Below are 55,732 nucleotides of genomic sequence, written 5' to 3' on the forward strand. Positions count from 1 at the left end.
AAGCGTGCGAACGGCAATTTACCGCCCCAATGCGCTTGGCTGTAGGCGTAGGCAGCACCCCAACCCGAGATGGTGCCCGCCACGGTGTTGGCAGCCAAAGGGCCACGCCAAGGAATGCTGGCCATGTCGCCATACAGCGCTGGCGTCACGCCTGCACCCGCAGCGCCACAGGCGTCAATCGACTGCATGGCTTGCCCGGGGGCATGCATGAGCCAAAACCCATCGCCACCAATGCCCGTCATGTGCGGGTACACCACAGCCAAAGTAGCGGCCACCGCAATGGTGGCTTCGATGGCATTGCCACCTTCGCGCAAGATGTCTAAGCCCGCTTGTGAGGCCAAAGAATGGGGGGCGACCACTGCGCCTCGACGACCAAGAATAGGGTTCATACCGTGCTCCAAGAAGGGGTTACGCGCGCGGCTGCGCTGCGTGCTGATAAAAGATGGCCGCGCATTTCGCGGTAACAGGTCACCACGTCGCGCGCCAGCAAGGCTTCGACAATGACCGAGTGTTCTTCGTAAGACGCCGACATGCGCGCAATGTTGCGAAACTGCGTGCGTCTGAAGGTGGATATTTTGTGATGCAAGCCCACCACCATGTCAATCAACACGGGGTTGTGACACCCGCGAATGATCACGTTGTGCAAATCGCGGTTGATCACATCGTAGGCATCGGCGTCTTCGTTTTGAATGGCGAGGCGGCTTTGGGCATGCAGTTCGGACAAGCGCTGGCGTTCGGCATCGCGCATGCGCACGGCGGCATGGCGTGCGCAGGTGGCTTCTAACTCGCCGATCACTTCAAACATTTGGTCCAACTGCTCAGAGGTCATCTCCGCCACCACAGAGCCACGGTTCGGCCGGTTGGCCACCAAGCCCGTGCTGGCCAACTGCTTCAACGCTTCGCGCACCGGCGTGCGCGACACCTGAAAACGCATGGCGAGCGTGGTTTCATCCAAACGCTCGCCGGGCAAAAAAACACCCAAGGCAATGTCATCTGCAATTTTTCGGGACACCTCGTCCGCCAAGCCACCTCGGCTGCGTGCCTCCGATTTGAGAGCCGCACCCATGCTCATGCCGCCTGCGGCACAGACACGGGGTGCCAACACGCCAGTGCCGACGAACCTTGCCGCACCGTCACAGGCACTTGCGCCACGCATTGCGCACTGGCTTGTGAACAACGCCCAGCAAAGCTACAGCCCGGCGGTAAATTCGACAAATCGGGTGGCGAACCAGGCACTGCGGGCAAGGGCTTGCCTCGGTCTGCGGCACTCACGGTCGACGCCAACAAACCTTGTGTGTAAGGGTGCTGCGGTTGGTTCACCACTTGCGCGACATTCCCCATTTCCACAATGCGACCGGCATACATCACGGCAATGCGGTCAGCCACCTCGACGGCGGCACCAATGTCGTGGGTGACAAAAATCACCGACATGCCGGTTTCTTTTTGCAGCTCACGCAAGAGCAGCAAGATTTGAATCTGCACCGTGGCATCCAAAGCCGTGGTGGGCTCATCCGCTAACAAGAGTTGCGGCTTACACACCAAGGCCAAGGCAATCATGGCGCGTTGGCGCATGCCGCCCGACAACTCGTGCGGATACGCATCAAAGCGTCGGCGGGCTTGCGGAATTTGCACGCGCTCCAGCATCTGCAGGGCTTGGTGGTGTGCGGTACGGTTGTCCACGCCATCGTGGGCACGAATGGCCTCCACCATTTGCTGACCGATGGTGTAGACCGGATCGAACGCCAAGCCGGGCTCTTGAAACACCATGGAGGCCACACCGCCACGGTAGTGGTCTAAGGCCCGCCCCTGCAAAGACAGCACATCGTGCCCCGCCACCTGAATAGACCCGCCCATGCGCGTGGTGCGCTCCGGGTGCAAACGCAGCAAGGTACGCAAGGTCACACTTTTGCCCGAACCTGATTCGCCCAACAGCCCCAGCACCTCCCCTTGCGCCAAGTCAAAGCTGACTTGGTTCAGCGCTTTGGCTTTGCGGTTGCCGGTGAACTCAACCGTCAAATCTTGAATCGAAACAAGCGGCGTTGTCATGCGATGACCTCCTCACGCACAGCATGGACATAGCCCGATGTGGCGTCGTTGATATGGCAGGCCACGATGTGCTCGGCCTGCTCGCCCACAGGCATGAGGCGCGGCGTGCTGGCAGCACACACGTCTTGCGCCAAGCTGCAACGGTCGCGAAACCGGCAGCCGCTGGGCGGGTTGATCGGGTTGGGCGGGTCGCCTGTGAGCGGTGAATGCAAGGTGCGTTTGCTCGGGTCCATGGACGGCACTGCCGACAACAAAGCCCGCGTGTAAGGGTGTGCGGCTTGGCTGTAGATGCGCTCCACAGGCCCGCGCTCCACCACTTGACCGAGGTACATCACCATCACCTCATCGCTGATGTAGTGCACCACATGCAAGTCGTGCGAGATAAACAAGTACGTCAACTGCCGCTCGGCCTTGAGTTCTTGCAACAGGTTCAGCACCTGCGCCTGCACCGATTTATCCAAGGCCGCCACGGCCTCGTCCAAGATCACCAAGCGCGGGTGAAAGGCCAAAGCCCGTGCAATGTTCACGCGTTGGCGTTGTCCACCCGACAACTCATGCGGGTAACGCGACGCAAACTGATCGGGCTCTAAGCCCACACGTGCCAACAAAGCACGCGCCTCTTGCATGGCCGTGGTTTGATCCATGCCGTGCACTTGGGGACCATAAGCGATGGTCTCGACAATGGTCAATCGTGGGTTGAGCGAGGCAAATGAGTCTTGAAACACCATTTGCAAATTGCGGCGAAATTCTTTCAATTCCAAGCCACCGTACTCAGCGACGCCTTCACCATCAAACACCAAGGTGCCACTGTCTGGCGGCATCAAGCCCGCGATCAGCCGAGCTGTGGTGGACTTGCCGCAGCCCGACTCACCCACAATGCCCAGCGTCTTGCCTTTGGCCACCGAGAAGCTGACCCCGTCGACCGCGTGCACAAATTTGCGCTCACGCTCGAACAAGCCAGCACGCACGGGAAAGTGCTTTTTCAGGTCGTTCACCACCAGCAAGGGTTGTGCTGGACCACCTCGGTCTAGCACCTCAAGCACGGAAGAAGCAGTGGTTGTCATCGGCGAATGTCCATGGCAGAGCGAACCCCATCAGCCAACAAGTTGAAGGCGATGGAGGTCATGAAAATAAAGGCACCGGGCAAAGCGGCAATCCACGGGTTGTTGTAAATCGCAGAGCGCAAGGTGTTGAGCATCAAGCCCCACTCGGGCTCGGGCGGCTTCACGCCCAAGCCTAGGAACGACAAGCCCGAAGCCAAGATCATGCTGACGCTCAGCAAGCCTGTGGCATACACAAACACGGGGCCGAGCACATTGCCCAACACATGCACGCGAATGATGGAGAACGAACTCGCACCACTCATGCGGGCGGCTTCGATGTAGTCGAGCTTGCGCACTTGGGTGGTCACGCTTTCGGCCACCCGCACCACCTGCGGCACAAACACCAAGGTCAAGGCCAGCAAGCTGTTGCTCATGCCGGGGCCCAGAGCGCCCGAAATGGCGACCGCCAACAGCACCGAGGGAAAGGCGTAAAACACATCAAGCACACGCATGATGACCATGTTCACGCGGCCGCCCACATAGCCCGCAAACAGGCCAATGCTGGTGCCGATGAAAAACGCGGCAAACACGGGCACCACGCCCATCAGCAGCGACAAGCGACCGCCGTACATCAGGCGCGTCACCATATCGCGCCCCAACTCATCGGTACCCAGCCAGTGGCCAGGGCTGCCAATGGGCAACAAGCGTTTGAGCATGCTGGCTTTGAACGGGTCAGCTGGTGCCAACCACGGTGCAAACACCGCGGCACAAATGATGAGCAAGAGCAGCACCGCACTCGCCATGGCCACAGGCTCTTGGCGCAACTGGCGCGCCACCACATGCCAATAGCTGCGGTTAGGAATAGAGGTTGTTGAAGGAGTCATGTCGTTCTCTCAACCACGGCCCATGCGTGGATCGATCAGCGGCTGAACGATGTCCACCAACAAATTCAACACCACAAAGAACATGCACAGCACCAGCAAGGTACCTTGCAGCAAAGGCATGTCACGCTGAAAAATGGCGGTGTTCAACAAGAAGCCGGTGCCCGGCCACGCAAACACCGTCTCCACCAAAATCGAGCCGCCCATGAGGTAGCCCACTTGCAGGCCCGCCACGGCCAACACCGTCGGTGCCGTGTTTTTGGCCACATGACGAAACACCGCCATGCCACTCAAACCTCGGGCACGCAAAGCCACAACAAACTCTTGCTCCAACATGTCCGCCACCAAGGCACGCACCGTGCGGGTGATGATGCCCATGGGAATCACCGACAAGGTGACCGAAGGCAACACCAAATAACGCATGTGGTCCCAGTCCCACGACCAATCGGCGGAGCCCCCGGGGCCTGCACCCATCGCCGGAAACCAACCCAACCACGTTGAAAAAATGATCGTTAACACCAAGCCCAACCAATAGTGGGGAATGCTCACCCCCACCACAGACAAGGCCGTGGCAGCGCGGTCAATGCCGCTGCCATGTTTGTATCCCGCCAGCGCTCCGAGCACACAGCCCACCAACACCCCTAGGCCAGAGGCAATGCCCGCCAGCAACAAGGTGTTGCCAACAGCGCCAAAGACTTCGGTCACCACCGAGCGCCCAGAGGCGATGGAGGTGCCCAGGTCGCCCTGCAGTGCGCGCCACAGCCAAAGGCCGTATTGCACAGGCACAGGACGGTCCAAGCCATAAGCGCTTTTGAGGGCTTCGATCACGTCGGCCGGAGCGTCAGCGGGGGCAATGGCGTTGAGCGGATCGCCCGGTGCCAAGTACACCAACATGAACGACACCACCGTGACGCTGAGTGCGATGGGTAAGGCGTACAAGAGACGCTTGAGGATATAGGTCAGCATTTATTTCATGCGGATGGTAGTGAGGTCTTGGAACCAGTGTTGTGCTTGCACAAACTCTTGCACCTTGGGCGACATGGCGTGTGGGTTCACGTCATGCACAACCCACAGCATCAAAGACTCGTCGACCATGGTTTCGTGAATTTCAGCCAGCAGCTTGTCTTGAATCTTGGTGTCGAAATTCTTACGAATGGTGTCGATCGCGCCGTCCACTTTGGGGTTGTTGTAGCCCCCCCAGTTCACTCCGTTGGGCGCGATGTAACGGCTGTCCACAAAACGCGTGATGGCATAGAACGGATCGGCGGTGACGTAGCCCAAGTTGATGGCGCTGATGCCCTTGCCTGCGTTCATCTCCGCCTTGGCACCGTTGCGCCAGTGCAGGTACAAGTTCTCCAACTCAACCACTTCAAACTCCAACTGAATCCCCACCTCGGCCAAGCTTTGCTGGATGAACTCATTCATGGGCAAAGACAACATTTGCCCAGTCCCACCCTGCGCGATGATGACTTTGGCTTTGAGCGGTTTGGCAGGGCTGTAGCCTGCTTGCGCCATCAAAGCTTTGGCCGTTTTAACGTCGTAACCAATCTTGAACGATGGCTTGCCAAACCAGGGGCTGGTGCTGTCGAGTTGGCCTTTGGCGGGCGTGGCCAAACCATTGAGCAACTTCACAATCGCCTCGCGGTCAATCGCCAAGTTGGCGGCCTTGCGCACACGGATGTCGGTCCAAGGCGAGCCAGGCAAGGTTGAAAAGTGATACGGCCACACATGCGGCGTGACGTTTTGAACCAGCTTGAAACCTGAGCTCTTGAGCTGTGGCAACACATCAGGCGGCGGTGTTTCAATGATGTCGACTTGGCCATTCAATAAGGCGTTGGCGCGGGTCATGGCGTCTGGGATGGGCATCAAGATGATGCGGTCGGTCTTGGCCATGCGGGTCTTGTCCCAATAGGCTGCGTTCTTCACCAACTCGGCACGCTCGCGCGGCACTAATTTATCGAGCTTGAAGGGGCCTGTGCCTGAGGGTTGCGTTGCCAACTTGCTCCAGTCACGCCCCAGCTTTTCCCACTGCGCTGGGCTCGAAATCAAGAACCAAGGCAGTTGGTACGGAAAGAGCGCATCCACATCTTTGGTGGTGATCTCCACGGTGTACTCGTCCACCACGCGGTACGACGCAATCGATGGAATACGAGGGCGCACTTGCGCGCTTTGCTTGGCGTCAAATTGGGGCGACTTGTCGGCCAACACTTTGTCCAAGTTCCACACCACGGCGTCAGCTTTGAGCTCGGAGCCATCGTGAAACTTCACGCCTTTACGCAGGGTAAACAACCATTTCTTGTTGTCTTTGGCATCGACCTTCCAAGCACTGGCCAAGCCAGGCACCAACTTGCCCGGACGGGTGCCGATGTTGGCCTCCCACGCAACGAGCGGGTCATACAAAGTGTGGCCCGTGAATTGATAAGCACCGGCACCACGGTCTGGCTGCCCTGTGGTCAGCGGAATGTCGGCCATAGAGATGCCGTAACGCGCCACAGTCTCGGCATGCAAACCGCTGTGCAGCAGCAGAGCCATGGGTAAGGCGACCAGCCATCGCGGAAGTTGCTTGTGAACAGATTGCATGAAGGGCTCCAATGTGAAAAGAACACCTCATGGATTGCATGCAACGTGCCAACGTGTGCATTTTTCTGATGTTTTTAACAGGACCTTGATTTCAAAACGTTTTTTTGAGATTGCACAAAAATGCGCTTCAAAATTAGAAATAGTTGATTGAGGTGCAAGGACCACCTTGCATGCAAGCGCACCAAAAGAGCTCACCATTCGCGTGCATTGCACACAAGTTGTGTGCAATGCACAGCCCCCATCAGTCAGCTGTCAATCGCCGTGCTTGTTGTATTTGGTGCAAGGTGATGTTGCGCACCTGCGACTGACTGGTTTGAATGTGCGCGGTCAGCAAGGCTTTGACGGCATCGGCTTGCTGCGTCAGCACCGCCTGCAAAATTCGCGCGTGTTCGACGTACGTAGCTTGGATGCGGTCTTGCAAGGTGAAGTCCAGACGGCGCACGCTGCGAATGCGCTCAGTGATCTCGCGGTGCACGCGCTGCATTTCTGGATTGCCACTGGCTTGCACCAAATCCATGTGAAATGCCTCGTCCCATTGCGCCACGCACGCACGGTCGGTGCACCGCGCGTGCTCGTCCACCATCCAAATGCGGGCTTGTTCAGCCAACACCCGCAGATCAACAGCGTGTGCGTCGGGCTGGCACAAGCGTTGTACGGCCGTGGTTTCGATCACGATACGCAAATCGTAGAGGTGGTCAAACGTTTCAAAGTCAAACGGCTTGACTTCCCAGCCACTGCGAAAGTGCACATCCACAAAGCCTTCTTGCTGCAGACGAAACAGCGCTTGCCGAACGGGGGTGCGTGAGACCTGATGTCGATCGCACACTTCCATCTCGGTGAAGCGGTCACCCGGCAACCATCGAAATTCTGAAATATCGCGCTTGAGTTGCGCGTACACCGCATCCGCGCGCGAAGGGTCACGCACCGGATGCTTGGCACTCATGCCAACAAGCTGACGTGTGCGGCCACCACCCGCCAACCTTCAGGCGTGCGCACCCATGTTTGGCTTTGGCGACCGGTCCGTTCGCTGCCCACCCGTCGAAATTCGGTGTTGGCCGTGGCGAAGTCTTGGCCGTAGGTGGTGATGACGATGTTCATGCGCTCGCGCTGCAAACCTTGCGAGGGTCGGCAGGCTCGAAACTCTTTGATAGCGTCATAGCCAACCAAATTCTCGGTCGCACCGTAACGCAAGGTGTGGGGGCTGTTGTGAAACAGCTCATCCAACACCTCCACCTCGTTGTGCACCAAGGCATGTTCGTAGCGCTCAAAGGCAGCACTGACCTCAGCGACCACCTCGGGTAAGTTGATGTCCATTTAAAACCCTACTTTCTTCAAACCTGCTGCACCACTTTGCGACAGCACATGGGCCACACGAAATGCAGCCTCTTCACGCCAAGGCGCGGCAATCACTTGCACGCCGATGGGCATGCCCGCGGTGCCGTTGGGCCACATGGGTGCCACCACCACTGGGCAGCCTGCAAATGAAATGGGTTGCGTGAGCAAACCCATGGCCGCACGGCTGGGCAATTGTTGACCGTTCAGGTCCAGCCATTCGGTGCCAATGGTGTTTGCACTCACGGGTGTGGCGGGTGTCAACAACACGTCCCAATCTTCAAACAAGGCATTCACTTTCTCGCGGTACACGCGCCGAAAGCGCTGCGCCTGCACATACCAAGCCGCGGGCTGTAATGCCCCAGCGATGAAACGGTCGACCGACAAAGGCTCCATCGCATCGGCCTGGGTGCGCAAATGGTCCAGGTGCAACTGCCCGCCTTCGCTGGCCGTGATGATGAAGGCTGCCGCACGGGCCATGGCGGCTTCAGGCCAAGACACTGTTTGTGTCACCCCTAAAGCATGGGCAGCGTCTTGCACCACCTGTCGTGCGGGTGCCGTCGCGAAGTCGTGAAAGTAGCCATCCAACACACCGATGCGCAAACCATGCAGGCCTTGGTGCAAGGTCGAGGACACGGGCTCCACACGTTTGGCGTGGCAGCCTGGGTCAAGCGCATCCACCCCTTGCAAGGCGTCATAAGCCAAGCCCAAGCCTTGCAGCGAATCAGCAAACGGCCCGAGATGGTCAATGCTGTGCACGAACGGGTAGGTGCCGCGTCGTGACAAGCGGCCAAAGGTGGGCTTCAAGCCCCACACGCCACACAACGAGGCGGGCACGCGAATGGAGCCGTTGGTGTCGGAGCCCAGCGACAACGGCACTTGCCGTGCTGCCACGGCTGCGCCCGATCCGCCCGAAGAGCCCCCAGCAATGCGAGAGAGGTCGTGCGGGTTGTGACTCGGGCCGTAGTGCGTGTTCTCAGTGGTGAAGCCATAGGCGAACTCGTCCATGTTCAAGGCGCCCACCAACACGGCACCCGCTGCTTGCATTTGCTGCACCAAGAAGGCGTCAGCTTCAGCGGGTGGGTTGGTTTGATTCACGGCCGACCCCGCCAAGGTGACCGTGCCTTGGATGTCGTACAGGTTCTTCACCGCATAAGGCACACCCGCCAAAGGCGGCAAGGTCTCACCCCGCGCACGGCGTTGGTCAATGGCTTTGGCCTCTTGCGCTGCACGTTCAAAGCACGGCGTGGTGAAGGCGTTGACTTGTGCATCGGTTCCTTCAATGCGCTGTATGTATGCCGCCAACATCTCGCTGGCGGTGAACTGGCCCTTGGCAATGCCTTGGGCCACGGCCTCGGTGGAAAGTTGTTGTGTATCCATGGTCAGTGCGGCTTGGGGCAAAAGATTTCGGCGGGTTCATCGGCAGGCGTGAGGTGCGCACCTTCCAACATCTGAGCCATGGCCACGGTGCGATGCAGATGGGCAGCCACACGCGCTGCGCGCTCAGCCTCTAACGGAATGCTGAGGGTCTTGGCGTTGATGAGCACAAAGGCCAAGGTGTCTTGCTCTGTCATTTGCGTACCTCACGTTGAAAGATTTCAAGGCTGAGTTTTTTGGCATCGATGAAGCTGGGTTGGGTCAGCGTTTCGATGGTGCGCGGACGCGCATCGTTGTAATCCAAAATTTCCGCCACTTGGGTGGGCCGCTTGGTGAGCAACAAAATTTGGTCTGCCAAATAGACGGCCTCTTCCAAGTCATGCGACACCAGCAGCATGGTGGTGCCGGTTTGCATGAAGACGTCTTGCAGTTTTTCGCGGATGAACAAAGTCATCTCAAAGTCCAATGCAGAAAATGGCTCATCCAAAAACAGCACTTCGGGCTTGGGTGCCAAGGCCCGCATGATGGACGCCGTTTGTTGCTGGCCGCCCGACAATTCATACGGGTAGCGGTTGAGGTCAAACTTCACATCGAACGAAGCCACCAACTCGTCCATGCGCTGCGCCACTTCGGCTTTGGACTTGCCTTCGAGCTTCAGCGGATAAGCGATGTTGTCGATGGTGCGCATCCACGGGAACATGGCTTCGCGGTAGTTTTGGAACACATAACCAATTTTGGTTTCGCTCAATGATTTGCCATCAAACAAAATCTCACCACTGTCGATCGGAATCAAGCCCGCGATCATGTTGATCAAGGTGCTCTTGCCGCAACCGTTGGGGCCAAATACCGAGACGATCTTGTTCTTGGGAATGTCCAAGTTGAAGTTCTCATACAGCGGCCAACCCGCAAAGTACTTGGTCATGTTGCGGATGGTGATGTGGGTGCCCGCAGGACCCGGCACAAAAGGTGCGGGTGCTGGATCGGGTGCCATCATGGGGTTGAGGACGACGCTCATAGTTATCTTCCGCTCCAATGGACGATGCGTTTTTCAAGCACCAAAAACACAATGTTCAACACATAGCCCAAAGCGCCTGCCGCCAAGATGGAGGCATACATGTCACGCACATTCATCACCTGCTGCGAGTCGATGATGCGGTGGCCCAAGCCACGCTCAGAGCCAATGAACATCTCAGCCACGATGACAATCACCAAAGACATCGACACCGCGCTGCGCAAGCCCACAAACGTGGGTTGCAAGCTTTCCCAAATCAGCACATCTTTGAAGATTTGCCAACGCGTGGCCCCCATCACCTTGGCGGCCATGACGCGTTGCTTGCGCGCATTGATCACGCCATAAGCGCTGTTGAACAACACAATCAGCAGCGCACCAAATGCAGCAATGGCCACCTTGTTGATGTCGGACACACCAAAGATCATCAAGAACAAGGGAATCAACGCCGACGACGGTGTGGAGCGAAAGAAATCAATCACAAACTCCACACTGCGGTAAGCCCGCTCATTGCTACCGAGCAACACACCCACAGGCACACCCACCACGGCGGCAATCAAAAAAGCCTCTAAGGTGCGGATCAAGGTGTAGGCGAAGTCGCCCGACAAGCTGCCACCCGCCATGCCCACGAACAGCGTGCTGAGCGTGGTCCATGGTGAGGGCAACAAGATGGGCGGTATCAGCTTGAAGCGCACCACCAGATCCCAAATGATGAACAACACCAAGGGGCCCAGCATCGGCATCAAGCGCCATGGGCTCCATCGGCTGACCGTTGGAACCACGTTTGGCACGGGCGACGCCAAGCCCTTTTGTGCGGCGTTCATGAAGACAGCGGTGGAGGCTTCGTGCATGGTTTAGCCTTTGTAGAGCATGGAGTCGACCAACAGACGCGAGGGGAAGATGCCCTTGTCTGAGAACAAGTCAAAGAACTTCTGGAAGTACGCAATGTCCTTGGCCGTGAACTCGTTGTACATGGTGTAAGCGGCCATGGGCACCTCGGCAGTCAACGCACCTTCGATGGCGGTGTAGCCCTTGAGGTATTGGCGAGATTCCGCACCATTGCTGCGCACATAGGCAATGCCTTTGGCGTAAGCGGTGACGAACTTCTTCGTTTCAACGGGGTACTTCTTCACAAACTCGGCGGTCAATGACGCAGAGCCACCAAACCAAGGTGCCATCGCATCGCCCAAGATATATTTAGAGATCACGCCCGCCTCCAGCACGCGGGTGGTGTTGTTCAAGCGACCAATGGTGCCTGTGGGCTCCAAGGTGTACACCGCATCGACTTGCCCTGCGGCCAAGGCCGCGACGTGTTGGCTGATGGGCAACTCGATGACCGTGGCACCCGTAGCACCCGCACGCTCTAAAACAGTTCGGGCCAAGGTCAAGTTTTGAATGCCGGGGCCAGAGGCCACTTTTTTGCCTTTGAGCTCCGCCATGGTTTTGACGGGGCTGGCCAAGGGCACCAGGAACTCGTCCAACACATGTGTCGCGTTGCTGGGATTCGAGGCAAAGATCTTGAAGGTGCCGGGCGCGGCCAATTCACCAATCGCCAGGTTGGCCGATCCGGTGCCGTTGGCACTGCCATCACAACGCCCGGCCAACATGGCTTCCATGATCTGTGCGGCGCCAGCGAACTTGATGCCCTCCACGTCGAGCCCGGCTTCTTTGAAATAGCCTTTTTCCAACGCGGCATAAAAAGGCAAGCCTGCTGCAATGGGCCAGTAGCCAATGCGAATCTTGGGGGCGCTTTGTGCACGCACGATGGCAGGCGCACCGAAAACGCCTAACGCAGCTGTGGCTGCACCGGCTTGGAACAGCTTGCGACGCGAGGTGGCGACTTGGGTGTCTGTGGTGTTGAGGTTGGCAGTCATGAAAAGCTCCTAGACGTGGATGAAAAAAAGTGAATGAAAAAATCAAGTGAGTGTTTTGGCAAGGCTCGCGATGTAAGCGCGCCAACCGCCGAAATGAGTGATGTCTGTCGCGGCGATCAAGGCTTGGGGCTCACACAGAAAACCTTGCACGGTCGAACCGTCGGCGAGTTCCAAAGTGCCAATGCCAAGCGGCGCTGGAATCAACGCCACAAACGAGCCGTAATGGGCCACGGGCATTTCCCAGATTTCCAAAGCAATGGGTGCCCCCTGCCCTGTCTGCACACGCAACAAGCCTGGCTTAGGAGGCTGTGCGTTGGGCAAGGCAAAGAAACGGTAGTCGGGTGCCGTGTGCGCGGGGCCCACCAATCGCGCACCGCGTTCGGTTAGCTGTGTATTCAAAGGCATGCCACTGAGGTGCGCCCCGACCACGGCCACGCGAACGGTGGCTGCTGTTTGCAACTCGGCCATGGCACGCGGCTCAGGCAATGACACATCGGTGGCACCTTGCAACAAGCCCGTCGCGTGGTGGTAGCGCTGGCCTAAGTCGGCCAACTGCCAATCGCTGCCTGCACGACCAATCAAGGTGATGCCAAACGGCAAACCATCAGGGCGAATTTGGCTGGGCACAGACAACGCGGCGTAGTCAAACAAATTGACGAAGTTGGTGTACTGCCCCAAGTTGCGGTTGCACACCACAGGGTCGGCCTGCATTTGGGCGATCGTGTAATGCGTGGGCGCAGTGGGCACGAGCAACACGTCCATGTGTTGCCACATGCGTTCGGCTTGTTTCTCAAGGCGCTTGAGTTCGATCTCTGCGTGGATGTAGTCTGCCGCGCTGTACTGACGACCTTTGGCAATGATGCTGCGTACGGGTTCGATCACGTCTGCTTCATGGGCATCAAAAAAAGGCTGTATCGCGGCGTAGCGTTGGCTGACCAAGGCGCTCTCGTACAGCATGTTGGCTGCTTGCGACAAAGGTGCGTAATCGATGGTGACGGCTTGGCCACCTAAACGTGTGAGGTTTTGGATCGCCTGCGCAAAGGCCGCCTCTGCCAAAGCGTCGCCAAAGAAGTTCAAAGCGTTGGGCACACCAAAGCGAAAGCGAGCGGGTAAGGCTTGAGACGCCATGGGTACGCGACACGAAAACGGGTCCGCCTCGTCATAGCCCATGCAGGCACGCAAGGCGTCAGCAGCCACTGCCACCGTGCGTGCAAAGATGGACACACAGTCCACGTTTTGGGCTGCAGGCACCACGCCCCGCGCAGAAATCAAACCACGCGATGGCTTCAGCCCCACGATGTTGTTCAGGCCAGCGGGCACACGGCCAGAGCCTGCGGTGTCGGTGCCCAATGCAAAGTCCACCTGCCCCGTCGCCACCACATAGGCAGAGCCTGAACTAGAGCCCCCCGACACATAAGCTGGATTGAACGCGTTGGGCACAGCCCCATACGGCGAGCGCGTGCCGTTGAGCCCGCAGGCGAATTGATCGAGGTTGGTTTTGCCTTCTAGAACTGCGCCTGCATCTAGCAAGCGATGCACCACCTGCGCATCTTCACGCGCGGCATAGGCGAATGCTGGGCAGCCTGCTGTGGTGGTGAGGCCCAACACATCCATGTTGTCTTTCACAGCGAAGCGCAGGCCGTGCAAAGGTCCAGCACTTTTCACAGATGTATTGCCCTGCGCGTTTTCGGCGTGCGCGATGCGCGTGATCCATGCGGCATCACCGACGTGCGCTAGCTCAGCGTCTGTGCTGCGTGTGATTGCTGTGAATTGCCGTGACACCATGTTTGTGCATCCCATCTTGTATTCAAGATCGAATGCAAGGCTTGTGCCAAGTCCTAGTTAAAGACCGTGAAAGCAGCCATCACGTGGCAGAGCGGATCATGTTGCGCACCACAGGATAAATCTGAGCCTCCCAACGGCGGCCGTTGAACACCCCATAGTGGCCCACACCTGCTTGCAGGTGGTGCGTTTTTCGATAAGCCGGCAAGACGCTGCACAGGTCTTGTGCTGCCAGCGTTTGACCCATGCCGCAAATGTCATCACGCTCGCCCTCAACGGTCAGCAAAAACGTTTTGCGAATGGCCTTCATATTCAAAGGTCGGCCCTTGTAGGTGAGCAAGCCCTTGGGCAGCAAGTGTTCTTGAAACACGTTCTTCACGGTCTCTAAATAGAACGGCCCCGACAGATCCATGATGGCGAAATACTCTTTGTAGAAGTCGCGAATCAAATCAGCTTTTTCGTCTTCACCGTTCACGCGGTGTTCATACAGCGTTTTGAACGACTGGCGATGGCGGTCTAAGTTCATATTCAAAAACGCCATCAGCTGCATGAAGCCGGGGTACACACGCCGCCCCACGCCTTTGAAATGCAAGGGCACCATGCCCACGAGTTTTTGCTCAAACCACTCAATCGGCTGAGTCATCGCCAACTCGTTCACTTGCGTCGGGTTGACGCGCGTATCAATCGGGCCGGCCATCAAGGTCAGAGAAGCAGGCTGGCAGTCGCTACGGTCTTCAGCCATCACGGCCGTCGCCGCCAAGCACGCCACAGTGGGCTGACACACGCCCATCAAATGGGTGTTCGGCCCCAAGTGCTGCATGAACCAAATGATGTGTTCGATGTATTCATCCAAACCAAAAACACCTTCGCTCATCGGTATGTCGCGGATGTTGCGCCAATCGGTCAGGTACACCTCGTGGTCTTGCACCAAGGTCTGTACCGTGCCGCGCAGCAAGGTGGCGAAGTGTCCAGACATGGGGGCGACCAACAAGACCTTGGGCAAATCCACCGCGTCTTCGCGTTTGAAACACATGAGGTCGCAAAACGGTGTGCCGTACACCCGGCTCTCGCGCACAGGCACGGCCACACCTCTCGCGTTCACCACGGGTTCGATGTTGAATTCAGGGCGCACATGCGTGAAACCCAGCAGCGCGATCTGCTCGTAATAGGCCGCCATGCGCTGCAAAGGTGTGATGCGCTGGCCATCGAACCACGTCAGGCTGATGTCACGCGCATGCTCTGCAAATTTTCGGATGGGGTCTGACAGGTCTGCCACCACTTGGTAGTTCTGATAAATCATCGCGGCCTCTTTCATCACCCGCAGGTGCTGTGTATCTCACATCGCTGGTGCAAGAGCCGTGCCACGCATGGCATATCTTTTGCAAGGTTTGAGTCACACCTCACAGCACAAAGATCAAACACCATGGCCAAGACGACGCTCACCCTCAGCAGCAAGAACTACTCCTCTTGGTCACTGCGAGGCTGGCTGATGGTCAAGCTCGCAGGGCTGTCCTTCGAGGAAGTACCTGTGGCAACCGACAACGTCGATGCACGCGCAGAACTTTTATTGCTCTCGCCTTCCATCCTTGTGCCTTGCTTAGAACACGGCAAAGCGAAGGTGTGGGACACCCTAGCCATCGGCGAGTACCTCAACGAGATCGCACCAAAAGCAGCGCTGCTGCCCACCAACGCGGTGCACCGCGCACATTGCCGGTCCATTTGTGGCGAGATGCATTCGGGGTTTTCAGCCCTGCGTGCCTCGTTGCCCATGAACATCAAAGGTCGTTTCAACAAATTCAAGGTGTGGTCCAAAGCACAACTCGACATTGATCGCGTGCTCTTCATCTGGCGCGACTGCCTCACCACCTACAAAGGCCCGTTTTTATTTGGCAAGAAACCCACGCTTGCAGACTGCATGTTCGCGCCTGTGGTGACGCGCTTCATCACCTATGGCATTGCCCTCGACCCTGTGTGCGAGGCGTACTGCAAAACCATTTTGTCGATGCCCGAGATGAAGGAGTGGATGGCAGCCGCAACTGCAGAGCCTGACGATATTGAAGAACTTGAAGTGGAGTTTTAACCATGCCTACCGCCGTTTCTAAAACCATTGCCTACGAGAGCAACACCGATTTCTCGCACGTCAAACCCGAAGACACCCAGTTCTTACCCGGTGGCTTGCGCGACTTCTTTGTGTACCGTGATTTGGGCGTTGCCAAAGCCACACGCGGCAAGGTGATTGCCCACATCGCCAAAGCCAACATGCCGCCCGACAACGGCACAGGCTGGCACTACCACGTGGCCGAATTTCAAATCGTCATCATGCTCAAAGGCTGGGCGCGCTTTATGTATGGCGAGACACCCACGCTGGTGTCTGCCGGCGACTGCGTGCACCAGCGCCCGGGCATCGTGCACTACCTGTTCGACTACTCGCCCGATATGGAGTACTTGGAAATCGTGGGGCCTGCAGACTTTGAGTCCATCTCTGTGGAAGGGCCGTGTGCGGTTCCGGCCATCACGCCTTGGGTGAAGTGATTTACTTTCTTTAAAGACGAAAAAAAGGCCACCCGAAGGTGGCCTTTTTGTTGAATCGCACTTGGATTAGAAGTGGTATTCAGCACGCAGCATCGGAGTTTTAGCCGTTGCGCCTGGACCCGCTTGACCAGCACCAATCGCTGCAGTCGTAGGGTTACCAAATTTGTTTTTCCAGTATTGGTATTCCACGCCTACTTTGAGTGTGTTCTTGCTGGCGTTCACAGCGGCGCTCATGTCGTACATCACTTGCATGTCGATGTTGGTTTCAGCAGCGGTATCGCCACCAAACTCGTTCTTACCTTTGGCCGCAATAAAGTTTGCAAAACCTTCAAACGACAAAGTAACAGAGGCCACGCTGAATGGAATACCCCATGACAAACCGATCATGGGATGGGTGTCATAGCTGTAACGTGGTGTCGCAGTGCTGGTGAAGGTGCTGTAAGGCGCATTGCTTTCAGCCAATGCCAACAAACTCACGTTCAAAAAGCCAGGCACATCCAGCATCAAGGTTGGGCCCACCACCAGCATTTCCTTCTTCGAGTTGTAGCCCGCGTCGGTTTTGGTGTTGAAGTCAAAACCAGCCGTCACGCCCAAACCACGGACAACGCCTGATTTGAATGACTTGCCCGTGACCTTTTCCAAATCTAAGGTATTGCGATACACCACGTACACCTCGCGTGCACCGTCGGTGGAACCTGCACTGGAAGGGTCGTTTTTGTTGGACAACAACAAATCGACGTTGAAGAAGTTAGAGCCGTACTTGTAACCACTTGCGTGCGTGAGGCCATAAATATTTTTGGTGATCTCGGTGCTGCCAAAGGGCTCCGCATATTTAGAGCCGTGGCGAAAGCTCAGCGACGTGTCGCTCCAATCCGCAGCTTGGGCTGAGGTTGCGGCTATGGCTGCAAAAACGATAAGTGCAAGTTTGTGGTGCATGATTTAGCTTCCTTCTCGGTTAAAAGAATGAATTAGCAAAACCCGAGCCAGAAACAAAAAAAACCACCCGAAGGTGGTTTTTTCGAAAACTGTTTACACAGTTTTATTTAGCGCCCGGCACTTTGCCTTCGACGCCTTTGACGTAGAAGCCAACACCGCTCAAGAACTTGTCGTCAGCGACTTCGTCTTTCTTCAGCACTTCTTTGCCTGTGTTGTCGAGCAATGGGCCTTTCCAGATAACGAAGCTGCCATCTTTCAAACCAGCTTTGACGGTCTCCACTTTGGCTTTGGTCTCGGCTGGCACGTCTTCAGCGATGGACACGATATCAATCGCGCCGTCTTTCACGCCAGACCAGGTGTGGCCGCCGCCTGTCCACTTGCCTTCCAAGGCGGCGCGGGTGGCGTTGATGTAGTAAGGCGTCCAGTTGATCACGGCAGAAGCCAAGTGGGCCTTGGGACCGTAGGCGGTCATGTCGGAGTCCCAACCGAAGGCGCGCTTACCTTTGTCTTGGGCTGTTTTCAACACAGCAGGAGAGTCCGTGTTTTGGAACAAGATGTCAGCACCGCCGTTGATGAGCGATGTGGCAGCTTCTGTTTCTTTCGGTGGGTTGAACCACTCGTTGACCCACACGACTTTGGTTTTGACTTTGGGGTTGCTGGACTGAGCGCCCAAGGTGAAGCTGTTGATGTTGCGAATGACTTCAGGAATCGCGATAGAAGCCACCACACCCAAGGTGTTGGTCTTGGTCATCTTGCCCGCGATCACGCCAGCCATGTACGCGCCTTCGTAGGTGCGGCTGTCGTAAGTGCGCATGTTGGTCGCTTGCTTGTAGCCTGTGGCGTGTTCGAACTTCACGTCGGGGGTGTCAGCCGCCACTTTGAGCATGGGCTCCATGTAGCCAAAGGTGGTGCCAAACACCAGCTTGTTGCCTTGGCCAACCATGTCGCGAATCACGCGTTCTGCGTCAGCCGACTCGGGCACGTTCTCAACGAACGAGGTTTGAATTTTGTCGCCGAATTCTTTCTCCAAGGCCTTGCGTGCGTTGTCGTGCGCAAAGGTCCAACCGCCGTCGCCCACGGGGCCGACGTAGGCAAATGCAATCTTCAAAGGCTCAGGCTTGGCCGCGGCAGCGGGTGCTTCCGCAGGTTTAGCTTCTTCTTTTTTGCCACAGCCGACCAACACAGCAGCTGCCACAGCGCTCAAAGCTGCAACGTGCATCCAACGACGTTTGAACATGTCTGTCATGAAATTTCCTTTGAAAAAAGCATTGAAAAAAGCGAACGAATTATGAGCCAGGGAAAAACGGTTTGCCGATCGAGGCGGGCATGTTCACCCGCAACCAACGCGGGTTGCGCGAGATCAAGGCCAACACCACGATGGTGGCGAGGTAGGGCAGCATGCTCAAGAACTGGCTGGGCACATCCACGCCCGACGCCTGCAAATGAAACTGCAACATGGTCACACCACCAAACAGATAAGCACCAAGCAACACGCGTGCCGGGCGCCAAGTGGCGAAGGTGGTGAGGGCCAAAGCGATCCAGCCTTTGCCCGCGATCATGCCTTCCACCCACAGCGGTGTGTAAATGATGGAGATATAAGCCCCTGCCAAACCGCATAGGGCGCCGCCGGCCACAACCGCCAACAAACGGATGCGACGCACGGGGTAACCTAAGGCGTGCGCCGACTCTGGCGACTCACCCACCGCACGCAACACCAAGCCCGCACGGGTGCGGTAGAGGAAATAAATCAAGGCGAAGGTCAGCGCAATTGCGCCATACACCAGCGGATGGTGTTTGAACAAGGCGGGGCCCACAAACGGCAGATCGGCCAACACGGGCACCTCAAACTGCATGCGCTCTGGCAGTTTGGCCTGCACAAAGCTTACGCCCACAAAGGCAGAGAAACCGCCCCCAAACAAGCTCAAAGCCAAGCCCGTGGCGTATTGGTTGGTGTTCATCCAAATCACCAACACGCCAAACAGCGCAGCCATCAAAGCGCCTGCGCCCATGCCAGCCAAGAGGCCCAGCACGTCGCTGCCCGTGGTGGCCACCGTTGCAAAGCCCGCAATGGCGGCGCACAGCATCATGCCCTCGGCGCCTAAATTAACGATGCCTGCTTTTTCATTGATCAACAAGCCCAACGATGCCAGCGCCAAAACAGTGCCTGCATTCATGGTGGCGGCCCACAACAGTGCGTAGGTTTCCATCACAGTGCTCCCTCTGAACGTGAACGCGACGCACGAGACACCCAGCGCACGCGGTATTGCATCAAGGTGTCACACGCCAACAGGGTGAACAGCAACAAACCTTGAAACACACCCGTCAACGAACGTGGCAAGCCCAACCGCGATTGCGCCAGCTCACCCCCGATGTAGAACATGCTCATCAACACCGCCGACAAGACCATGCCCACCGGATGCAAGCGCCCCACAAACGCCACGATGATGGCGGCAAAGCCATAGCCTGCAGGCACAAACGGCGTGAGTTGACGCAGCGGCCCCGCCACTTCCAAGCCACCCGCCAAACCAGCTGCCGCACCCGATGTCAGCAGCGCCAACCACAGCGCCTTGCGCGATGAAAAGCCTGCATAGCGCGCCGCATCGGGTGCCAAGCCGCCCACTTGCTGCGCAAAACCGGCGTGCGTGCGAAACAAAAACACCCACAAGCCAGCAGCCCCGGCCAACGCCAACAGCACACCAATGTTCACGCGCGTGCCCGTGATGAGTTTGGGAATTTGGGTGATGGCATCAAAGGTTTTGGTTTGTGGAAAGTTATAGCCCAAAGGGTCTTTCCAAGGGCCGTAGACCATGTAGTTCAGCGCCATCACAGCCACGTACACCAGCATCAGGCTGACCAAAATCTCGCTGGCATTGAAACGGTCACGCAACACCGCGGTGAGGCTGGCCCACGCCATGCCACCCACAACGCCTGCCAACAAAATCAACACCCAAAAGCCTGGCCCCGTGTTGGCATCGGCCATCAGGGCAACCCCAGAGGCAAACACCGCGCCCATCACAAACTGCCCTTCGGCGCCAATGTTCCACACGTTGGAGCGAAAGCACACAGCGAGCCCCAAGGCAATCAACAGCAAGGGCGTGGCTTTGACCATCAGTTCAGACAAGGCATACACGCTCTTGATGGGCTCCCAAAAGAACACCCCCAAACCGCGCACGGGGTCTTTGCCCAAGGCCATGAAGAGTCCGATGCCCAAGATCACGGTGATGGCCAAGGCCAACACGGGTGAGGCGTAGCGCCAAAGCGTGGACGGCTGGGCACGGGGCTCAAGACGCAACATGGGCCACCTCCTGTTGTGCAGCCGCAGGTGTTTTCCACAAGCCACTCATCCAAGCACCAATGCGTGACACGCTGGCTTCTTCACGACTCAGCGCGGGCGACAACTCGCCATGCGCGATGACGTGCAAACGGTCTGACAGTTCTAACAATTCGTCCAACTCCTCACTCACCACCAGCACGGCGCAGCCGGCATCACGCAAGGCCAGCAATGCGGCGCGAATTTGCGCCGAAGCCCCAACGTCCACGCCCCACGTGGGTTGCGAGACGATCAACAGCTTCGGAGCCGCCTCGATCTCGCGTCCCATCAAAAACTTTTGCAAATTACCACCCGAGAGCGAACGCGCCGCCGCATCTGGACCACCCGCTTTGACTTGGTAGCGCGCCATGATGGCCTCGGCCTGCGCCTGCAAAGTTTTTAAATTCAACCAACCCAGGACTTTGAGCCAACCCGTACTGGCCACCGCTTCGTGACGGGTGAGCAACAGGTTTTGCGCCAAGCTCAGGCTGGGCACAGCGCCACGCCCCAAGCGCTCTTCAGGCACAAAGTGCAGGCCGTGGGCTCGGCGTTGGTCAGGGCTCCATCGTCCGACCGATTGGCCGGCCAAGGCAATGCTGTCGTGCGGGGCACGCCGATCTTCCCCCGACAAGGCAAACAACAACTCGCGCTGACCATTGCCCGACACACCGGCAATGCCCACCACCTCGCCGGCACGCACTTGCAAGTCGACGCCTTTGAGGTCCACGCCAAAAGGATCGTCCGCCGTCAAACGCAAATCGCGCACGGTCAACACCTCTGCGCCGGGCTGGTGTGTGCGCACATTCAGTTCAGGGGGCAAGCTGCCAATCATGAGCTGACTCAGCGAGGCATTGGTTTCTTGGCGCGGGTCACACACGCCCGTCACGCGGCCTGCACGCATCACCGTGCACGCGGTGCACAAGGCACGAATTTCGTGGAGCTTGTGGCTGATGTACAAAATGCTGCGGCCTTCAGACGCCAGTTGGCGCAGCACCACAAACAGTTTCTCGACCGCCTGCGGCGTCAACACCGAGGTGGGTTCGTCCAAGATCAAGAGCTGGGGGTTGGTCAACAACGCACGGATGATTTCAACCCGCTGCATCTCGCCCACGCTCAAGGTGTGCACTAGGCGCTGTGGGTCAATGTCCAAGCCGTATTGCGACGCGGTGTCGGTGATGCGCTGGGTGACCTCGGCCAAACTGAAATGCTTGTCCAACCCTAGCCACACGTTCTCAGCCACGCTGAGCGTGTCAAACAAACTGAAGTGTTGAAACACCATGCTGATGCCCAAACGACGCGCCTCTTGCGGGTTGCGAATGTGCACCACCTCGCCGTTGAAGCGCATCTCGCCCGCATCGGGTTTCACCGCGCCGTAAATGATCTTCATCAAGGTCGACTTACCCGCACCGTTCTCGCCCAACACGGCGTGAATTTCGCCGGGTTGCACGGTCAAACTGACGGCATCGTTAGCCACCACGGCGGGGTAACGCTTGGTGATGTGAGCGAGAGACAAACGGGGACTAGACATGACAAAACATCGAAACTCGTGAAGCACATGAGGTTAACAGCACGCAAGGGCCGTGCCCGCGACACCCAGCCCCAGACAAACCCCTTAAATGCCAGACAATCTGAGCATGAGCAAAACCATTGTTTACCCACAAAAAGTCGAATTTGGCGACTGCGATCCGGCCCGCATCGTCTGGTTTCCCAACTTCTTTCGCTGGATTGACGCGGCCTCGCGCCACTTCTTTGTGCAATGCGGCGTGCCGTCTTGGCACGAGACCGAGCAAACCTTGGGCGTGATCGGCACGCCGCTGGTCGACACCCATGCGCGCTTTGTCAAAACTGCCAGCTATGGCGATTTGCTGGAGATTCACACCAGCATCACCGAATGGCGCGAAAAGAGCTTCGTGATGCACTACGAAATTCGTCGTGGCGAAGACTTGATCATGGCGTGCGACGAGGTGCGCATCTTTGCCGCACACCGCGAAGGTGCCAACGCCTCGCAGCCTGGCATCCGTGCGGTGGCCATTCCGCCATCGATTCGCAGCCTGTGCGATTAAAGCACCAGCATCGCCCGAAAGTCGTTGACGTTGGTGTGCGTGGGGCCGGTGATGACCAAGTCGCCCACCGCGCTGAAAAAACCGTAGGCATCGTTACGGTCTAAGCAGTTGGCAGGTTTCACGCCTTGCGCCTCTGCGCGCGCCAAGGTGTCGGGTGACACGGCGGCACCGGCGTTGTCTTCAATGCCGTCAATGCCATCGGTGTCCGCCGCGATGGCCCACACCCCCGCTTGCGCTTGTAGGGCGACAGCCAGTCCCAAACAAAACTCGCCGGCACGGCCGCCTCGGCCCTTGGGAGTTCCCTCTGGCTGTTTGCGAATGGTGACCGTGGTTTCGCCACCACTCAAAATGACACAGGGCTTTTGAAACGGGCCTTTGCCCTGCGCCGCAGCGCGGGCCAAAGCGGCATGCACCTTGCCCACTTCGCGGGACTCACCTTCGAGTTCATCGCTCAAAACATACGCATTCAAACCCGCGGCACGGGCCAGCTCAGCGGCTGCATCGAGCGACTGCTGGGGCGTGGCAATCAGGTGAACCGGTTGCTCATCCCACTGCGGGCTGGGCTTGGGCGTTTCTAAAGTCCCGGCTTTCAACGCGGCTTCAATCGCGGCAGGCACCGCAATTTTGTAGCGCTGCAAAATCGCCCACGCATCTGCGCAGGTCGTGCGGTCGGCCACGGTGGGGCCACTGGCGATGACCGAGGGGTCGTCGCCCGGCACATCGCTGATGGTCAGCGTCACCACTTGCGCGGGCGCACAAGCTGCCGCCAAACGACCGCCTTTGATGCGCGACAAATGCTTGCGCACGCAATTCATTTCGCCAATGTTGGCCCCGCTGTTGAGCAAGTCGCGGTTGATGCGTTGCTTGTCTTCCAGCGTCAAGCCCTCGGCGGGCAAGGTCAGCAAGGCCGAGCCTCCGCCTGAAATCAAGCACAACACCAAGTCGTCTTTGGTCAAGCCTTGGGTCAATTCCAAAATACGTTCGGCAGCCGCTAAGCCTGCCGCATCCGGCACGGGGTGCGAGGCTTCGACCACCTCAATGCGCTCAGGCAAACCTTCAGGACGTGGCGGAATGTGGTGATAACGCGTGACCACCAAACCCGACAGCGGTTTGTCAGCGGGCCACAAAGCCTCCACCGCCTGCGCCATGGCACCACCCGCTTTGCCCGCACCCAGCACCACGGTGCGACCTTTAGGCGGCTTGGGCAAATAGGCAGCGGTGTTGTGCAGCGGCAAGGCGCGCAGCACGGCGGCATCGTAGAGCTGACGTAAAAAAACCTGCGGCTGTGCGCACACAGCTGCAGGCGACTGAAAAACAGAAGGGGTCGAAGAAGTCAGAGGATGCTCACTTTTTGCCAAGACCCAAACGCGCAGCACCTTCGGTGTAGAGCTGGGTGCGTTCTTTCATGAAGGCATCCATTTGGTCCACACCGATGTTGACCAATTCAAAGCCGTTTTTGGCTGCGAGTTCTTTCATTTCGGGGTCGTTGTTGAGGTTGGCCCACAGCTCAGACAAACGCTTGCGCTGCTCGGGCGTGGCTGATTTTGGCACGCCAATGCCGCGGTAGGCCCCGTCCACCCAGTTGACACCCAACTCTTTGAAGGTGGGCACATCGGGCATCAGCGGGTGACGCTGCTCCATCGCCACAGCCAGGGCGCGCACACGCGTTTTGTTGTTGATGGCAAACGGCGTGTAAGTGATGGCGCCATCCACTTGGCTGCCCAACACGGCGGTGGTCATGTCGCCCGTGCCTTTGAAAGGGATGTAAATGGTTTTGACGTTGAAAGCTGCATTCAAACGCTCATGCGCGGCGTGGTTGGCCGAGTTCAAACCTGAGCCACCCAACGACAACTTGCCGGGCTCTTTTTTGACCGCAGCCAAAAACTCGGCAAAGGTTTTGATGGGGCTGGCGACAGGCACCACCAAGATGTCAGGCGTGTAGTGGAACCAATACACAGGCGTGACATCGGCCGTCTTGTATTGCACTTGACCCTCGATGGGCTGAAACACGATGTGCGGCAAGTTGATGCCCACCACGTTCACGCCATCGGCAGGCAGGCTGTTCATCTGTGTCCACATCAAAGCGCCACCCGCACCGGCCTTGTACTGCACCACGGTATCAATGGCTGCGCACTTCTTTTTCAGCACTGCTTGCTGGTGGCGCGCCGACAAATCGGACTCGCCGCCAGGTGGGAAGGCCTGCCAGTACTGCACGTTTTTATCGGGGCAAGGCTGAGCAAACGCAGCCGCGGTAAGCAGCGCGGACGCTGCAGCAAGAACTTTGAAAGACAGATTGAAACGCATGGTGTTGTCTCCAGTTTTTAGGGTTAAATCATCAAAGCACAAACGGCCTGTGTCACCTGCTCGGTGGTGGCCTTGCCGCCCAAGTCGCCCGTGTGCAAAGCAGGGTTGGCCGTGACTTGCTCGATGGCATGCATCAGTTTTTGCGCAGCCTCGAACTCGCCCAAATGCTCCAACAGCATGACGCAACTCCAGAAAGTGCCTACAGGGTTTGCCAGCCCTTTGCCCATGATGTCGAAGGCCGAGCCGTGGATGGGCTCGAACATGCTGGGGTAACGGCGCTCGGGATCAATGTTGCCGGTTGGGGCGATGCCTAAGCTGCCTGCCAACGCAGCGGCCAAGTCGCTCAAGATGTCCGCGTGCAAGTTGGTGGCCACGAGGGTGTCCAGCGTGGCAGGACGGTTGACCATGCGGGCCGTGGCCGCGTCGACCAGTTCTTTGTCCCATTTGACGTCGGGAAACTCTTGGCTGATTTGCACGGCAATTTCATCCCACATCACCATGGCATGGCGTTGCGCGTTGGACTTGGTGACCACGGTCAACAACTTGCGGGGGCGCGATTGCGCCAGCTTGAAGGCGTAACGCATGATGCGCTCCACGCCAGCGCGGGTCATCATCGACACGTCGGTGGCCACTTCAATCGGATGGCCTTGGTGGGCACGACCGCCCACGCCAGAGTACTCGCCCTCGGAGTTTTCGCGCACGATGACCCAGTCGAGGTCTTTGGCTGTGCAGCGCTTCAGCGGCGCGTCAATGCCGGGCAAGATGCGCGTGGGGCGCACGTTGGCGTATTGGTCAAAGCCTTGGCAAATTTTCAGGCGCAAACCCCACAGGGTGATGTGGTCGGGAATGTGCGGGTCACCTGCCGAGCCAAACAAAATGGCATCCATGGGGCGCAGGGCATCGAGGCCGTCTTTGGGCATCATCTCGCCATGGGCGCGGTACCAGTCGCCGCCCCAGCCAAAGCTGGTGAACTCGAAGTTGAAATCTTGGCGGGCCGCAGCCAATGCTTGCAGCACTTGCTGACCGGCCGGCACCACCTCTTTGCCAATGCCGTCACCGGGAATGCATGCGATTTTGTAGGTCTTCATAAATAGGAACTGTGTGTCGAGGTTGAAACAAGCCACAACCTTAGGCGACACATCGATTCATGAACGAGCGCAAATTGAACCCACTGTTGAATATGATTTAACAATGACCACACCCAGCTCTGCCCCCTCCGAAATGGCGTTTTTCAGCCTGCTGGTGCGCACCGGCAGTTTGTCGGCCGCGGCACGCGAACTCAACGTCACCACACCCGCTGTCAGCAAACGGCTGTCGCAAATGGAGGCGCGTTTGGGTGTGCAACTCATGCACCGCACCACGCGACGCATGGGCCTGACGCCCGAGGGTGAGTTGTATTTGGCCCACGCCCGCCGCATCTTGGCTGACATTGACGACATGGAACGCCAAGTCAGCAGCGCCCTCGCAGCGCCCAAAGGTTTGCTGCGCGTCAACGCCACGCTGGGGTTTGGGCGCAGCCACATCGCGCCCTTGATCTCGCAATTTGCCAAGCGCTACCCCGAGGTGGAGGTTCAGTTGCAACTCACCGTCAATCCGCCACCGTTGAGCGAAGACGCGTTTGATGTGTGCATCCGCTTTGGCGAACCGCCCGACGCACGCGTGATGGCCAAGCGCATCGCATCGAACCGGCGTTTGATGTGTGCCTCGCCCGCTTATTTGGCCAAGCACGGCACACCCAAGGTGCCTACTGATTTGGCGCAACACAGCTGCATTGGCATTCGCCAAGGCGATGAGGCTTATGGCATTTGGCACTTTGTGAATGGCAAAAAAACAGAAACCGTCAAAGTGCGCGGCACGCTGAGCACCAACGACGGTGAAATTGCTGTCAGCTGGGCCTTGGCGGGCCACGGCGTGCTGATGCGCGCCGAATGGGACATTGCCAAATACCTGCGCAGCGGACGCTTGCAGCAAGTGCTTGAAAACTACCCCACACCCGCGGCCGACATCTATGCGGTCTACCCACCGCGTCATCAAACGGCGGCGCGCGTGCAAGCTTTTGTGGGCTTTGTTTCTGAGGCGTTAAAGTCTTCACCATGACCACCTTGCTCATCCACCGCGCCCGCTGCATCGCTACGCAAGACGATGCCAACACCGAACTCAATAACGCCTCGCTGCTGTTACGCGATGGCAAGATTGAACGCATCATTCCCGCCGGAGAAAACATCGATGAGCTTCTAACGCAAGTCGACGAAGTGATTGACGCCCGCCGCCATGTGGTGGTGCCTGGCTTGATCAACACGCACCACCACATGGTGCAAAGCCTCACGCGTGCTGTGCCGCAGGTGCAAAACGCCGAGCTGTTCAGCTGGCTCAAAGGGCTGTACCCCATTTGGGCGGGACTCACGCCCGAGATGGTGTTGGTGTCGAACCAAGTGGCCATGGCCGAGCTGCTGCTCAGCGGCTGCACCACCAGCAGCGACCACTTGTACATCTACCCCAACGGCGTGCGACTGGACGACAGCATTGAAGCCGCGCACACCATTGGCATGCGCTTCACGGCCACACGCGGCAGCATGAGCGTGGGCGAAAGCCAAGGCGGCCTGCCGCCCGACCGTGTGGTGGAAAAAGAAGCCTTCATCCTCAAAGAAACCCAACGCCTGATTGAGACCTATCACGATGCCAGCTATGGCGCGATGACGCATGTGGCCGTGGCCCCCTGCTCGCCCTTTAGCGTGAGCCAAGACCTCATGCGCGAATCCGCCAAACTGGCCCGCGCGCACAAGGTGCGCCTGCACACGCACTTGGCCGAGAACGACCACGACATTGCGTACTCACGAGAAAAATTCAACTGCACGCCCGCGCAATACGCCGAAGACTTAGGCTGGGTGGGCCACGATGTGTGGCACGCCCACTGCGTGAAGCTGGACGACGAAGGCACGTATTTGTTTGCACGCACGCGCACGGGCATTGCCCACTGCCCGTGCAGCAATATGCGATTGGCCAGCGGCATCTTGCCCCTGCGCAAAATGCTTGACGCCGGTGTGCCTATTGGTTTGGGCGTAGACGGCAGCGCCAGCAACGACGGAGCCCATCTGTTGAACGAAGCCCGCCAAGCCATGCTGCTGGCACGCGTGGGCCGAGCGCTGGATGCACCGCGCGTTGACAACGGACGCACGGTTTTTGGCTGCGATCTTGGCCCCGCCGAAATGACACCCCGCGACGCCCTACGCCTAGCCACACGCGGTGGCGCAGAAGTGCTGGGCCGCGCCCACGAGCTGGGGCAAATCAAAGAGGGCTATTGCGCCGACATTGCGATGTTCCGCACCGACACACTCAGCATGGCCGGCGGCGCCGTGCACGACCCCGTGGGTGCGCTGCTCCTATGCGCCAGCGACAACGCGGACTACACCATCGTGAATGGCCGCGTGGTGGTGCGCAAGGGAGAGATTGCAACGGTGGATATGGGGCCGTTGATTGAGAGGCATAACCAGCTGGCGATGCAGTTGGCGTTGGGGGCTAGTTCAGCGGGTTGAATGCTGTCAACGCATTCAAATACGCTTCGCCCCTTGCCTCGGCAAAAAGATCTAGCGCAAGTGTGAATGCAGCTTGCACTAGCAAGCCCAGACCTATACCCACCGCTGCATCCGATTTAGATACGAACGTAATCAGCGCCAGGGCGAATACGAGCAACACGATCTCAATTGTTTTGTAGATTTTGAAATTCGTCATGACGGTTTGCATGCGGTCAATCTCCTCTACTTGAAATTGCACGGGTTCATTTTTTTGCAACACGCTCAAGCTCTGCACTTGGGCGTCAGTGCGAGCGTAAATGGTGAATCCCACCACCATTTGCATCAAGGCCACCACCACCAACGGCAAGGCCATGAGGCGAAAGCGATGATCAGTCATCCACAGCCAAACCGCGACGCCAATCGCCAGTAAACCCACGGCCAAAAAAAGAATGCTTTCTTGTTTTTCACCGACAAAATAAACCAACAGTTCTTTCGTCATTTCAATCTCGCCTAGGTTTGTGGATCGGTCTATTCAATGGAGTTGGGTGTTCACGCAACTTTTTCGGTAGGCCGCTGGCGTAATACCAGTCCAACCTCTGAACGCTCGGATGAACGAGTTGCTTTCCTGAAATCCAAGTAGCCACGAAATCTCTCCGGCTGAAATATCGGTGCGGCTCAGGTAATGACGCGCCAGTTCATGCCGCACCTCGCTGAGCAACTCTTGATACCCCACCGATTCGTCGACCAGTTGCCGCTGCAAAGAACGTTTGCTCAACGCCAAGCGCTGGGCCACAGCGTCGATGCTGCTGATACCAGCGGGCAACGTCTCCAGCAACACCGCCCTGACCCGCTCGCGCATGCTCGCTTGGGCACCCAACTCAGAGAGCCGACTGTTGAGGGCGGGTTCAAACGCAGCCCACATGGCCATGTTGTCGGTCAAAAATGGCCGGCGTCCATCGTGCGCCGAAAACGTCATTTGGATCTGTTCAGAAGCGCCCAAAGCACAGCCCAGATAGGCTTGGTAGGGCGCGAGATTCAAGGGTAAATCTGGCACCGAGGCCGCCAAGGGTTCTATGCGCGCTCGCGTGCCCAGCCGTGCCAGTTGAGTGAAAAAAACAAGCTCCGACACACCCAAGCTACGAGGAATCGGCTCGTCGCTACCGTAGCAGCTGAGGGTGATTTGTGTGCAATCCGCGCGGATGTCGACCACCATGTGCAAGGGGCAAATCAGGCGTTTGTAGTGCGCTAGCCGCTGCAGCGCAGTGTTCAGGTCTGGGCTGCACAGACAGGCGAACATGGCGGGGTCAAAGGCTTCCACCGACATGGCCTGCGCGAGCTTCAGGGCCAGCTCGTCATTGCCTGCGGCCTGCTCCAGTCCACGCCACAAGTCAAAGTACTGCGCGGGCGACAAGCTCGCTCCCCCCGTGCGTGCAAACAGGTCACCCGGCAGCCGAGCCAGTCTCAGCACATCGTCGGGGGCGTAGCCCATGTCCACGATGAGCAGTTTCCAACTCATCTGCACGGCAAAGCGTGTGGCCTGTTTCACGGTGTGGTGCTTTCTGGGATGTCGGGGAGTTTCGGAGGGTCGAACTACTTGGCTTGGCTCATGATGGCCATGTCAAAGATGCGGTCCCCGAAATACTTGCGGATGAACATCAAAGGCTTGGCCATTTTGCCGATGACATAACGGGTTTTGGGTCGGCGCGAACGCACAGCCTGCAGTATGGCATCAGCCACCACCGAAGGCGGCGAGGCAGCGCCCTCTTTGGCATACGTACTGCGCATGGCCTTGGCCATGCCCTGCGCCATGACGTGGTAAGGGCCATGGCCCGAACGTGCGAGCATGGGTTCTAGCATCACGCCCCCCCATTCGGTGGCAATGACACCGGGCTCGATGATCACCACCTGGATGCCGAAAGGCGCTAATTCAAGGCGCAAGCAATCGCTCCAGCCTTCCACCGCATGCTTGGTGGCGTGATACCACGAGCCCAGCGGGGTGTACATCTTGCCGCCCATGGACGAGATGTTGATGACCTTGCCCGCCTGCTGGCGGCGCATGTGGGGGAGTGCCAATTGCGTGAGCCGCGCCATGCCAAACAGGTTGACTTCAAACTGGTAGCGGGCATCGGCGAGGGTTGAATCTTCCATCGCGCCGTACATGCCAAAGCCAGCGTTGTTGACCAGCACGTCGATACCGTCATGGCTTGCTTCGATGGTGTTCACGGCAGCAACGATGTCGGCATCCACCGAAATATCCATTTGCAGCGGTATCGCGCCCAAGGCCCGCAGGTCTTCCATTTGGGCCAAGCGACGGGCCGCGACATAAACCACCAGCCCCTCTTGCAGCAACCGTTTGGCCGTTTCTTTGCCCATGCCGGACGATGCGCCGGTGATGAGGGCAATCTGTGGTTTGGGGAATGTGGATGCCATGAAATACTCCGTTCGTGAATGTGCTGCGAATGGAGTTATGGTCGCGCAGGGCGTGACGCCTGTCGCCATCGGATCGTGCCAACGTCAATGCGAAAGGCGACAGCTAAAAATCAAAGACCGCGCGGGTCAGCTCGCATCTGGATTCCCAGTGCTGTTAGTACCTTCAAGACTGTCTCAAATCGCGGCTTAGCACCTGCTGCAAAAACCTTGTACAGGCTTTCACGCCCCAAGCCCGTGTCACGCGCGATCTGCGCCATGCCTCTGGCTTTGGCCACGTCGCCAATCGCGGAGAGCAACAAGTCGGTATCACCACTTGCCAAGGCTTGATTCAAATACTCCGCGATCATTTCCTCGCTGTCGAGGTAGCTGGCTGCGTCAAATTCTGTTGTCTTACCCATGCGTTTGCTCCTTGGCCAATTGTTGGGCGCGAGCGATATCGCGCTGCTGTGTTGACTTGTCGCCGCCTGCGAGCAACAAAATAATCTGATCCCCGCGCTTGCAAAAATACACGCGGTAGCCCGGCCCCATGTGCCAGCGTAGTTCTGATACGCCGCCGCCCACAGACTTCACATCACCCAAATGCCCCGCTTGCACTTGCTTGAGTCGCAACACAATGGCTGCTTTGGCCTGCAAGTCCTTGAGGCTTTTAAGCCAACGACTGAATGCGGATGTTTGCTCTAGGTGATAGCGCTTTATTGTATCCATTTAGATACTTTCATATTTAATAGTGAAAAGCTTGGCAACGGGGTTCATTTTTAAAACTCATGTCTCAGAGCAGTTAAACGAAAAGTCAAAACTGTTTGCACTCGCCACCACACGCGCACAAACCTAAACTGGCCCCATGATCCAAGGCCTAGTCCAACTCTTCATCTTCCAAGCCCTAGGCGAACTGGTCTCTAAATTCGCCCTGCCCTTCATCCCCGGCCCCGTGTTGGGCTTGGTGTTGTTGTTGGCGTATCTCAGCGTGCGCGGCCATGTGCCTGCGGCGATTGATTTGGTGGGCAGCAGCGTTCTACAGCACTTGGGGTTGTTGTTCATCCCCGCGTCGGTGGGCGTGGTGCTTTACTTGCCCGTGTTGCAGGCCAACGCGTGGGCCATCAGCGCGGCGCTGGTGGTGAGCGTGCTGGCTACGGTGGCTGTGACGGCGGGCTTGCTCAAGGTGTTGGCCAAGAAGGAGCCGACTGATGAGTAACGAGTTTCAAACGCAGTTGCCACCCATCTCTGACATTTGGGTGTACCTCTCGGGTAGCCCGCTGCTGGCTTTGGTGCTGACGCTGAGCGCGTATTTGTTGGGCCTCACGCTGTACGAGCGCAGCCAGCGCAACCCACTGGCCAACCCTGTGTTGATTGCGGTGGTGGTGGTCACGCTCAGCATCCGCGTGCTCGACATGCCATATGCCAAGTATTTCGAAGGCGCGCAGTTTGTGCACTTCTTGCTGGGCACGGCCACGGTGTCGCTGGCCATTCCAATCTACAAAGGTTTTGCGTCGCTCAAGGGACGCATGGGCGTGTTGCTACTATCGCTGATAGCGGGTGGCATCACGTCAGTGTTCACCGCCGTGGGTATGGCGCGTTGGTTGGGCGTGGACGAATCGTTGGTGCGCGGCTTGGTGGCCAAGTCGGTCACCGCGCCGATTGCGATGGGCATTGCCGAACGCGTGCAGGCCTCGCCCACCTTGACCGCCATCTTTGCGGTGAGCACCGGCATCTTGGGAGCCATCCTAGGCCGCTACGTGCTTGATGTGTTGCGCGTCACCCAATGGTGGCAACGCGGCTTTGCCCTCGGTGTGGCCGCACACGGCATAGGCACCTCTCGTGCGTTCAGTGTGAACGCCGAGGCTGGGGCTTATGCCAGCCTCGGCATGGGTCTTCATGGCATCGTGGGGGCAGTGGTAATTCCGCAGGCGGTGGCTTGGTGGTTTTAAGGCTTGCAGCCAAGCCGAAGCTTTAGCTAAAATGGCTAAACACTAGGAGCACGCCATGCAAATCACAGCCACAGAAGCCAAAAACCGTTTTGGCAGCATTTGCGCCCTCGCCAAGCGCGAGCCCGTGTTTGTTGAAAAAGCGGGCCAAATTGACACCGTCATCCTGTCGGCTGACCAATACCGCGCCTTGCAGGCCAACCAAAACAACAGCAGCTTGGCCGCTCGCAAAAAGCAATTTGAAGACGAGTTTGGCGAATGGATCGCAGCCCAAAACACTTGGGTCGAAAAGCAAGGCATTCCTGGCTCAGATTTGCGCCCCTGGTAAATCGCCATGGCTCAATTTGACGTTTACGCCAATCCCAGCGAAAGCGCGACACACGGCATTCCTTATGTAGTGGTGGTTCAAAGCGACTTGCTAGATGCCCTAGTCACGCGCATGACCATTCCACTCGCCACGATTGAGTTTGCCGCGAAAGCACCTGACAAGCTCTGCCCTCTCGTGACAGTGAACGGCCAGCGCCTGCGCGCACTGGCCCACTACACAGCCCCTTTACCCACCCGCAATTTGCGCAAATTAGTGGGCAATTTATCAGCGCAATCGAGTGCGCTGATTGGAGCCGTGGATGTGGTGTTCTCTGGCGTTTAGCAGTCAGAGGCTTAGGTGTCGCCAAACTTAGCGCGACAAATCTTGCATCACCTTGAACAAGTCCGACTTGCCTTCAAAGCCAATGCCCGGCAGGTCTGGCATGGTGATGAAGCTGTTCTCGACCTTCACGCCATCAGGGAAGCCGCCGAAGGGTTGGAACAAATCTGGGTAGCTTTCGTTGCCGCCTAAGCCCAAACCCGCTGCAATGTTCAGCGACATTTGGTGACCCCCGTGCGGGATGCAGCGACTGGCTGACCAGCCATGTTCTTTGAGCATGTCCAAGGTGCGCAGGTACTCCACCAAGCCGTAGCTCAAGGCGCAATCAAACTGCAACCAATCGCGATCAGGGCGCATGCCGCCGTAGCGAATGAGGTTGCGCGCGTCTTGCATGGAGAACAGGTTTTCACCGGTGGCCATCGGGTTCTTGTAGTAGCTGCGCAGCGTTTGTTGCAGCTCGTAGTCGAGTGGGTCGCCCGCCTCTTCGTACCAAAACAAATCGTATTGAGACAGTGCTTTGGCGTAGGCCACGGCGGTGTCACGGTCAAAGCGACCGTTGGCATCCACACACAATTTTTGGCCGTCTTGCAGCACGCTCAACACCGAGTCGATGCGGCGCAAATCTTCGTCCAAAGAAGCGCCACCAATTTTTTGTTTCACCACCGAGTAGCCACGGTCGATGTAGCTGCGCATTTCGTCTTTGAGTTTTTCGTGGTCTTGACCCGGGTAGTAATAGCCACCTGCCGCATACACAAACACTTGGCGATTGGGCTGGCCGTTGCCATAGCGATCTGCCAGCAATTGAAACAGCGGTTTGCCTTCAACTTTGGCCACCGCGTCCCACACCGCCATGTCGATGGTGCCCATGGCGACCGAGCGCTCGCCGTGTCCACCTGGTTTTTCGTTGGTGAACATCGTGGCCCAAATCTTGTGTGGGTCAAGGTTGTTGCCCGTGTCGTCTAGCAAGCTCTCAGGCTTGGCTTCGAGCACGCGAGGGATGAATCGCTCGCGCATCAGCATGCCTTGCCCGTAGCGACCGTTCGAGTTAAAGCCATAGCCCACCACGGGTTTGCCATCGCGCATCACGTCGGTGATGACGGCGACAAGGCTCAAGGTCATTTTGCTAAAGTCGATGTAGGCATTGCGGATCGGCGAGCTGATCGGCAGGGTAATTTCTCTGATTTCTACGATTTTCATTTTCAATTCCTCAGTGACTCAACGTGGACAAGATCGATAGGGCGCATGCTAAGCAGCGCTTTTGATTTGCGCCAATGCTGTTTTTTTCACATCCCATGCTTTGAAAGCATCGCCTCATGACAACCCTGAATCTCTCTTGGCTGGAAGACTTTTTGGCACTCGCTGCCAGCGGTCATTTCTCGCGTGCAGCCGATGAGCGACACATGACCCAGCCCGCATTCAGCCGCCGCATACGGGCTTTGGAAACGTGGCTGGGGGCTGAGCTCTTTGACCGTAGCAACCAACCCGCGACGTTGACAGACACGGGTCAATGGTTCAACGGCATCGCCACCGATATGCTGGCCAAGGCAGCCAAGATCCCAGGCGAAGCGCGTGCATTCAACGAAGCCAATGCCAACACACTGCGCATCGCCTCCACCCATGCACTGTCGTTCACCTTCATGCCCTATTGGTTGCGCGGCCTCGAATCGCAAATGGCCATCGGCCAAGTGCAATTGATTTCGGATGTACTGCAGCGCTGCGAAACCATGTTGCTTGAAAGCCAAGTGCAGTTTCTGCTGACCCATACCCATGCAGAAGCCATCAACGCGCTCGACACCCAAGGCTATCCCTCCATCGTGGTGGGCGAGGACTTGCTCGTGCCCGTCTCTGCGCCTAAAAAAGATGGCACGCCGCTGCATGCGTTGAACAAACGCGCCACCAAAAACCCAGCCAAATTACTGAGCTACAGCGCCGAGTCAGGCATTGGGCGCATCGTGGCGCAAACACAAGCTGCGAACGCATCACCTTGGCCCACAGAAACCGTGTTCACCGCGCACTTAGCCTCCGTTTTAAGAACCATGGCGCTGGATGGACGCGGCATGGCTTGGCTGCCCCAATCCTTGATTCACGAAGACTTGGCACGCGGTGTGTTGGTCGAAGCGGCACCCGACATGGCGGGCATCAAGATGGCCATCAAGCTCTACCGCGACAAGACCGCACTCAGCAAAGCGGGTGAAGACTTTTGGTCTGCCAATTTGCGTTAACTATGGCTTGGCAAGTTTTACTTCACCAACGCAACCGACTTCACCTGCGCCCACGCAGGCATGCCCACCTGCAAGCCCAGCTCATGCGCGCCACGCGCCGTGATGCGTGCCAGCAGCACGGTGTCGCCACAGCGCAAACGCAGCAGCGTTTGTGACGGATGTGCCTCTGGCGTGATGGCGTCCACCACGCAGGGCACGTGGTTTTGAATGCTGGTGTGTGTGGCTTCGTGCAAGGTCACACTCACATCGCGGGCCAGCACGCGCAGGCGCACGGTTTGGCCAAGCTCTAAGCCACTGTCGCGCACCCACAGCGCGCCACCGGCAAAGCCGACCTGAGCCAAGTGCCATTGCGTGTCGATGGCCAGCACGATGCCGGTCAGCAACGCGCCTGCATCCTCGCCCACCACCACAGGCAGCTCGGCTTGGGTCAGCACTTCGGCCACGGGTCCGTTGGCTTGCACGCGGCCTGCGTTCATGACCAGCAGTGTGTCGGCCAAGCGGGCCACTTCGTCTACCGCATGGGTGACGTAGAGCATGGGGATGTTCAAGTCGTCGCGCAGTTTTTCTAACCACGGCAGCACTTCTTGTCGGCGCGCGTGGTCGAGCGCGGCCAACGGTTCGTCTAGCAACAACAAGCGCGGCTGCGTGACCAGGGCGCGGGCAATGGCCACGCGTTGGCGCTCGCCCCCAGACAGCTCGTGGCTGCGGCGCTTGAGCAAATGGCCAATGCCCAGCAGCTCAATGGTTTGTTGCTGCACGGCTTGGCTCATCGCATTGCGGCTGTTTTTTTCGGCACGTTGGTGGCCGTAGGCCAAGTTGCCTGCCACATCCAAATGGTCAAACAACGACGCCTCTTGAAACACATAACCCAAGGCACGTTGGTGCGTGGGCAGGCGCACATGGTTTGCATCGTCTTGCCACACCTCGTGGCCCAGTTGCACAACGCCACGCGCTGAAGGTTCTAGCCCAGCCACGCATCGCAGCAAGGTGGTTTTGCCACAGCCCGAGGGGCCAAAGATGACGGTGATGCCGTGTGCGGGCAACTGCACATCGACCGACACATCAAAGTCGGCACGCGCGATATCGAGCTGCAAGTGGATGTTCATGCGCCCACCTTTTTACGTTGATCAGCGCGACGGTTAAACCACGACAGGCCCAACAACACCACAAACGAAAAGACCAACATCACACCGGCCAAGCCATGCGCTTGGCTGTATTCCATCGCTTCGACATGGCCGTAAATTTGGGTGGACACCACACGCGTTTTGTCGGGGATGTTGCCACCAATCATCAGCACCACACCAAACTCGCCCACGGTGTGCGCAAAGCTCAGCATGGCGGCCATCACAAAACCGGGCTTGGCCAAAGGCACGGCCACAGTGAAAAAGGCATCCCACTTGCTGGCTCGCAAAGTGGCAGCCACTTCCATCGGGCGCGGACCCATGGCTTCAAACGCGTTGACCAGTGGCTGCACAGCGAACGGCAGCGAATACACAACGGAGCCCAACACCAAGCCCCAAAAACTAAACGCCAATGTGCCCCAGCCCGCCCATTGCGTGAACTGGCCAATCGGGCCGTTGGGCCCAAGCGCCACCAACAAATAAAAACCCAGCACCGTGGGCGGCAACACCAAGGGCAGCGCGACGAGCGACGCCACAGGCGCACGCCAAGCAGAGCGCGTGTGCGCCAGCCACCAAGCCACCGGCGTGGCGAGCAACAGCAGCAGCACGGTGGTGACGCTGGCGAGCTGCAGCGTCAGCGCAATGGCTTGGAAATCTTCGGCGCTTAAATTCATGCCCACACTTTACAGGGCATGGCGACCGCCCTCGACCTCTCAATGGTCAAGCGCATAGCCATAAGTTCGAATGATGGTTTTGGCAGTGTCGCCTTGCAGGTATTTCAACAGTGCGTGTGCGGCTGCGTTGTCTTTGCCCGCATTGAGCAACACGGCGTCTTGCTTGAGCGATGTGTGCATGCTTTGCGGCACGACCCATGCCGAGCCTTGGGTGATGCGACCGTCAACTGAGATTTGCGACAAGGCGACAAACCCGAGTTGTGCGTTTTCGGTGCTGACGAATTGATAGGTTTGCCCGATGCTGTCGCCTTGCACGAGCTTAGGCATGACATTGGCTTGCACACCCAGCGTCTTGATCACTTCCATCGCCGCCACCCCATAAGGGGCGAGCTTGGGATAGGCCATGGCAATCTTGTGTATGCCGAGTTTTTCAAAGCTTTGGCTGCGCAGCACCTCGCCCCTCTCGTCTACCAAATGGGGCTGCTTGCTCCACAACGCCAAGCGGCCCGTGGCATAAGTGAAGCGTGTGCCCGCGGCAGCGAGGCCTTCTTTTTCTAAGCGTGCGGGGGTTTCGTCATCTGCCGCCAACAGCACCGCGAATGGCGCTCCGTTTTTGATTTGCGCGTAGAACTTACCCGTCGCACCAAAGGCCAGCTGGGCTTTGTGCCCCGTGTCTTGCTCAAACGCCTTGGCGATTTTTTGCATGGGGGCGGTGAAGTTGGCGGCGACCGCCACCGTCACTTCACCGGCTTGAGCAGCCACACAAAAAAGAGTGCTGGCGAAAGCCAGCATCAAACGAAATTTCATAGGCGCTGATTATCTCAGCGCGGCTCCTGCTTCGTACCAACGCTTGATCACAGCCCGCTCGTCTTCGGTGATGCCCGTGGCGTTGTTCATCGGCATTTGCTTGGTGACCACCGCTTGTTGGTAAATACCCAAGGCGTGTTGCTTGACGCCGTCAGCCGTGTCAAAGCGCACATTCTTCATTTGCACTTGTTCACCGTGGCACATGTAACAGCGCTGCGCAAACACTTGGCTCACTTCGGCGTAGGTCACTGGGGCTGCATTCACAGCGGCGGTAGCAGAGGTAGAAGGTGCAGGCCGCATCCACACAATCACGCTGAGCAAAATCACCACGCCAGCAATGGCAAACGGCAGCGGGTTCTTGGCGCGGCCCAAGTGGTAGCCGTGGCGTTGCACAAAGAACTGTCGAATCAGCGCGCCCGACAACATCATCATCACCAAGATGACCCAGTTGTTTTCGTAGGTGTAGAGAAAGCTGTAGTGGTTGCTCAGCATCGCAAAGATAACGGGCAGCGTGAAGTAAGTGTTGTGCACGCTGCGCTGCTTGCCGCGCTTGCCGTGCGTGGCCAGCTCTTTGGGGTCCATCGCCACGCCGGATGTCATGGCGGCCACCACTTTGCGTTGGCCTGGAATGATCCAGAAGAACACATTGGCGCTCATGGATGTGGCGATCATCGCGCCCACCAACAAAAACGCAGCGCGTCCTGCAAACAATTGGCACGACAGCCAAGCCGCAAATGCCACCACCACAATCATGGTGAGGGCCACAATGCGTTCGCCGTTTTCACGGAAGCCAAACACGCGGCACACCGCGTCGTAAATGAACCAAAACGCAACCAAGAAACTCAGTGCCGCCGTGATGGCCGCCGCAGGCGACCAGTCCATCAACGACTTGTCAATCAAGAACGTGCCCGCGTTCCACAGGTACAGCACGGTGAACAAGCCAAAGCCTGTGAGCCACGTGGAATAGCTTTCCCAGTAAAACCAATGCAGCTTGGTGTGGATCTTCTTAGGCGCCACCATGTACTTTTGCGGGTTGTAAAAACCGCCGCCGTGCACCGCCCACATGGCACCGTCCACGCCTTTTTCCAGCAGGTCGGGTGAGTTGGGTTTGATGAGGTTGTTGTCTAAGAAGACAAAGTAAAACGATGAGCCAATCCATGCAATGGCGGTGATGACGTGCACCCAACGCAACAGCAAGTTGGCCCAGTCTAAGAAATATGCGTCCATGTCGAGACCTCAGTCACTTGATTCAAAGTTTGTCATTCACCACTGCGGGCACTGTGAAGACACGAGGGTCGCGAACTAGGGCTTGGTCTAAGCTCTGCTCCGCTGCGACAGGTGATTCGAAGTGTATACAGTTTTTGTCGCCAAGAAAAGCCGTGCATGATGGGGGAAAACCCAAGTCTGCGCACAACGCTGACCCTCAACGACTTTTGAAGACCTGAATGTCAAGCAATAAACACACCCACTTGCACGTGAAGTACCACGCCGCCCTCGACCTGAACCACATCAGCACCGAACCCGCTCCCCACGACATGGCACAGGCGTCCGAGTGGGCACACGCCTTGAAAAAACAAGGTGAGCACTTGGATGCGCTGCAAGGCCTGCTGCATGCGGGCAAAAACAAGGCCGTGCTGCTGGTGCTGCAAGGCATGGACACCTCAGGCAAAGACGGCGTGATTCGCAGCGTGTTCACGCACGTCAGTCCTTTGGGCGTGCGCGCCGAAGCGTTTGGCGCGCCCAGTGAAGAAGAGAAACGGCATGATTTCTTGTGGCGCATCCACCAAAAAGTTCCTGCCTTGGGAGAAATTGCCATCTTCAACCGCAGCCATTACGAGGATGTGTTGGTCACACGGGTGCGTGGTTGGATCGACAAAGAGACGTGGACGCAACGCTTTCAACACATTCGCAACTTCGAAGCCATGCTCCACGACGCGGGTGTGACCGTGCTCAAGTGTTATTTGCATATCTCCAAAAGCGAGCAAAAAAAACGCCTGCAAGCCCGCATGGACGATCCGAGCAAGCAATGGAAATTGCAAGCCTCGGACTTCGAAGACCGCAAGCTCTGGGCCGATTACATGGCGGCCTACCAAGACGCCATGTCCGCGACCAGCACGCCCCTCGCGCCTTGGTACGTCATCCCAGCCGACCACAAGCCATACCGCGATTTGGTCTTGGCCGAGTTGCTGGTGCAAACGTTAGAAGGCATGGCACTGGCCACGCCTGAACCTCAGTTTGATTTATCGACGGTCAAGCTTCGCTGACTCGGCCACGACATTGCCCAGCATGTCGGCCGTGACTGCCGACAGCGTCCAACCCAAGTGGCCATGGCCGGTGTTGTAAAACACGTTGGCAGCTTTACCTCGACCCACGCGCGGCATCATGTTGGGCATCATGGGGCGCAAACCCGCCCATGGCACCACCGAGCGGGTGTTGATGTTGGGGAAGCATTGCTCCACCCACGCGATCAAAGGACGAATGCGGTCGGCGCGAATGTCGCGGTCAATGCCGTTGAACTCCGCGGTGCCCGCCACACGGAAACGATTCAAGCCCAAACGGCTGGTGACCAACTTGGTTTCATCATCCAACAAACTCACATTGGGTGCGCCAGCTTGGCTCTTTTCATCGTTCAAATTGACGGTGATGGAATAGCCTTTGACGGGGTAAATGTTCACGCGATCGCCGAGTTGGGCTGCGAAGTCGCGGCTGGCCACGCCTGCGCAAATCACCACGCCATCAAAGGTATGCACACTGGGGGCGGCGGCTTGCTGCGTCACGGTGACCACGGCTTGCTGGCCACTGGTCTGCACCGATGTCACCTCTTGGCCGTACAAGGTGCGCACACCCAAACGCTCTGCAGCAGCAGCGAGGCCATGGGTGAATTTGTGAATGTCGCCCGTCGAGTCGCTTTCGGTGAAGTAGCCGCCGTAATACGTGCCTGCCAAGGTCGGTTCAATCGCTTTCATTTCTTCGGGCGAAACAGCACGACGTGGCAAACCGCCTTTGGCCAGCATTTCAGAGACCTTGCCCGCGTGGTCAAACCCCTTTTTGTCGCGGTAAATGTGCAAGATGCCTTCGCGCTTGAGGTCAAAGTCGATGCCCTCTTCTTGCGCCCAAGCAAACAAATGCGCGCGGGCGGCCACGGCCATGCGCGCCGTCTCGACGGTGTTGCGTTCGTAATGGGGCATGGCGGCGATGAACTCGGCAAACCAAGACAGTTTGTGCCAAGTCGGTGCGGGGTTGACCAACAGCGGTGCATCGCTCTTGAGCATCCACTTCAAGCCTTTGAGGATGGTGGACCAATGCGTCCACACCTCAGCGTTGGAGGCCGAGAGCTGGCCACCGTTGGCGAACGAGGTTTCCATCGCGGCGTAGCGATGACGTTCGAACAAGGTCACGGCAAAGCCGCGTTTGGCCAAGGCGTAGGCGGTGGTCACGCCGGTGATGCCGCCGCCAATGACTGCGATTGTTTTCATGAGAAATGAGCTTTCAAAAACGTCGAGGGGTGAAGCGCCAAGCACACAAGCCGCATGCCTAGAGCGCCCCCTCTGTTTCTGGACCTGAGAGATTCACGAACCGCAGGGTGCGGATCGCTTGCTCCTTCGGTGCACTGGCAGACGAATGCGCCAGCAGCTCTTCAGAGATAAATGCGTGTGACCGGTCCCTTTGCCTGAGAGTTTCCGGGGCGGTTGCTCCTTCGGCGCTGCCCAGCACGCGTTGGCGTTGGCAGTCTCTCCCGATCACACGTCGACACGAGGTCGAGTGAATGTCAGATCATTCTAATGAGCGAAAAACTTTTCCGCGAGTGCCACCCAATACGCGGCCCCCGTGGCGATGTTGTCGTCATTGAAGTCGTAGCCGGGGTTGTGCACCATGCACGCGCCCGCGGAGTCGCCGTCACCATTGCCAATGAGCAAGTAGCTGCCGGGTATTTTTTCGAGCATGAAGGCAAAGTCTTCGCTGCCTGTGAGCGCTGGGCCGTGAAGGGTGACGCGCTCAGCGCCCACCAAGTCAAGCGCCACTTGACGCGCAAAGTCGGTCTCAGCCACCGAGTTCACCAGCACGCAGTAGCCGGGTCGCCAATCGATCTCAGCCCTGACACCGAAGCTCTCAGCCTGTGCAGCCACCAAGGCTTTGATGCGCTGCTCTAACAAGCGACGCACCTCGGGGTCCAGCGAACGCACACTGAGCTCCAGGGTCGCCAGCGCCGGAATGACGTTGTTGGCTTGGCCCGCATGCAACGCACCCACCGTGACCACTGCGGTGTGCAGAGGGTCGACGTTGCGCGACACCACCGTTTGCAGCGCCATCACGATAGAAGCCGCAGCCACCAAAGGATCAGCGGCACGGTGCGGCATGGCGCCATGCCCACCTGTGCCGTGAATGCGCAAGGTGACGTAATCGCTGGACGCCATGGCCGCACCATCGCGAAACACAAAGTGCCCCACGGGCGTGCCAGGCATGTTGTGCATGGCAAACACCGCATCGCACGGGTGCTGCTCAAACAAGCCATCGGCCATCATGCGCACGGCGCCACCGCCGCCTTCTTCAGCGGGCTGGAAAATCAAATTCAAAGTGCCATCCCACGTCTGGTCTTGCGCGATGGTTTTAGCCGCCGCCAACAACATGGCGGTGTGACCGTCGTGACCGCAGGCGTGCATCAGGCCCGGTTTGACGCTGGTCCATTCAGCGCCTGTGGCCTCTTGAATTGGCAAGGCATCCATGTCGGCGCGCAGCCCTAGGCGGCGTGCGCTGGTGCCGCGCTTCAAAGTGCCCACCACACCGGTGCCGCCCAAGCCGCGGTGCACGGCATAGCCCCAACTTTCTAACTTGGCGGCGACCAAATCAGAGGTGCGGTGCTCTTCAAACGCCAACTCGGGGTGGCGATGAATGTCGCGGCGCAGTTGAATGAACTCGCCCACCCGGTCTGTCAAGGCATCACGTAAATACGTCATGTCACTGCGGCTGCAAGTTGATCGACTTGGCAATGGCGCGGAACTGCGCCGTGCCATCGACATACGCTTTGCCCACCGCTTGCAGCGACAAAGGCTTGGCCACCAGTTGGCTGTTCGCCTCTAAGCCCGCACGCACGGCGGGGTCGGTCAACGAATCGGTGATGGCTTTGTGAATGGCTTGCACCACGGGTTCAGGTGTTTCTTTTTTCACAAAGTAGCCCGTCCAAATGGTGAAGGTGAAGTTCTTCAAGGACTTGCTTTCTGTGATGGCGGGGTAGTCTTTCACCGACTCCAAACGCTCGCTGTTGAGCATGGCCAACACTTTGAGCTTGCCTTGCTTTTGCAACTCGTCATACGCCTTGCCAAATGGGGCCAAGAAAATATCCACCTGACCGCCCAGCAAATCTTGGTTGGCGGGTGCCGCGCCTTTGTAGGGCACGTGGGTCATTTCAATGTCGGTCACTTTGGACAAGTGCTCGCCCAACAGGTGATAGAACGAGCCGGGGCCCACGCTGGCGTAGGTGATGGGGCGGCCTGCTTTGGCTTCTTTGCGGGCGTAGTCTAAAAACTCATCCACGTTGTGAACGGGTAAATCTTTGCGCGCCAAAAAGCCGATTTGCGCGGTGGCGATCATTTGCACCAAACGGAAATCTTCGCTCTTGAACTTGACGGCCGAGATGGCCAATGGGGCCAAGATCAACTCATTGGGGGAGCCTTGAAAAATGATCTGACCATCCGCTGGGGCATTCAGCACTTTTTGCGCGGCAATCGAACCACTGGCACCGCCTAGGTTTTCAATGATCACGGGTTGTCCAAAGTTTTTGGACAAGGTGTTGTTCACGGTGCGGGCAATCACATCTGACAAACCACCTGCGGGGTACGGCACCATCAAGGTGACAGGTTTGTTGGGATAGCTCTGCGCGCACACCGCGCCCGCCAAGAACAAACCGCTCAGCAAAGCGGCCCAGCGGTTGAATTGTGTTGACATGTCTCGACTCCAAAGTGGTTGTTATGGCTGCATCGTAAAAAGCCGTTTCTATAATGTCCAATGCATTCTTATGCAAATTAGCATGACTTTTATGCATAGATTGGAACAGCCATGACCTTGGTTCAACTCAAGCATTTGATCGAACTCGCCACCAACGGCTCGTTCAGCCAGTCGGCCAACAAGCTGCATCTCACCCAGCCCGCCTTGAGCCGCAGCATCAAAGCGCTGGAAGATGAATTGGGGCAGCCGTTGTTCGATCGTGTGGGTCGTAAAAATGAACTGACTGCGTTTGGCGCGCACATCGTGCAACGCGCCCGCGTCTTGGTGGACGAGGCCAATGAGTTACGCCAAACCAGCTTGCAATTGCAAAAGGGTGAGATCGGTCAATTTCGAGTGGGTATGGGCTCTGGCCCCGGTGCCATGCTGATGACGCCCTTGCTCATGCTGATGGCCACGGAGTACCCACAAGCGCACATCGAGATTTCGCGTGGCAGCACGACGCTGCTGGTGCAAGCCCTGCGCGAACGCACGCTCGACGCCTTGGTGTTGGACATTCGTTCCCTCAAGCCAGCGACCGATTTGAAGATCGAAGCCCTGCAAGAAATGAAAGGCGCGTTTATGTGTCGCCATGGCCACCCGCTGGCCAAGAAACGCAAGGTGGCCTTTGCACAACTGCGTGACTATGCGATTGCCTCCACCCCCTTGAGCGACGAAGTGGCACGACTGCTGATCGAACAATTTGGCACACAAGCGCATCCCGACACCTTGGTGAATTTGCGCTGCGAAGAAATATCGAGCTTGCTGGATGTGGCGCGCACCAGCGACGCCATCGTGCTGGCCATTCGTGCGTCAGCCCCTGACTTGGTGGAAATCGACCTCTCGCCAGCCCTGAATGCCAACGCAAGATTTGGCCTGATCACCATGGCATCGCGCACCGAGCCGCCCCTGCTGGGCAAAGTGCGTGCGCTGATGCAAGAGGTGATGAAGGACTGATACCGAGACTGATGCTCAGCGCTGCTGCAGCAACTGTGCCGCCACCGACACGGCAATGACTTCGGGCTCTTTGCCGGTGATGCCGCTCACACCAATCGGGCAAGTGATGAAAGCCAATTCTTCGGCGGTAAAGCCTTTGGCTTCGAGGCGGTGTTGAAACGTGGCCCACTTGGTTTTGCTGCCAATAAGGCCGACAAATTTCAAATCGCCTTGCAGACGTTGGCGTTTCAAGCATGCAGCGACCACATCCAAATCTTCGGCGTGGCTAAAGCTCATGATGAGCACGCTTGCACCGCTGGGCAAATCGGCCACAGCCGCATGCACGGGGTCGGAGTGCTCGCACACCACATTGGGCGGCAGCTGCGCGGGGAAGATTTCGTCGCGGCTGTCCACCCACTGCACGTTGTAGGGCAAGGTGCTGATCACGTTCACCAAAGCACGGCCCACATGACCACCACCAAACAGTGCCAGCGGTTGGCCGTTGGCCAGCAAGCGCTGCTTGAGTGCGGGTGCGGCGGCAGCGCTGATGCGTTCAAACTTCAAATGCACCACGCCACCGCAGCATTGCCCCAAGGCTGGGCCTAGGGCGTAGCGCGTAGTGAGTGCGTTGTCTTCGCGCATCAACAAAGCACGCGCCTCTGTGATGGCTTGAAACTCCAAGTGCCCGCCACCGATGGTGTTGACCAAAGTCTGCGGGAACACCGCCATCCAAGCGCCCACTTCGCGTGGGCCAGAGCCCTGCACGTTGTCGACCGACACCAACACGCCGTCGGCATGTTGGAGTTGGTTCAGCAGCTCAGCGGTGTGGCGTGGCACGAAGGGTTTAGCGATGCAGGCAATGACAGCTGAAAGGAACAGCTGTTAAACCGCTGCCGCTTTCGCTGCTTCACACGCCATCAAAATGCGCTCAGGCGTGGCCGGCGCATCCATGTACACCACGGCTTTGTGGTCGGCGCTGGCGGCCACCGCATCGCGCAAGGCGAAGAAGGCGGACAAGCCCAACATCAAAGGTGGCTCGCCGGTGGCCTTGCTGTTGAACGGTGTGGGCTTGTTGTTTTGGTTTTCAAACAAAGACACCTTGAAGTGTTCAGGAATGTCGCCCGCCACGGGGATTTTGTAGGTGCTGGGGCCATGCGTGAGCAGCTTGCCCTTCTTGTCCCAAATGCACTCTTCCATGGTGAGCCAGCCCATGCCTTGCACGTAAGCGCCTTCGATCTGGCCTTTGTCCAATGCGGGGTTGATGCTGCGGCCCACGTCGTGCACGATGTCCACGGCCTTGAGCCACCACTCGCCCGTGCGGGTGTCGATTTCCACTTCGCTCACAGCAGCGCCGTAGCAGTAGTAATAGAAGGCACGGCCGTTCAGTGTGGTGAAGTCGTATTTGATTTCGGGCGTCATGTAGAAGCCGGTGACGCTCAAGCCCACGCGGTCGAGCCACGCTTGCTTGGTCACGTCGGCCCACTTCACAGCTTTGCCGCCACCGTGAACTTCGTTGTTCGCGAACGTCACATCACCTTCAGCGCAACCCAGCATGCGGGCGGCCACGGGCTTCAAGCGCTCGCGCATCTGCGCGGTGGCGTTCATGATGGCAGCGCCGTTGATGTCGGCACCGCTCGAAGCGGAGGTGGCTGAAGCGTTCGGCACTTTTTGCGAGTCGGTTGCGGTGATGCGCACATGGTCCACGCTGATGCCCAAACCATCGGCACAAACTTGCGCCATCTTGGTGTTGAGGCCTTGGCCCATTTCTGTGCCGCCGTGGTTACAGCTCACCGAGCCGTCCATGTAGACCACCAGCAACGCACCGCCTTGGTTCAAGTGCGTGGCGGTAAAGCTGATACCGAACTTCAAAGGCACGAGCGACAAACCGCGCTTGCGCGTTTTGCTCTTGGCGTTGAAGGCTTGCACCGCAGCGCGGCGCTCGGCGTAGTTGGATTCCTGCTCGACCTGGTCGATCACCTTGTCACCCACCCAGTCTTCGATGAGCTGGTTGTATTGGGTGGTCATGGTGTCGGGCGTGCCGCTGATGGCGGGGTCTTTGTAGAGGTTGAGCTTGCGCACTTCCAGAGGGTCTTTGCCCAAAGTCATCGCAATTTCATCCATCACCGTCTCGATGCCGAACATGCCTTGTGGGCCGCCGAAACCCCGAAAAGCGGTGGCGCTTTGGGTGTTGGTTTTGCAGCGGTGGCTGACCAGCTTGAGCGCGGGCAAGTGGTAAGTGTTGTCGATGTGCAGGCAAGCGCGGTCGTTCACAGGGCCGGAGTAGTCGGTGCTGTAACCGCAGCGCGACATGAGCGTGATGTCGGCACCTAACACTCGGCCTGTGTCGTCAAAGCCCACTTCGTAGTCGATGCGGAAATCGTGGCGCTTGCCGGTGATGGTCATGTCGTCATCACGGTTCACGCGCAGCTTGACGGGCTTGTTGAGTTTGAACGCAGCCAAGGCGGCGCTTTGGCTGAAGATGCTGGCGTTGCCTTCTTTGCCACCAAAGCCACCACCCATGCGGCGGCAAATCACTTCGACGTCGTTGGTGTGCAGGTTCAGGGCGTGCGCGGCTTCGCGCTGGTTGCCGTCGGGGTGCTGGGTCGACACATACAGCGTGAGCTGGCCGTCTTCCTTAGGCACCGCATAGGTGATTTGGCATTCCAGATAAAACTGTTCTTGCTGACCTGTGCGAGTGGTGCCTTTGATTGTGTGGGGTGCATTCGCAATGGCCGCTGCTGCATCACCGCGCGTGATGCCCTTAGGCGGCATGATGAAGCTGCCTGCTTCCATCGCCTCTTCCACCGTCAAGATGGGCTTGAGCTCTTTCACCAGCACCTTGGCTTTGTGCGCGGCTTCGCGGGCATAGAGCATGTCGCGCGCCACGACCACGGCCACCGCCTGACCGATGAACTCGACCTTGCCTGCAGCCAGGAACGGGTCGTCGTGCACGATGGGGCCGCAGTTGTTCTCACCGGGAATGTCTTTGGCGGTGTAGACCGCGACCACGCCGTGTTCCTTGAGGATGGCTGCGCGGTCAATGCCGTCACCAATCAACTCACCGTGCGCCACGGGCGACAAGATGAGCGCGGCATACAAAGTGCCTGCGTGCTCAGGGATGTCGTCGATGTAAGTGGCAGAGCCGGTCACGTGCAAATGCGCGGACTCATGAACAACGTCGGTGCCTTGCTGAACGCCTGAAACAGGCAGCAGGTTTTTGAGTGCGGTAGGAGCGTTCATTCAAGCCACCTCTTTCTGTTCTTCGATGAATTCCAAAGCCAAGTTGCGAGCTACCAATGCGCGGTAAGCCCATGTGGCACGCAGGCCGTCGCGAGCGGTGAAGCTAGAAGCAATCACGGCATCCAAATCAGCGGCTTTCACGTCTGCCGGCGATTTGCCTTCAAGCACAGCTTCGAGCTTTGGCGCACGCGCTGGGAATGGACTCAGGCCGTTGTAGGCCAGTTTCACGCCAGACAGCTTGCCGCCTTTGAGGGTGTAGCTGATGGCCGCGCAAGTGGCCGAAATGTCTTGCTCAAAACGCTTGCTCACCTTGTGAGCGCGGAACACTTGGCCCGCCACTGGCTTGGGCAACTCAACCGCTTCGATGAACTCACCGGCTTCGAGCACGTTTTTCTTCATGCCGGTGTAGAAGTTGTCCAGCAACACGTTGCGGGTCTTCTCGCCACGGCGCAACACCAAGTCAGCACCCAGCGCCAGCAAGCAAGGCATGGAGTCACCGATGGGCGAGCCGTTGGCAATGTTGCCTGCCAAGGTGGCGGTGGAGCGGATGGGGGGCGAGCCAAAGCGGCGCAGCACTTCGGCAAAGTCGGGGTAAGCCTTGGCGATCAGCGCTTCCACCTGGGTCAGCGACACGGCTGCGCCGATGCGCCAAGCCTTGTCGGTCTCTTTGACCTGACGCAGCTCAGCCACGTTGCCCAGGTACATGATGTGGTCGGGGCGCGCGAACTGCTTGTTCACTTGCAAACCGATTTCGGTGCTGCCTGCCAGCAAAGTGGTGGTGGGGTGTTTGACTAAATAATCGGCCACTTCAGCCAAGGTGGCGGGCGACACAAACTCATTGCCCTTGCGGGTGCGCACCACAGGCTGCACGATGATGTCGCCTTCCAGGCTCATGGTCGGTGTGCTGGCACGCTTGATTTCTTTGAGCAGCGGCAAGTCGGCGCTGTCGTCCACTTTCAAAGCAGATTTCTTTTCACAGGCTTTGGCTGTCGCGTCGATGATGGGCGCGTAGCCTGTGCAACGGCACAAGTTGCCGCTCAGGGCGTCGGTGATCTCTTGGCGCACGGGTGAGGTGTTGGTTTGCACCAAGTTCACCAAGCTCATCACGATGCCCGGGGTGCAAAAACCGCACTGCGAGCCATGGCACTTCACCATTTCGTCTTGCACGGGGTGCAGCGTGCCGTCGGCCTTCTTCAAGCTCTCCACCGTCTTGATGGATTTGCCATCGAGCGAAGGCAGCAACTGGATACACGCGTTGGTGGCCACATAGTCCACGCCCGTGCCAGCGGCATTGAGTTCACCCACCATCACCACGCAGGCACCACAGTCGCCCTCGGCGCAACCTTCTTTGGTGCCGGTGCGGTGGAGCTGCTCGCGCAGGTAATCAAGAACGGTGGTGGTGCGACGAGCGCCTTGGGCTTCAACGATCTGGCCGTCGAGCACAAAGCGCACGGTGTTGGTGACTTGGGTCATGGTGTGGGGTGTGGAAATCTGGGGGGAAGGCCTAGATTTTAGTGACATGCACCCCAAATTCGCAGCACGTATGCTGCTTGGTATACAAAAAAATTAAGACCCGCGGTACGTCGAGTAACTCCAAGGACTTACCAGCAACGGAACGTGATAGTGCTGATCTGTATGCGCCACGCCAAAGTCAAGGCTGACTTGGTCTAGAAAGTTGGGTTCGGGCAATTCGACTTTTTTCGAAGCAAAGTAGCCTTTCACGTCAAACACCAAGCGGTAGGTGCCCTTTTTCAAGCTGTCGTTGTCGTACAGCAAGCCATCGGGGTTGCGGCCATCGTGGTTGAGGGTGAACGACTTCACCAGCGTGGCTTGCCCGTTGTCTGTGGTGAACAACGAAACCTTCATGCCCGCAGCGGGGCCACCGTGCATGGTGTCCAAAACGTGTGTGCTCAATCCCATGAAACGCTCCAAAAAATGATGGTGACCAACTTGGTCGACAGAAAGTGTATACAGTTTTGGTATTTGCGGCTATCATTTCCAGAAATTGACATCGCACGGAGACTCTAAATGGACAGCTCAACCGCCACCCGAACCATTGTGGACGCGATGACCAAAGCGATCGTCGAGCATCGCCTGCATCCCGGCACCAAGCTGGCTGAACAAAAGCTGGCTGATCATTTCAGCGTCTCGCGCACGCTGATTCGACAGGCTTTGTTTCAATTGGCGCAAAAACGCCTCATCCGCATGGAACCTGCGCGCGGCGCCTTTGTGGCAACCCCCTCCTCCGACGAAGCGCGTCAAGTGTTTGCCGTGCGTCGCATGATCGAAGTCGAGATGACCCGCAGTTTCGTGCGCCAGGTGACGCCTGCACAAATCAAAGCCCTCAAAGAACACGTTGCACAAGAAAAAGCAGCCGTGGACAGCGGTGATGTGCCCAGCCGTACCGATTTGCTGGGCGACTTCCATGTGCGCATGGCCGAGTTGATGGACAACCAAGTGCTGGCGCAAATTTTGAGCGAATTGATTTCGCGCTGCGCCCTCATCACCCTGATGTACCAAACCACCAACGCAGCCGAACACTCGGCTGACGAACATGCCGAAATCTTGAAAGCCATCGCCGCCAAAGACGAAGACTTGGCCGTCAAGCTGATGGACGAGCACTTGCGCAACGTGGAAGAAGGCTTGGCCCTCGACCGCAAAGTGCCCAGCAATGACATCGCCATGGCGCTGGCCTAAGCGCTTGCGCTTATTTAGCCTACGCCTGCGCTTATTCAAATACGGAGTTATTGCATGACGAACGCCACCTACGACAGCACCGCCGTCTACCCCCGCGACTTGGTGGGCTACGGCCGCCAAGTGCCGCACGCGCAATGGCCCAACCAAGCCCGCATTGCGGTGCAGTTTGTGCTGAACTACGAAGAAGGCGGCGAGAACGCCACGGTGCATGGCGACGCCGGCAGCGAGATGTTTTTGAGCGAGATGTTCAACCCGCCCAGCTTTCCCGACCGTCACCTGAGCATGGAAGGCATTTACGAATACGGCTCACGCGTAGGCGTGTGGCGTATCTTGCGCGAGTTTGAAAAACGCGGCCTGCCTCTCACCGTGTTTGGCGTGAGCATGGCGCTCGAACGCCACCCCGAACTCACCGCCGCCTTTGTGGCGCTGGGCCACGAAATTGCCTGCCACGGCTACCGCTGGATCAACTACCAAACCACCGATGAAGCCACCGAGCGTGAGCACATGCGCAAAGGCGTGGAGATCATCGAACGCCTCACCCACACCACACACGGCAACAGCATTCACGGCGCAGGCTGGTACACCGGCCGCGACAGCCCCAACACCCGCCGCCTCGTGGCCGACCACGGCGGCTTTGAGTACGACAGCGACTACTACGGCGAAGACCTGCCCTTTTGGATGAAGGTCAAAAAAACCAATGGCGACGTCGTGCCCCAACTGGTCGTGCCCTACACGCTGGACTGCAACGACATGCGCTTTGCCCTGCCCCAAGGCTTTAGCCAAGCGGAAGACTTCTTTGTGTATTTGCGCGACAGCTTTGACGCGCTGTACGCCGAGGGTGACCCCAACGGCGACAACGCCCCCAAGATGATGAGCATCGGCATGCACTGCCGCTTGCTGGGCAAACCCGGCCGCATCGTGGCATTGCAAAAGTTTTTAGACCACATCGCCAAGCACGACCGCGTGTGGGTGGCTCGGCGCATCGACATTGCGCGCCATTGGAAACAAGTGCATCCCTACAGCGGCAACTAAACAGCAGGACACCGACATGAGCACCATCACGCTGAACCAAATTAACACCCTGCCCCGCGCCGAGGCGGCAGCCCTGCTGACCGGTTTGTACGAACACTCCGATTGGATTGCCGAGCAAGCGCTCGACGCCCGCCCGTTTGCATCCGCCGCTGCGCTCAAGCACGCGATGGTGAAGACGCTTGAAAAAGCAGGCCGCGCGCCGCAGCTCGCCTTGGTGCGCGCCCACCCCGAGTTGGCAGGCAAAGCCATGGTGAGCAAAAGCCTCACCGCTGAATCGACCAACGAGCAAACCAAAGCAGGCCTGACCAACTGCACGCCTGAAGAATTTGCACACATCCAGCAGCTCAACGCCAGCTACAACGCCAAGTTTGGTTTCCCGTTCATCTTGGCCGTGCGCGGCCCGCGTGGCTCTGGCCTCAACAAGCAGCAAATCATCAGCACCTTTGAGCGCCGCCTGCACAACCATCCCGACTACGAACTGGCCGAATGCTTGCGCAACATCCACCGCATCGTGGAGATTCGCCTCAACGACAAACTGGGCTATGAGCCCGCGCTGGGCCACGAAGTGTGGGACTGGCACGAATGGCTGGCCCAGTTCAGCGATGTGGGTGCGATGAGCAAACACGCACCGCACGCTGCGCGCGAAGAGCTCACCGTCACTTACCTGACCGACGCACACCTGAAATGCGCCAGCACGATTGAGCTGGGCATGAAAGCCTGCGGCTTTGACGATGTGCACATCGATGCCGTGGGCAACGTGGTGGGTGTTTACAAAGCAACATCACACAACGCCAAAACCTTGATGACCGGCTCGCACTACGACACCGTGCGCAACGGCGGCAAGTACGACGGTCGCCTTGGCATCTTCGTGCCCATGGCCTGCGTGCGCGAACTTGCCCGTGCGGGCAAGCGTTTGCCCTTCAACCTCGAAGTGGTGGCCTTTGCCGAAGAAGAAGGCCAACGCTACAAAGCCACCTTCCTCGGCTCTGGCGCTTTGGTGGGCGATTTCAAAAACGAGTGGCTCGACCAGCAAGATGCCGACGGCGTCACGATGCGTCAAGCCATGAAGCAAGCGGGCTTAAACATCAACGACATTCCCAAACTCGCGCGCAACGCCGCAGACTACTTGGGCTTTGTCGAAGTCCACATCGAGCAAGGCCCTGTGCTCAATGAGCTGGACATTCCACTGGGCATCGTCACCTCCATCAACGGCAGCGTGCGCTTTGTGGGCGAAGTTGTGGGCATGGCCAGCCATGCAGGCACCACACCGATGGACCGCCGCCGCGATGCCGCCACGGCCGTGGCCGAGCTGGCTTTGTTTGTGGAAAAACGTGCCGCTGAATTGAACGCCGTGCCTGCCAACACGGCGACGAACCCAACATCCGCATGCGTGGGCACGGTGGGCATGCTCACCGTGCCCAATGGTTCGATCAACGTGGTGCCCGGTCGCTGCCAATTCAGCCTTGACCTTCGAGCCACCACCGACGCCATGCGCGATGCGCTGATGAACGATGTGCTCGCTGAGCTCAAAGCCATCTGCGAACGCCGTGGCCTGCACGCCACGCTGGAAGAAACCATGCGCGCCAGCGCCGCGCCGAGCGACGCCAAGCTGCAAGGCTTGTGGGAAAACGCTGTGCAAAGCTTGGGCGTGCCTGTGTTCCACCTGCCCAGCGGCGCGGGCCACGACGCGATGAAGCTGCACGAAGTCATGCCGCAAGCCATGTTGTTTGTGCGTGGCCAAAACGCCGGCATCAGCCACAACCCGCTGGAGAGCACCACCAGCGACGACATGCAACTGACCATCGACGCCTTCATGCACTTGCTGCACAACATGCAAGCTTCACAAAAATAACCGAGACACCCCATGAGCAACACCACCTACACCCAACTCGACGCATGGATCGACGCGCACTTTGACGAGCAAGTGAAGTTCTTGCAAGAACTCATCCGCGTCCCCACCGACACGCCCCCCGGCAACAACGCCCCCCACGCCGAGCGCACCGCCACGCTGCTGAAAGACTTTGGCTTTGACGCCGAAAAACACGCCGTCCCAGAAGCAGACGTCAAAGCCTACGGCCTAGAAACCATCACCAACCTCATCGTGCGCCGCCACTACGGCGCAGGCCAAACCATCGCCCTCAATGCGCACGGCGACGTGGTGCCACCCGGTGAAGGCTGGACCCAAAACCCTTACGGTGGCGACATCGTGGACGGCAAAATTTACGGCCGTGCCAGCGCTGTGAGCAAGTGCGATTTCTCCACCTTCACCTTTGCCACCCGCGCGTTGGAAGCAGTGAACCAAGCGGCGAACCACACGCTCAACGGCAACCTCGAACTGCACTTCACCTACGACGAAGAGTTTGGCGGCCTACTCGGCCCCGGCTGGTTACTCGACAAAGGCCTGACCAAACCCGACTTGATGATTGCCGCCGGCTTCAGCTACCAAGTGGTCACTGCGCACAACGGCTGCTTGCAAATGGAAGTCACCGTGCACGGCAAGATGGCCCACGCCGCCATTCCCGAAACCGGTGTGGACGCCCTGCAAGGCGCCGTAGCCGTGCTCAACGCCCTGTACCACCAGAACACCTTGTACAAAGCCGTCACCTCCAAGGTCGAGGGCATCAACCACCCTTATGTGAACGTGGGCCTGATTGAAGGTGGCACCAACACCAACGTCATCCCCGGCAAGGTCATGCTCAAGCTGGACCGCCGCATGATCCCCGAAGAAAACCCCGTCGAGGTCGAAGCCAGCATTCGCCAAGTCATTGCCGATGCAGTGGCCACCTTCAACCAAGGCCGCGCCGCCGACATGCACATCAGCGTCGACATCAAACGCATGCTGATGGCCCACAGCATGCAACCGCTGGCGGGCAACAAGCCCTTGGTCGATGCCATTCAAAAACATGGTGAACAACTCTTTGGCGAACCCATCCCCGCCATGGGCACACCGCTTTACACCGATGTACGCCTCTACGGCGAACGCGGCATTCCAGGCGTCATTTACGGCGCAGGCCCACGCACCGTGCTGGAATCACACGCCAAGCGTGCAGACGAACGATTGGACTTGGAAGACTTGCGCCGCGCCACCAAAGTCATTGCGCGGACCTTGCAAGATTTGCTGGGTTGAGTCAGCGGCTGATACGCAGCATCAGCGTTAGGGTTTGCGGACAAGCTCTGACTCCGGATGCACTCGTGCATGCCAAGCGAGATACTCAGAGCGACGCAGCCTATAACGAGCGACGCTACCTTCGTGTAACTGGCGTAACGCATCCGTCAGCATTTGAATGAACGCTTCGCGATCGGCCTCATTGACAGCATCACGCGCGACTTGGGCAATCACGTCGGACTGCGGTCGCAGCAGCCCTTTGACCACCACTTGAACCGCTTGGATGAGCGCCTCACGGTACTTAATTTTTAGCGGATCGGGCTCGACCATGGTTTGTGT

General features: G+C 58.1%; 58 protein-coding genes and 1 riboswitch (2 of these 59 only partly in view). Of the genes, 16 read left to right on the forward strand and 42 right to left on the reverse strand.

Annotation, left to right across the window (positions count from 1 at the left end):
* The 16 genes from ggt to C5F52_RS23010 all read right to left on the reverse strand — a co-directional run.
* Positions 1-389: the start of a gamma-glutamyltransferase gene (ggt, locus tag C5F52_RS22935; protein WP_104800675.1), read on the reverse strand. Its footprint begins 1,204 nt before the window's first position; only the first 389 of its 1,593 coding nucleotides appear in the window; it begins with the start codon at positions 387-389; its stop codon lies off the left edge, out of view.
* Entirely contained in the window at positions 386-1,105 is a 720-nt protein-coding gene (locus C5F52_RS22940) for a GntR family transcriptional regulator (protein WP_236657982.1), read from the reverse strand. Before C5F52_RS22940 ends, ggt begins: the two co-directional genes overlap by 4 nt.
* Positions 1,069-2,046 (reverse strand): ABC transporter ATP-binding protein, encoded by a 978-nt coding sequence (locus C5F52_RS22945; protein ID WP_104800676.1) that lies wholly within the window; start codon positions 2,044-2,046, stop codon positions 1,069-1,071. The genes C5F52_RS22940 and C5F52_RS22945 overlap by 37 nt, the downstream gene beginning before the upstream one ends.
* Positions 2,043-3,110 (reverse strand): ABC transporter ATP-binding protein, encoded by a 1,068-nt coding sequence (locus C5F52_RS22950; protein ID WP_104800677.1) that lies wholly within the window; start codon positions 3,108-3,110, stop codon positions 2,043-2,045. Before C5F52_RS22950 ends, C5F52_RS22945 begins: the two co-directional genes overlap by 4 nt.
* Positions 3,107-3,973 carry an ABC transporter permease gene (locus C5F52_RS22955; protein WP_104800678.1) on the reverse strand — a complete coding sequence of 289 codons (867 nt, stop codon included), beginning with the start codon at positions 3,971-3,973 and terminating at the stop codon, positions 3,107-3,109. The genes C5F52_RS22950 and C5F52_RS22955 overlap by 4 nt, the downstream gene beginning before the upstream one ends.
* A 9-nt stretch (positions 3,974-3,982) precedes the next feature.
* Positions 3,983-4,936 (reverse strand): ABC transporter permease, encoded by a 954-nt coding sequence (locus tag C5F52_RS22960; RefSeq protein ID WP_104800679.1) that lies wholly within the window; start codon positions 4,934-4,936, stop codon positions 3,983-3,985.
* The gene (locus C5F52_RS22965; RefSeq protein ID WP_104800680.1) at positions 4,937-6,550 is read right to left on the reverse strand and encodes an ABC transporter substrate-binding protein; all 1,614 of its coding nucleotides are present in this window, start codon (positions 6,548-6,550) and stop codon (positions 4,937-4,939) included.
* Between the two features lie 241 nt (positions 6,551-6,791).
* On the reverse strand, positions 6,792-7,493 hold the full coding sequence (locus C5F52_RS22970; RefSeq protein ID WP_104800681.1) for a GntR family transcriptional regulator: 702 nt from the start codon (positions 7,491-7,493) through the stop codon (positions 6,792-6,794).
* Complete coding sequence (gene hpxZ / locus C5F52_RS22975) at positions 7,490-7,864, reverse strand: oxalurate catabolism protein HpxZ (RefSeq protein WP_104800682.1); 375 nt, start codon at positions 7,862-7,864, stop codon at positions 7,490-7,492. Before hpxZ ends, C5F52_RS22970 begins: the two co-directional genes overlap by 4 nt.
* Positions 7,865-9,262: an AtzE family amidohydrolase gene (locus tag C5F52_RS22980; protein ID WP_104800683.1), complete on the reverse strand. Its 1,398-nt coding sequence runs from the start codon at positions 9,260-9,262 to the stop codon at positions 7,865-7,867.
* A gap of 2 nt (positions 9,263-9,264) precedes the next feature.
* Positions 9,265-9,456, reverse strand: coding sequence for an AtzG-like protein (locus C5F52_RS22985; protein ID WP_104800684.1), 192 nt, complete (start codon positions 9,454-9,456; stop codon positions 9,265-9,267).
* Complete coding sequence (locus C5F52_RS22990) at positions 9,453-10,274, reverse strand: ABC transporter ATP-binding protein (RefSeq protein WP_104800685.1); 822 nt, start codon at positions 10,272-10,274, stop codon at positions 9,453-9,455. Before C5F52_RS22990 ends, C5F52_RS22985 begins: the two co-directional genes overlap by 4 nt.
* Positions 10,275-10,276: 2 nt before the next feature.
* On the reverse strand, positions 10,277-11,011 hold the full coding sequence (locus tag C5F52_RS22995; protein WP_369806871.1) for an ABC transporter permease: 735 nt from the start codon (positions 11,009-11,011) through the stop codon (positions 10,277-10,279).
* Positions 11,012-11,122: 111 nt separating this feature from the next.
* Positions 11,123-12,142 (reverse strand): ABC transporter substrate-binding protein, encoded by a 1,020-nt coding sequence (locus C5F52_RS23000; RefSeq protein WP_104800686.1) that lies wholly within the window; start codon positions 12,140-12,142, stop codon positions 11,123-11,125.
* 42 nt (positions 12,143-12,184) lie between these two features.
* Complete coding sequence (atzF, locus tag C5F52_RS23005; RefSeq protein WP_104800687.1) at positions 12,185-13,927, reverse strand: allophanate hydrolase; 1,743 nt, start codon at positions 13,925-13,927, stop codon at positions 12,185-12,187.
* Between the two features lie 79 nt (positions 13,928-14,006).
* Positions 14,007-15,224, reverse strand: a complete 1,218-nt coding sequence (locus C5F52_RS23010; RefSeq protein ID WP_104800751.1) for a polyhydroxyalkanoate depolymerase — start codon at positions 15,222-15,224, stop codon at positions 14,007-14,009.
* Positions 15,225-15,347: 123 nt separating this feature from the next.
* On the opposite strand from C5F52_RS23010, the gene C5F52_RS23015 reads away from it, so the two are divergent.
* Entirely contained in the window at positions 15,348-16,004 is a 657-nt protein-coding gene (locus tag C5F52_RS23015) for a glutathione S-transferase family protein (RefSeq protein WP_104800688.1), read from the forward strand.
* A 2-nt stretch (positions 16,005-16,006) separates the two neighbouring features.
* Positions 16,007-16,456, forward strand: a complete 450-nt coding sequence (locus tag C5F52_RS23020; protein ID WP_369953961.1) for a cupin domain-containing protein — start codon at positions 16,007-16,009, stop codon at positions 16,454-16,456.
* Between the two features lie 66 nt (positions 16,457-16,522).
* On the opposite strand, the gene C5F52_RS23025 is transcribed toward C5F52_RS23020, so the two are convergent.
* From C5F52_RS23025 to C5F52_RS23045, 5 genes are all read right to left on the reverse strand, one after another.
* A complete protein-coding gene (locus C5F52_RS23025; RefSeq protein ID WP_104800689.1) occupies positions 16,523-17,392 on the reverse strand; it encodes an outer envelope protein in 870 nt (289 codons plus the stop codon).
* 103 nt (positions 17,393-17,495) lie between these two features.
* Complete coding sequence (locus C5F52_RS23030) at positions 17,496-18,638, reverse strand: BMP family ABC transporter substrate-binding protein (RefSeq protein WP_104800690.1); 1,143 nt, start codon at positions 18,636-18,638, stop codon at positions 17,496-17,498.
* A 40-nt stretch (positions 18,639-18,678) separates the two neighbouring features.
* Entirely contained in the window at positions 18,679-19,599 is a 921-nt protein-coding gene (locus C5F52_RS23035) for an ABC transporter permease (protein WP_104800691.1), read from the reverse strand.
* Complete coding sequence (locus C5F52_RS23040; protein ID WP_104800692.1) at positions 19,599-20,687, reverse strand: ABC transporter permease; 1,089 nt, start codon at positions 20,685-20,687, stop codon at positions 19,599-19,601. Before C5F52_RS23040 ends, C5F52_RS23035 begins: the two co-directional genes overlap by 1 nt.
* A complete protein-coding gene (locus tag C5F52_RS23045; RefSeq protein ID WP_104800693.1) occupies positions 20,674-22,230 on the reverse strand; it encodes an ABC transporter ATP-binding protein in 1,557 nt (518 codons plus the stop codon). Before C5F52_RS23045 ends, C5F52_RS23040 begins: the two co-directional genes overlap by 14 nt.
* Positions 22,231-22,336: 106 nt before the next feature.
* Between C5F52_RS23045 and C5F52_RS23050 the strand changes: the two genes are divergently transcribed.
* Entirely contained in the window at positions 22,337-22,765 is a 429-nt protein-coding gene (locus C5F52_RS23050) for a thioesterase family protein (RefSeq protein WP_104800753.1), read from the forward strand.
* Here the strand turns inward: C5F52_RS23050 and C5F52_RS23055 are convergent.
* Genes C5F52_RS23055 through C5F52_RS23065 form a run of 3 tightly spaced genes read right to left on the reverse strand, consistent with a single transcriptional unit; the run spans position 22,762 to position 26,157 of the window.
* A complete protein-coding gene (locus C5F52_RS23055) occupies positions 22,762-24,102 on the reverse strand; it encodes a glycerate kinase (protein ID WP_104800754.1) in 1,341 nt (446 codons plus the stop codon). The genes C5F52_RS23050 and C5F52_RS23055 overlap by 4 nt on opposite strands.
* 7 nt (positions 24,103-24,109) lie before the next feature.
* Positions 24,110-25,069, reverse strand: a complete 960-nt coding sequence (locus C5F52_RS23060) for a tripartite tricarboxylate transporter substrate binding protein (RefSeq protein ID WP_104800694.1) — start codon at positions 25,067-25,069, stop codon at positions 24,110-24,112.
* A gap of 23 nt (positions 25,070-25,092) precedes the next feature.
* A complete protein-coding gene (locus C5F52_RS23065) occupies positions 25,093-26,157 on the reverse strand; it encodes a tartrate dehydrogenase (protein ID WP_104800695.1) in 1,065 nt (354 codons plus the stop codon).
* A gap of 103 nt (positions 26,158-26,260) precedes the next feature.
* Here C5F52_RS23065 and C5F52_RS23070 point away from each other — a divergent pair, with 103 nt between their 5' ends.
* Positions 26,261-27,166, forward strand: a complete 906-nt coding sequence (locus C5F52_RS23070; RefSeq protein ID WP_104800755.1) for a LysR family transcriptional regulator — start codon at positions 26,261-26,263, stop codon at positions 27,164-27,166.
* Positions 27,163-28,602: an 8-oxoguanine deaminase gene (locus C5F52_RS23075; RefSeq protein ID WP_104800696.1), complete on the forward strand. Its 1,440-nt coding sequence runs from the start codon at positions 27,163-27,165 to the stop codon at positions 28,600-28,602. Before C5F52_RS23070 ends, C5F52_RS23075 begins: the two co-directional genes overlap by 4 nt.
* On the opposite strand, the gene C5F52_RS23080 is transcribed toward C5F52_RS23075, so the two are convergent.
* From C5F52_RS23080 to C5F52_RS23100, 5 genes are all read right to left on the reverse strand, one after another.
* Positions 28,586-29,080, reverse strand: a complete 495-nt coding sequence (locus C5F52_RS23080; protein ID WP_104800697.1) for a hypothetical protein — start codon at positions 29,078-29,080, stop codon at positions 28,586-28,588. The genes C5F52_RS23075 and C5F52_RS23080 overlap by 17 nt on opposite strands.
* A gap of 33 nt (positions 29,081-29,113) precedes the next feature.
* Positions 29,114-30,127, reverse strand: coding sequence for an AraC family transcriptional regulator (locus C5F52_RS23085; protein WP_104800698.1), 1,014 nt, complete (start codon positions 30,125-30,127; stop codon positions 29,114-29,116).
* Positions 30,128-30,171: 44 nt separating this feature from the next.
* Positions 30,172-31,011: an oxidoreductase gene (locus C5F52_RS23090; RefSeq protein WP_104800699.1), complete on the reverse strand. Its 840-nt coding sequence runs from the start codon at positions 31,009-31,011 to the stop codon at positions 30,172-30,174.
* Between the two features lie 110 nt (positions 31,012-31,121).
* Positions 31,122-31,409, reverse strand: coding sequence for an addiction module antidote protein (locus C5F52_RS23095; protein ID WP_104800700.1), 288 nt, complete (start codon positions 31,407-31,409; stop codon positions 31,122-31,124).
* Positions 31,402-31,716, reverse strand: coding sequence for a type II toxin-antitoxin system RelE/ParE family toxin (locus tag C5F52_RS23100; protein WP_104800701.1), 315 nt, complete (start codon positions 31,714-31,716; stop codon positions 31,402-31,404). Before C5F52_RS23100 ends, C5F52_RS23095 begins: the two co-directional genes overlap by 8 nt.
* Positions 31,717-31,852: 136 nt before the next feature.
* On the opposite strand from C5F52_RS23100, the gene C5F52_RS23105 reads away from it, so the two are divergent.
* Genes C5F52_RS23105 through C5F52_RS23120 form a run of 4 tightly spaced genes read left to right on the forward strand, consistent with a single transcriptional unit; the run spans position 31,853 to position 33,582 of the window.
* Positions 31,853-32,203, forward strand: coding sequence for a CidA/LrgA family protein (locus C5F52_RS23105; protein ID WP_104800702.1), 351 nt, complete (start codon positions 31,853-31,855; stop codon positions 32,201-32,203).
* On the forward strand, positions 32,196-32,936 hold the full coding sequence (locus C5F52_RS23110; RefSeq protein WP_104800703.1) for an LrgB family protein: 741 nt from the start codon (positions 32,196-32,198) through the stop codon (positions 32,934-32,936). Before C5F52_RS23105 ends, C5F52_RS23110 begins: the two co-directional genes overlap by 8 nt.
* A 55-nt stretch (positions 32,937-32,991) precedes the next feature.
* Positions 32,992-33,261, forward strand: coding sequence for a type II toxin-antitoxin system Phd/YefM family antitoxin (locus tag C5F52_RS23115; protein WP_104800704.1), 270 nt, complete (start codon positions 32,992-32,994; stop codon positions 33,259-33,261).
* A gap of 6 nt (positions 33,262-33,267) precedes the next feature.
* A complete protein-coding gene (locus tag C5F52_RS23120) occupies positions 33,268-33,582 on the forward strand; it encodes a CcdB family protein (protein WP_104800705.1) in 315 nt (104 codons plus the stop codon).
* A gap of 27 nt (positions 33,583-33,609) precedes the next feature.
* On the opposite strand, the gene C5F52_RS23125 is transcribed toward C5F52_RS23120, so the two are convergent.
* Positions 33,610-34,776, reverse strand: coding sequence for a mandelate racemase/muconate lactonizing enzyme family protein (locus C5F52_RS23125; RefSeq protein WP_104800706.1), 1,167 nt, complete (start codon positions 34,774-34,776; stop codon positions 33,610-33,612).
* 116 nt (positions 34,777-34,892) lie between these two features.
* Between C5F52_RS23125 and C5F52_RS23130 the strand changes: the two genes are divergently transcribed.
* The gene (locus tag C5F52_RS23130; RefSeq protein WP_236657984.1) at positions 34,893-35,801 is read left to right on the forward strand and encodes a LysR family transcriptional regulator; all 909 of its coding nucleotides are present in this window, start codon (positions 34,893-34,895) and stop codon (positions 35,799-35,801) included.
* 17 nt (positions 35,802-35,818) lie between these two features.
* Here the strand turns inward: C5F52_RS23130 and modC are convergent, their stop codons facing one another.
* From modC to C5F52_RS23150, 4 genes are read right to left on the reverse strand one after another with little or no spacing between them, the layout of a single operon-like run.
* Positions 35,819-36,907 carry a molybdenum ABC transporter ATP-binding protein gene (modC, locus tag C5F52_RS23135; protein ID WP_104800707.1) on the reverse strand — a complete coding sequence of 363 codons (1,089 nt, stop codon included), beginning with the start codon at positions 36,905-36,907 and terminating at the stop codon, positions 35,819-35,821.
* Complete coding sequence (gene modB / locus C5F52_RS23140) at positions 36,904-37,596, reverse strand: molybdate ABC transporter permease subunit (protein WP_104800708.1); 693 nt, start codon at positions 37,594-37,596, stop codon at positions 36,904-36,906. The genes modC and modB overlap by 4 nt, the downstream gene beginning before the upstream one ends.
* A gap of 39 nt (positions 37,597-37,635) precedes the next feature.
* Positions 37,636-38,403: a molybdate ABC transporter substrate-binding protein gene (modA, locus tag C5F52_RS23145; RefSeq protein ID WP_104800709.1), complete on the reverse strand. Its 768-nt coding sequence runs from the start codon at positions 38,401-38,403 to the stop codon at positions 37,636-37,638.
* A 9-nt stretch (positions 38,404-38,412) separates the two neighbouring features.
* Positions 38,413-39,630: a urate hydroxylase PuuD gene (locus tag C5F52_RS23150; protein ID WP_104800710.1), complete on the reverse strand. Its 1,218-nt coding sequence runs from the start codon at positions 39,628-39,630 to the stop codon at positions 38,413-38,415.
* Positions 39,631-39,848: 218 nt separating this feature from the next.
* On the opposite strand from C5F52_RS23150, the gene C5F52_RS23155 reads away from it, so the two are divergent.
* Entirely contained in the window at positions 39,849-40,667 is an 819-nt protein-coding gene (locus C5F52_RS23155) for a PPK2 family polyphosphate kinase (RefSeq protein ID WP_104800711.1), read from the forward strand.
* On the opposite strand, the gene C5F52_RS23160 is transcribed toward C5F52_RS23155, so the two are convergent.
* The 3 genes from C5F52_RS23160 to C5F52_RS23170 all read right to left on the reverse strand — a co-directional run bounded on the left by C5F52_RS23160 (position 40,644) and on the right by C5F52_RS23170 (position 44,346).
* A complete protein-coding gene (locus C5F52_RS23160; protein WP_104800712.1) occupies positions 40,644-41,879 on the reverse strand; it encodes a D-amino acid dehydrogenase in 1,236 nt (411 codons plus the stop codon). The genes C5F52_RS23155 and C5F52_RS23160 overlap by 24 nt on opposite strands.
* A gap of 172 nt (positions 41,880-42,051) precedes the next feature.
* A riboswitch (glycine riboswitch) is annotated at positions 42,052-42,152 on the reverse strand.
* Positions 42,153-42,182: 30 nt separating this feature from the next.
* Positions 42,183-43,358 (reverse strand): M20 aminoacylase family protein, encoded by a 1,176-nt coding sequence (locus C5F52_RS23165; RefSeq protein WP_104800713.1) that lies wholly within the window; start codon positions 43,356-43,358, stop codon positions 42,183-42,185.
* A gap of 1 nt (position 43,359) precedes the next feature.
* Positions 43,360-44,346 carry a tripartite tricarboxylate transporter substrate binding protein gene (locus C5F52_RS23170; protein WP_104800714.1) on the reverse strand — a complete coding sequence of 329 codons (987 nt, stop codon included), beginning with the start codon at positions 44,344-44,346 and terminating at the stop codon, positions 43,360-43,362.
* A gap of 111 nt (positions 44,347-44,457) precedes the next feature.
* On the opposite strand from C5F52_RS23170, the gene C5F52_RS23175 reads away from it, so the two are divergent.
* Positions 44,458-45,339, forward strand: coding sequence for a LysR family transcriptional regulator (locus tag C5F52_RS23175; RefSeq protein WP_104800715.1), 882 nt, complete (start codon positions 44,458-44,460; stop codon positions 45,337-45,339).
* 15 nt (positions 45,340-45,354) lie between these two features.
* Here C5F52_RS23175 and xdhC read toward each other — a convergent pair whose 3' ends face one another.
* The 4 genes from xdhC to uraH form a co-directional block, all read right to left on the reverse strand.
* Complete coding sequence (gene xdhC / locus C5F52_RS23180; protein WP_104800716.1) at positions 45,355-46,155, reverse strand: xanthine dehydrogenase accessory protein XdhC; 801 nt, start codon at positions 46,153-46,155, stop codon at positions 45,355-45,357.
* A 45-nt stretch (positions 46,156-46,200) separates the two neighbouring features.
* Entirely contained in the window at positions 46,201-48,558 is a 2,358-nt protein-coding gene (gene xdhB / locus C5F52_RS23185) for a xanthine dehydrogenase molybdopterin binding subunit (RefSeq protein ID WP_104800717.1), read from the reverse strand.
* Complete coding sequence (gene xdhA, locus C5F52_RS23190) at positions 48,559-50,031, reverse strand: xanthine dehydrogenase small subunit (RefSeq protein WP_104800718.1); 1,473 nt, start codon at positions 50,029-50,031, stop codon at positions 48,559-48,561.
* Positions 50,032-50,124: 93 nt separating this feature from the next.
* Positions 50,125-50,478 carry a hydroxyisourate hydrolase gene (uraH, locus tag C5F52_RS23195; RefSeq protein ID WP_104800719.1) on the reverse strand — a complete coding sequence of 118 codons (354 nt, stop codon included), beginning with the start codon at positions 50,476-50,478 and terminating at the stop codon, positions 50,125-50,127.
* 108 nt (positions 50,479-50,586) lie between these two features.
* Here uraH and C5F52_RS23200 point away from each other — a divergent pair, with 108 nt between their 5' ends.
* The 4 genes from C5F52_RS23200 to C5F52_RS23215 are packed head-to-tail and all read left to right on the forward strand — an operon-like array spanning position 50,587 to position 55,414.
* Positions 50,587-51,255 (forward strand): GntR family transcriptional regulator, encoded by a 669-nt coding sequence (locus C5F52_RS23200; RefSeq protein WP_104800720.1) that lies wholly within the window; start codon positions 50,587-50,589, stop codon positions 51,253-51,255.
* Between the two features lie 54 nt (positions 51,256-51,309).
* Complete coding sequence (gene puuE / locus C5F52_RS23205) at positions 51,310-52,287, forward strand: allantoinase PuuE (RefSeq protein WP_104800721.1); 978 nt, start codon at positions 51,310-51,312, stop codon at positions 52,285-52,287.
* A gap of 16 nt (positions 52,288-52,303) precedes the next feature.
* The gene (uraD, locus tag C5F52_RS23210; protein ID WP_104800722.1) at positions 52,304-54,139 is read left to right on the forward strand and encodes a 2-oxo-4-hydroxy-4-carboxy-5-ureidoimidazoline decarboxylase; all 1,836 of its coding nucleotides are present in this window, start codon (positions 52,304-52,306) and stop codon (positions 54,137-54,139) included.
* A gap of 12 nt (positions 54,140-54,151) precedes the next feature.
* Positions 54,152-55,414 carry a M20/M25/M40 family metallo-hydrolase gene (locus C5F52_RS23215; RefSeq protein ID WP_104800723.1) on the forward strand — a complete coding sequence of 421 codons (1,263 nt, stop codon included), beginning with the start codon at positions 54,152-54,154 and terminating at the stop codon, positions 55,412-55,414.
* 27 nt (positions 55,415-55,441) lie between these two features.
* Here the strand turns inward: C5F52_RS23215 and C5F52_RS23220 are convergent, their stop codons facing one another.
* On the reverse strand, positions 55,442-55,732 hold the final stretch of the coding sequence (locus C5F52_RS23220; RefSeq protein ID WP_104800757.1) for a Fic family protein. The gene runs 1,137 nt beyond the window's last position; 291 of the gene's 1,428 nt are visible here — the last part of the coding sequence; the start codon falls outside the window, past its right edge; its stop codon occupies positions 55,442-55,444.

This window comes from Limnohabitans sp. TS-CS-82, from assembly GCF_002943475.1.

Bases quoted from the DNA above. Each gene is read 5' to 3' on its own strand.
- C5F52_RS23125 (WP_104800706.1), bottom strand. From the start codon at position 34,776: ATGAAAATCGTAGAAATCAGAGAAATTACCCTGCCGATCAGCTCGCCG.
- C5F52_RS23065 (WP_104800695.1), bottom strand. From the start codon at position 26,157: ATGAAGACCTACAAAATCGCATGCATTCCCGGTGACGGCATTGGCAAA.
- C5F52_RS22990 (WP_104800685.1), bottom strand. From the start codon at position 10,274: ATGAGCGTCGTCCTCAACCCCATGATGGCACCCGATCCAGCACCCGCA.
- puuE (WP_104800721.1), top strand. From the start codon at position 51,310: ATGACGAACGCCACCTACGACAGCACCGCCGTCTACCCCCGCGACTTG.
- C5F52_RS23150 (WP_104800710.1), bottom strand. From the start codon at position 39,630: ATGGACGCATATTTCTTAGACTGGGCCAACTTGCTGTTGCGTTGGGTG.
- C5F52_RS23060 (WP_104800694.1), bottom strand. From the start codon at position 25,069: ATGCGTTTCAATCTGTCTTTCAAAGTTCTTGCTGCAGCGTCCGCGCTG.
- C5F52_RS23050 (WP_104800753.1), top strand. From the start codon at position 22,337: ATGAGCAAAACCATTGTTTACCCACAAAAAGTCGAATTTGGCGACTGC.
- C5F52_RS23035 (WP_104800691.1), bottom strand. From the start codon at position 19,599: ATGGAAACCTACGCACTGTTGTGGGCCGCCACCATGAATGCAGGCACT.
- C5F52_RS22985 (WP_104800684.1), bottom strand. From the start codon at position 9,456: ATGACAGAGCAAGACACCTTGGCCTTTGTGCTCATCAACGCCAAGACC.
- C5F52_RS23010 (WP_104800751.1), bottom strand. From the start codon at position 15,224: ATGATTTATCAGAACTACCAAGTGGTGGCAGACCTGTCAGACCCCATC.
- atzF (WP_104800687.1), bottom strand. From the start codon at position 13,927: ATGGTGTCACGGCAATTCACAGCAATCACACGCAGCACAGACGCTGAG.
- C5F52_RS23020 (WP_369953961.1), top strand. From the start codon at position 16,007: ATGCCTACCGCCGTTTCTAAAACCATTGCCTACGAGAGCAACACCGAT.
- C5F52_RS23130 (WP_236657984.1), top strand. From the start codon at position 34,893: ATGACAACCCTGAATCTCTCTTGGCTGGAAGACTTTTTGGCACTCGCT.
- modC (WP_104800707.1), bottom strand. From the start codon at position 36,907: ATGAACATCCACTTGCAGCTCGATATCGCGCGTGCCGACTTTGATGTG.
- C5F52_RS23000 (WP_104800686.1), bottom strand. From the start codon at position 12,142: ATGACTGCCAACCTCAACACCACAGACACCCAAGTCGCCACCTCGCGT.
- C5F52_RS23160 (WP_104800712.1), bottom strand. From the start codon at position 41,879: ATGAAAACAATCGCAGTCATTGGCGGCGGCATCACCGGCGTGACCACC.
- C5F52_RS23080 (WP_104800697.1), bottom strand. From the start codon at position 29,080: ATGACGAAAGAACTGTTGGTTTATTTTGTCGGTGAAAAACAAGAAAGC.
- C5F52_RS22970 (WP_104800681.1), bottom strand. From the start codon at position 7,493: ATGAGTGCCAAGCATCCGGTGCGTGACCCTTCGCGCGCGGATGCGGTG.
- C5F52_RS22960 (WP_104800679.1), bottom strand. From the start codon at position 4,936: ATGCTGACCTATATCCTCAAGCGTCTCTTGTACGCCTTACCCATCGCA.
- C5F52_RS23215 (WP_104800723.1), top strand. From the start codon at position 54,152: ATGAGCAACACCACCTACACCCAACTCGACGCATGGATCGACGCGCAC.
- C5F52_RS22955 (WP_104800678.1), bottom strand. From the start codon at position 3,973: ATGACTCCTTCAACAACCTCTATTCCTAACCGCAGCTATTGGCATGTG.
- C5F52_RS22980 (WP_104800683.1), bottom strand. From the start codon at position 9,262: ATGGATACACAACAACTTTCCACCGAGGCCGTGGCCCAAGGCATTGCC.
- C5F52_RS23115 (WP_104800704.1), top strand. From the start codon at position 32,992: ATGCAAATCACAGCCACAGAAGCCAAAAACCGTTTTGGCAGCATTTGC.
- C5F52_RS22950 (WP_104800677.1), bottom strand. From the start codon at position 3,110: ATGACAACCACTGCTTCTTCCGTGCTTGAGGTGCTAGACCGAGGTGGT.
- C5F52_RS23165 (WP_104800713.1), bottom strand. From the start codon at position 43,358: ATGACGTATTTACGTGATGCCTTGACAGACCGGGTGGGCGAGTTCATT.
- modB (WP_104800708.1), bottom strand. From the start codon at position 37,596: ATGAATTTAAGCGCCGAAGATTTCCAAGCCATTGCGCTGACGCTGCAG.
- C5F52_RS23030 (WP_104800690.1), bottom strand. From the start codon at position 18,638: ATGACAGACATGTTCAAACGTCGTTGGATGCACGTTGCAGCTTTGAGC.
- C5F52_RS23175 (WP_104800715.1), top strand. From the start codon at position 44,458: ATGACCTTGGTTCAACTCAAGCATTTGATCGAACTCGCCACCAACGGC.
- C5F52_RS22945 (WP_104800676.1), bottom strand. From the start codon at position 2,046: ATGACAACGCCGCTTGTTTCGATTCAAGATTTGACGGTTGAGTTCACC.
- C5F52_RS23120 (WP_104800705.1), top strand. From the start codon at position 33,268: ATGGCTCAATTTGACGTTTACGCCAATCCCAGCGAAAGCGCGACACAC.
- modA (WP_104800709.1), bottom strand. From the start codon at position 38,403: ATGAAATTTCGTTTGATGCTGGCTTTCGCCAGCACTCTTTTTTGTGTG.
- C5F52_RS23155 (WP_104800711.1), top strand. From the start codon at position 39,849: ATGTCAAGCAATAAACACACCCACTTGCACGTGAAGTACCACGCCGCC.
- C5F52_RS23100 (WP_104800701.1), bottom strand. From the start codon at position 31,716: ATGGATACAATAAAGCGCTATCACCTAGAGCAAACATCCGCATTCAGT.
- C5F52_RS23090 (WP_104800699.1), bottom strand. From the start codon at position 31,011: ATGGCATCCACATTCCCCAAACCACAGATTGCCCTCATCACCGGCGCA.
- C5F52_RS23025 (WP_104800689.1), bottom strand. From the start codon at position 17,392: ATGCACCACAAACTTGCACTTATCGTTTTTGCAGCCATAGCCGCAACC.
- C5F52_RS23045 (WP_104800693.1), bottom strand. From the start codon at position 22,230: ATGTCTAGTCCCCGTTTGTCTCTCGCTCACATCACCAAGCGTTACCCC.
- C5F52_RS23105 (WP_104800702.1), top strand. From the start codon at position 31,853: ATGATCCAAGGCCTAGTCCAACTCTTCATCTTCCAAGCCCTAGGCGAA.
- C5F52_RS23170 (WP_104800714.1), bottom strand. From the start codon at position 44,346: ATGTCAACACAATTCAACCGCTGGGCCGCTTTGCTGAGCGGTTTGTTC.
- xdhB (WP_104800717.1), bottom strand. From the start codon at position 48,558: ATGAACGCTCCTACCGCACTCAAAAACCTGCTGCCTGTTTCAGGCGTT.
- C5F52_RS22965 (WP_104800680.1), bottom strand. From the start codon at position 6,550: ATGCAATCTGTTCACAAGCAACTTCCGCGATGGCTGGTCGCCTTACCC.
- xdhA (WP_104800718.1), bottom strand. From the start codon at position 50,031: ATGACCCAAGTCACCAACACCGTGCGCTTTGTGCTCGACGGCCAGATC.
- C5F52_RS23110 (WP_104800703.1), top strand. From the start codon at position 32,196: ATGAGTAACGAGTTTCAAACGCAGTTGCCACCCATCTCTGACATTTGG.
- C5F52_RS23040 (WP_104800692.1), bottom strand. From the start codon at position 20,687: ATGTTGCGTCTTGAGCCCCGTGCCCAGCCGTCCACGCTTTGGCGCTAC.
- hpxZ (WP_104800682.1), bottom strand. From the start codon at position 7,864: ATGGACATCAACTTACCCGAGGTGGTCGCTGAGGTCAGTGCTGCCTTT.
- C5F52_RS23075 (WP_104800696.1), top strand. From the start codon at position 27,163: ATGACCACCTTGCTCATCCACCGCGCCCGCTGCATCGCTACGCAAGAC.
- C5F52_RS23200 (WP_104800720.1), top strand. From the start codon at position 50,587: ATGGACAGCTCAACCGCCACCCGAACCATTGTGGACGCGATGACCAAA.
- C5F52_RS23070 (WP_104800755.1), top strand. From the start codon at position 26,261: ATGACCACACCCAGCTCTGCCCCCTCCGAAATGGCGTTTTTCAGCCTG.
- C5F52_RS22995 (WP_369806871.1), bottom strand. From the start codon at position 11,011: ATGCCGATGCTGGGCCCCTTGGTGTTGTTCATCATTTGGGATCTGGTG.
- C5F52_RS23015 (WP_104800688.1), top strand. From the start codon at position 15,348: ATGGCCAAGACGACGCTCACCCTCAGCAGCAAGAACTACTCCTCTTGG.
- uraH (WP_104800719.1), bottom strand. From the start codon at position 50,478: ATGGGATTGAGCACACACGTTTTGGACACCATGCACGGTGGCCCCGCT.
- C5F52_RS23095 (WP_104800700.1), bottom strand. From the start codon at position 31,409: ATGGGTAAGACAACAGAATTTGACGCAGCCAGCTACCTCGACAGCGAG.
- uraD (WP_104800722.1), top strand. From the start codon at position 52,304: ATGAGCACCATCACGCTGAACCAAATTAACACCCTGCCCCGCGCCGAG.